At 41.8% G+C, this 52,532-nt stretch carries 46 protein-coding genes, 5 tRNA genes and 1 pseudogene (1 of these 52 only partly in view); 43 read left to right on the top strand and 9 right to left on the bottom strand.

What is annotated here, in order from left to right; translation table 11 throughout:
• Positions 1–109: 109 nt before the first annotated feature.
• On the top strand, positions 110–424 hold the full coding sequence (locus FTV11_RS10835; RefSeq protein WP_180073984.1) for a GGDEF domain-containing protein: 315 nt from the start codon (positions 110–112) through the stop codon (positions 422–424).
• Between the two features lie 53 nt (positions 425–477).
• Here the strand turns inward: FTV11_RS10835 and FTV11_RS10830 are convergent, their stop codons facing one another.
• Positions 478–1,098, bottom strand: coding sequence for a hypothetical protein (locus FTV11_RS10830; protein ID WP_168379005.1), 621 nt, complete (start codon positions 1,096–1,098; stop codon positions 478–480).
• Positions 1,099–1,395: 297 nt separating this feature from the next.
• Here FTV11_RS10830 and tehB point away from each other — a divergent pair, with 297 nt between their 5' ends.
• Positions 1,396–2,268: an SAM-dependent methyltransferase TehB gene (gene tehB, locus FTV11_RS10825; protein ID WP_180062998.1), complete on the top strand. Its 873-nt coding sequence runs from the start codon at positions 1,396–1,398 to the stop codon at positions 2,266–2,268.
• A gap of 149 nt (positions 2,269–2,417) precedes the next feature.
• Here tehB and FTV11_RS10820 read toward each other — a convergent pair whose 3' ends face one another.
• The 3 genes from FTV11_RS10820 to fadB form a co-directional block, all read right to left on the bottom strand.
• The gene (locus tag FTV11_RS10820) at positions 2,418–3,137 is read right to left on the bottom strand and encodes a hypothetical protein (protein WP_180066934.1); all 720 of its coding nucleotides are present in this window, start codon (positions 3,135–3,137) and stop codon (positions 2,418–2,420) included.
• Positions 3,138–3,505: 368 nt separating this feature from the next.
• A complete protein-coding gene (fadA, locus tag FTV11_RS10815; protein ID WP_168379008.1) occupies positions 3,506–4,678 on the bottom strand; it encodes an acetyl-CoA C-acyltransferase FadA in 1,173 nt (390 codons plus the stop codon).
• Positions 4,679–4,690: 12 nt separating this feature from the next.
• Positions 4,691–6,844 carry a fatty acid oxidation complex subunit alpha FadB gene (gene fadB, locus FTV11_RS10810; protein ID WP_180073983.1) on the bottom strand — a complete coding sequence of 718 codons (2,154 nt, stop codon included), beginning with the start codon at positions 6,842–6,844 and terminating at the stop codon, positions 4,691–4,693.
• A gap of 470 nt (positions 6,845–7,314) precedes the next feature.
• Between fadB and lpxO the strand changes: the two genes are divergently transcribed.
• Complete coding sequence (gene lpxO / locus FTV11_RS10805) at positions 7,315–8,229, top strand: lipid A hydroxylase LpxO (RefSeq protein ID WP_078190472.1); 915 nt, start codon at positions 7,315–7,317, stop codon at positions 8,227–8,229.
• Positions 8,230–8,485: 256 nt separating this feature from the next.
• On the opposite strand, the gene FTV11_RS17140 is transcribed toward lpxO, so the two are convergent.
• A complete protein-coding gene (locus FTV11_RS17140; protein WP_257220820.1) occupies positions 8,486–8,611 on the bottom strand; it encodes a hypothetical protein in 126 nt (41 codons plus the stop codon).
• On the opposite strand from FTV11_RS17140, the gene FTV11_RS10800 reads away from it, so the two are divergent.
• Together FTV11_RS10800 and FTV11_RS10795 are read left to right on the top strand one after the other, a co-directional pair.
• Positions 8,610–9,692 carry a diguanylate cyclase domain-containing protein gene (locus FTV11_RS10800; protein ID WP_180025934.1) on the top strand — a complete coding sequence of 361 codons (1,083 nt, stop codon included), beginning with the start codon at positions 8,610–8,612 and terminating at the stop codon, positions 9,690–9,692. The two genes, FTV11_RS17140 and FTV11_RS10800, sit on opposite strands and share 2 nt — an antisense overlap.
• A gap of 181 nt (positions 9,693–9,873) precedes the next feature.
• On the top strand, positions 9,874–10,284 hold the full coding sequence (locus FTV11_RS10795) for a PH domain-containing protein (RefSeq protein ID WP_180025935.1): 411 nt from the start codon (positions 9,874–9,876) through the stop codon (positions 10,282–10,284).
• A 52-nt stretch (positions 10,285–10,336) separates the two neighbouring features.
• Here FTV11_RS10795 and FTV11_RS10790 read toward each other — a convergent pair whose 3' ends face one another.
• A complete protein-coding gene (locus FTV11_RS10790) occupies positions 10,337–11,395 on the bottom strand; it encodes an AAA family ATPase (RefSeq protein ID WP_180065789.1) in 1,059 nt (352 codons plus the stop codon).
• A 178-nt stretch (positions 11,396–11,573) separates the two neighbouring features.
• Here FTV11_RS10790 and uvrC point away from each other — a divergent pair, with 178 nt between their 5' ends.
• From uvrC to pgsA, 3 genes are all read left to right on the top strand, one after another.
• Positions 11,574–13,373 (top strand): excinuclease ABC subunit UvrC, encoded by a 1,800-nt coding sequence (gene uvrC, locus FTV11_RS10785; RefSeq protein WP_180065801.1) that lies wholly within the window; start codon positions 11,574–11,576, stop codon positions 13,371–13,373.
• A gap of 135 nt (positions 13,374–13,508) precedes the next feature.
• Entirely contained in the window at positions 13,509–14,303 is a 795-nt protein-coding gene (locus FTV11_RS10780) for a thioesterase family protein (RefSeq protein ID WP_180073988.1), read from the top strand.
• A 104-nt stretch (positions 14,304–14,407) separates the two neighbouring features.
• Positions 14,408–14,995, top strand: coding sequence for a CDP-diacylglycerol--glycerol-3-phosphate 3-phosphatidyltransferase (pgsA, locus tag FTV11_RS10775; protein WP_078190467.1), 588 nt, complete (start codon positions 14,408–14,410; stop codon positions 14,993–14,995).
• A gap of 840 nt (positions 14,996–15,835) precedes the next feature.
• Here pgsA and FTV11_RS10770 read toward each other — a convergent pair.
• Both FTV11_RS10770 and argH read right to left on the bottom strand, forming a co-directional pair.
• On the bottom strand, positions 15,836–16,105 hold the full coding sequence (locus FTV11_RS10770; protein WP_078190466.1) for an oxidative damage protection protein: 270 nt from the start codon (positions 16,103–16,105) through the stop codon (positions 15,836–15,838).
• A gap of 27 nt (positions 16,106–16,132) precedes the next feature.
• Positions 16,133–17,563: an argininosuccinate lyase gene (gene argH / locus FTV11_RS10765; protein ID WP_171263765.1), complete on the bottom strand. Its 1,431-nt coding sequence runs from the start codon at positions 17,561–17,563 to the stop codon at positions 16,133–16,135.
• Here argH and FTV11_RS10760 point away from each other — a divergent pair.
• The 30 genes and pseudogenes from FTV11_RS10760 to FTV11_RS10615 all read left to right on the top strand — a co-directional run bounded on the left by FTV11_RS10760 (position 17,554) and on the right by FTV11_RS10615 (position 46,931).
• Positions 17,554–18,707, top strand: a pseudogene (locus tag FTV11_RS10760) (sensor histidine kinase). The gene argH and the pseudogene FTV11_RS10760 overlap by 10 nt on opposite strands.
• A gap of 53 nt (positions 18,708–18,760) precedes the next feature.
• Positions 18,761–19,501, top strand: coding sequence for a LytTR family DNA-binding domain-containing protein (locus FTV11_RS10755; protein ID WP_180002830.1), 741 nt, complete (start codon positions 18,761–18,763; stop codon positions 19,499–19,501).
• A gap of 95 nt (positions 19,502–19,596) precedes the next feature.
• Positions 19,597–20,514: a hydroxymethylbilane synthase gene (hemC, locus tag FTV11_RS10750; protein ID WP_218950518.1), complete on the top strand. Its 918-nt coding sequence runs from the start codon at positions 19,597–19,599 to the stop codon at positions 20,512–20,514.
• A gap of 3 nt (positions 20,515–20,517) precedes the next feature.
• Positions 20,518–21,297, top strand: coding sequence for a uroporphyrinogen-III synthase (locus FTV11_RS10745; protein WP_180073981.1), 780 nt, complete (start codon positions 20,518–20,520; stop codon positions 21,295–21,297).
• Positions 21,294–22,136, top strand: a complete 843-nt coding sequence (locus FTV11_RS10740) for a hypothetical protein (protein ID WP_180073980.1) — start codon at positions 21,294–21,296, stop codon at positions 22,134–22,136. Before FTV11_RS10745 ends, FTV11_RS10740 begins: the two co-directional genes overlap by 4 nt.
• Positions 22,137–22,142: 6 nt before the next feature.
• Positions 22,143–23,336, top strand: a complete 1,194-nt coding sequence (locus FTV11_RS10735) for a heme biosynthesis protein HemY (protein WP_180073979.1) — start codon at positions 22,143–22,145, stop codon at positions 23,334–23,336.
• Positions 23,337–23,345: 9 nt separating this feature from the next.
• The gene (locus tag FTV11_RS10730) at positions 23,346–23,777 is read left to right on the top strand and encodes a thioesterase family protein (RefSeq protein WP_180025942.1); all 432 of its coding nucleotides are present in this window, start codon (positions 23,346–23,348) and stop codon (positions 23,775–23,777) included.
• A 142-nt stretch (positions 23,778–23,919) separates the two neighbouring features.
• Positions 23,920–24,246, top strand: a complete 327-nt coding sequence (locus tag FTV11_RS10725; protein ID WP_078190459.1) for an H-NS family nucleoid-associated regulatory protein — start codon at positions 23,920–23,922, stop codon at positions 24,244–24,246.
• A gap of 167 nt (positions 24,247–24,413) precedes the next feature.
• Entirely contained in the window at positions 24,414–25,157 is a 744-nt protein-coding gene (gspN, locus tag FTV11_RS10720) for a type II secretion system protein N (protein WP_168379021.1), read from the top strand.
• On the top strand, positions 25,157–26,023 hold the full coding sequence (locus FTV11_RS10715; protein WP_180007029.1) for a type II secretion system protein N: 867 nt from the start codon (positions 25,157–25,159) through the stop codon (positions 26,021–26,023). Before gspN ends, FTV11_RS10715 begins: the two co-directional genes overlap by 1 nt.
• 42 nt (positions 26,024–26,065) lie before the next feature.
• Positions 26,066–28,297 carry a type II secretion system secretin GspD gene (gene gspD / locus FTV11_RS10710; RefSeq protein ID WP_180025944.1) on the top strand — a complete coding sequence of 744 codons (2,232 nt, stop codon included), beginning with the start codon at positions 26,066–26,068 and terminating at the stop codon, positions 28,295–28,297.
• Positions 28,298–28,374: 77 nt separating this feature from the next.
• A complete protein-coding gene (locus FTV11_RS10705) occupies positions 28,375–29,124 on the top strand; it encodes an FHA domain-containing protein (RefSeq protein WP_180025945.1) in 750 nt (249 codons plus the stop codon).
• 77 nt (positions 29,125–29,201) lie between these two features.
• Entirely contained in the window at positions 29,202–29,870 is a 669-nt protein-coding gene (gene gph / locus FTV11_RS10700; RefSeq protein ID WP_180025946.1) for a phosphoglycolate phosphatase, read from the top strand.
• Between the two features lie 117 nt (positions 29,871–29,987).
• Positions 29,988–31,481 carry an anthranilate synthase component I gene (trpE, locus tag FTV11_RS10695; RefSeq protein WP_078193306.1) on the top strand — a complete coding sequence of 498 codons (1,494 nt, stop codon included), beginning with the start codon at positions 29,988–29,990 and terminating at the stop codon, positions 31,479–31,481.
• A 98-nt stretch (positions 31,482–31,579) separates the two neighbouring features.
• Positions 31,580–31,655, top strand: a tRNA-Thr gene (locus FTV11_RS10690).
• A 54-nt stretch (positions 31,656–31,709) separates the two neighbouring features.
• Positions 31,710–31,793, top strand: a tRNA-Tyr gene (locus FTV11_RS10685).
• Between the two features lie 38 nt (positions 31,794–31,831).
• Positions 31,832–31,907: transfer RNA gene (locus FTV11_RS10680), tRNA-Gly, on the top strand.
• A gap of 23 nt (positions 31,908–31,930) precedes the next feature.
• Positions 31,931–32,005 (top strand) — tRNA-Thr (locus FTV11_RS10675).
• 154 nt (positions 32,006–32,159) lie between these two features.
• A complete protein-coding gene (gene tuf / locus FTV11_RS10670; RefSeq protein WP_078190047.1) occupies positions 32,160–33,350 on the top strand; it encodes an elongation factor Tu in 1,191 nt (396 codons plus the stop codon).
• Positions 33,351–33,405: 55 nt separating this feature from the next.
• A tRNA-Trp gene (locus tag FTV11_RS10665) sits at positions 33,406–33,481 on the top strand.
• 76 nt (positions 33,482–33,557) lie between these two features.
• Positions 33,558–33,998 (top strand): preprotein translocase subunit SecE, encoded by a 441-nt coding sequence (gene secE, locus FTV11_RS10660; protein ID WP_078189832.1) that lies wholly within the window; start codon positions 33,558–33,560, stop codon positions 33,996–33,998.
• A 7-nt stretch (positions 33,999–34,005) separates the two neighbouring features.
• Entirely contained in the window at positions 34,006–34,539 is a 534-nt protein-coding gene (nusG, locus tag FTV11_RS10655; protein WP_078189831.1) for a transcription termination/antitermination protein NusG, read from the top strand.
• 115 nt (positions 34,540–34,654) lie between these two features.
• The gene (gene rplK / locus FTV11_RS10650) at positions 34,655–35,083 is read left to right on the top strand and encodes a 50S ribosomal protein L11 (protein ID WP_004868049.1); all 429 of its coding nucleotides are present in this window, start codon (positions 34,655–34,657) and stop codon (positions 35,081–35,083) included.
• Between the two features lie 3 nt (positions 35,084–35,086).
• Positions 35,087–35,782, top strand: a complete 696-nt coding sequence (gene rplA, locus FTV11_RS10645; RefSeq protein WP_078189830.1) for a 50S ribosomal protein L1 — start codon at positions 35,087–35,089, stop codon at positions 35,780–35,782.
• A gap of 301 nt (positions 35,783–36,083) precedes the next feature.
• Positions 36,084–36,590 carry a 50S ribosomal protein L10 gene (gene rplJ, locus FTV11_RS10640; protein ID WP_111885844.1) on the top strand — a complete coding sequence of 169 codons (507 nt, stop codon included), beginning with the start codon at positions 36,084–36,086 and terminating at the stop codon, positions 36,588–36,590.
• Between the two features lie 48 nt (positions 36,591–36,638).
• Positions 36,639–37,010, top strand: a complete 372-nt coding sequence (gene rplL, locus FTV11_RS10635) for a 50S ribosomal protein L7/L12 (RefSeq protein WP_078189828.1) — start codon at positions 36,639–36,641, stop codon at positions 37,008–37,010.
• 303 nt (positions 37,011–37,313) lie between these two features.
• A complete protein-coding gene (rpoB, locus tag FTV11_RS10630; protein WP_180007035.1) occupies positions 37,314–41,402 on the top strand; it encodes a DNA-directed RNA polymerase subunit beta in 4,089 nt (1,362 codons plus the stop codon).
• Positions 41,403–41,542: 140 nt separating this feature from the next.
• Positions 41,543–45,742 (top strand): DNA-directed RNA polymerase subunit beta', encoded by a 4,200-nt coding sequence (gene rpoC, locus FTV11_RS10625; RefSeq protein WP_180007037.1) that lies wholly within the window; start codon positions 41,543–41,545, stop codon positions 45,740–45,742.
• 160 nt (positions 45,743–45,902) lie between these two features.
• On the top strand, positions 45,903–46,445 hold the full coding sequence (locus FTV11_RS10620) for a hypothetical protein (RefSeq protein WP_180002852.1): 543 nt from the start codon (positions 45,903–45,905) through the stop codon (positions 46,443–46,445).
• 129 nt (positions 46,446–46,574) lie between these two features.
• Positions 46,575–46,931, top strand: a complete 357-nt coding sequence (locus FTV11_RS10615) for a DNA transfer protein p32 (RefSeq protein ID WP_078192840.1) — start codon at positions 46,575–46,577, stop codon at positions 46,929–46,931.
• A gap of 50 nt (positions 46,932–46,981) precedes the next feature.
• Here the strand turns inward: FTV11_RS10615 and FTV11_RS10610 are convergent, their stop codons facing one another.
• The gene (locus tag FTV11_RS10610; RefSeq protein WP_078189823.1) at positions 46,982–47,464 is read right to left on the bottom strand and encodes a DUF4442 domain-containing protein; all 483 of its coding nucleotides are present in this window, start codon (positions 47,462–47,464) and stop codon (positions 46,982–46,984) included.
• Between the two features lie 128 nt (positions 47,465–47,592).
• On the opposite strand from FTV11_RS10610, the gene FTV11_RS10605 reads away from it, so the two are divergent.
• The 5 genes from FTV11_RS10605 to htpG form a co-directional block, all read left to right on the top strand.
• Positions 47,593–48,468, top strand: coding sequence for an alpha/beta fold hydrolase (locus tag FTV11_RS10605; protein ID WP_180073978.1), 876 nt, complete (start codon positions 47,593–47,595; stop codon positions 48,466–48,468).
• A gap of 97 nt (positions 48,469–48,565) precedes the next feature.
• Complete coding sequence (locus FTV11_RS10600; RefSeq protein ID WP_180007047.1) at positions 48,566–49,933, top strand: Na+/H+ antiporter family protein; 1,368 nt, start codon at positions 48,566–48,568, stop codon at positions 49,931–49,933.
• Positions 49,934–50,240: 307 nt separating this feature from the next.
• Positions 50,241–50,852, top strand: a complete 612-nt coding sequence (locus tag FTV11_RS10595) for an OmpW family protein (RefSeq protein ID WP_111885838.1) — start codon at positions 50,241–50,243, stop codon at positions 50,850–50,852.
• Between the two features lie 156 nt (positions 50,853–51,008).
• Positions 51,009–51,356, top strand: a complete 348-nt coding sequence (locus tag FTV11_RS10590) for a lysozyme inhibitor LprI family protein (protein WP_078189819.1) — start codon at positions 51,009–51,011, stop codon at positions 51,354–51,356.
• Positions 51,357–51,473: 117 nt separating this feature from the next.
• Positions 51,474–52,532, top strand: the 5' portion of a protein-coding gene (htpG, locus tag FTV11_RS10585; protein ID WP_180073977.1) for a molecular chaperone HtpG. The gene runs 861 nt beyond the window's last position; the window shows 1,059 of its 1,920 coding nt (coding positions 1–1,059); it begins with the start codon at positions 51,474–51,476; its stop codon lies beyond the right edge, outside the window.

Raw genomic sequence — 52,532 nt, 5'->3', positions numbered from 1 at the left:
CAAGTAACTTGGACCAGTGTTGATCATTTAGCATTGTTCGAGGCATAGCGAGTGTAAAATTGGGTTTGGCGATTTAATTTTACTATCTCGCTATTTTTTTAATCAACAAATGTCAACAGACCCTAGTCGTTGGGGCGGTGAAGAATTTTTAATTTTGCTCGAAGGTGCCGATTTGGAGCAGGGTAAAATGTTGTGTGAAACAATTTTGGAACGCTGCGAACATGTGCCGTTTCGAAAAGATCAATTAAGGCTAGATGTCAGCTTTAGTATGGGCTTGGCCGAGTTTCAACAGTTGAGTTTGTCCAATTACTCCACGACTTTACAACATGTCGATGCCTGCCTATATCAGGCGAAATCACAAGGGAAAAATCAGTTTGTTTATCAAAAGATTATTCCGTTGGCAGAAAGCAGTATTGCAGTCTAAATGGGCAAAAAAAAGATGCCGTGAAGGCATCTTTTTTTGCATTTAATCAACGATTAAGCTGCTTTTTTGAACCAAGAAAAGAAACCTTTTTTCTCAGCTTTAGCTGCTTCAGCTTTTTTCTCTGCACATTTTTTAGCGCAGTCTTTTTTCGCTTCAGCTTTTACTTCTTCAGTTTTAGTTTCAACAGCTTCTTTTGCATCAGTTGCTTTTTCTACAGCTGCATCTTTTGCTTCAACAGTTTTTGCAACGACAGCATCTTTAGTTGCTACAGTTTTTGCTACAGTCGCGTCTTTTGCTGCAACAGTGTTTGCAACAACAGCGTCTTTAGCCGCTACAGTTTTTTCTACAGTTGCATCTTTTGCTGCAACTGCAGTTTCTTTAGTTGCTGCTGCTTTTTCTACAACTGCTTTTTTCATGTCAGCAGTTTTTGCTTTAGTGGTTTCTTTCACTGTTAAAGTTTTAGTTTGAGTCGCTTTTTCTGCAACAGCCACTTGAGTTTTAGCAGCATCTTTAGTTGCTTGAGCAGCAGCTACAGTTGCAGTTTTCGCTTGTGCAGCTTGAGCTTTTACAACTTCAACAGCAGTCGCAGGTTTTTGTTCTACAGCAGTAGTTGCCATAGCAGAAGTTGTAGCAGCAACTAAAGCAACAGCTAAAGTAGTTTTGATCGCGTTCATAGTCATCACTCTATAAAACTTAGTTAAAATAAGGCATTGTAAATTTTATGCCTTATCAACAGCGCTTAGGTTACACGGCACAGAGTGAGGGATTTAATTGTGTGAATATTCCACCAATGTTACAAACGGATAACATGGTGTAACGCAGAAAAACAAACAAAAACAGCGTGCATTGCACAGCATTCGAAATTTTCAATTCAAAGCTGATTTAAAATCACTGTTAAAGCCGTTATTGTGAATATATATTTCTGCCATTGGTATGGCATAAAAATAAAGTCGCATGAGGGATAACATCAGATGCAGCAGCTTATTTGTTATAAACAGCTCCCTGTGTGGACGCAGCAGTCGATTCCACAAGGTTTTAAACAACAGCACAATACCAAAGCAGGCACTTGGGCAAAACTCACCGTACTGCAAGGTGAAGTAAATTTTGCCATGTTAGATGCGTCTGGAAATATCCTTTCCACGCATGTATTTAGCCCAGATCAGCCACCGCCGTTTATCGAACCGCAGGCGTGGCACAAGATTGTGTCTGCGAGTGATGATGTGCAATGTCAGTTAAGTTTTTATTGTTTAGCACAGGACTATTTTTATAAGAAGTATCAGCTCAGTCCAACACATTCAGAAATTTTGGCAGCAACACCATATTTGCAAGGTGGTCGTGCTTTGGATGTCGGCTGTGGGCAGGGGCGTAATTCGCTGTACTTAAGTCAGCTGTCTGAGCAGCGCTTTGAGGTGGATGCATGGGATGTCAATCCACACAGTTTGCACAAGCTGCAAGAGGTGATCGCTGCGGAAGGTATTGAAAATATTCATGTACAGCAGCGTGATTTAAATGCAGACCAAAGCATTACGGGGAAATATGATTTTATTTGCTGTACCGTGGTGATGATGTTTTTAGAGGCCAAGACAGTGAAGCCACTGATTCAGCAGATGCAGCAAGCGACAAGTGTAAATGGCTATAACCTGATAGTTTGCGCTATGGATACACCTGATTTACCTGCGCAGCCTGACTTTCCATTTAGCTTTAAAGCAGGAGAGTTAAGTGCGTTGTATGAAGGCTGGAATATTGTGAAATACAATGAAAATGTCGGTGAGCTGCATCGGGTGGATGCTGAAGGGCAGCGAATTCAACAGCATTTTGCGACGTTGTTGGCGCAGAAAATTTAAGCCAAGAATTGTAGGATGTTGAGTTGAAGAGTTGGGGATCAACTCAACACTTACTTTACTTAAACTGAAAAAAGGGAACCATTTTTGAGTTAGTCAGGGTGTATGTGTACTTAGAAAATTCAACCAATTGAATATGATCATACTCTGATTTAAGGCTGATAAATAAAGCCTAAAGCTTTTAAAGGCAATTGAATGATGTCGATTGTGAGTGTTAAAGGCAATAGTGGTAATTCTGCCAATTTTTCCTGCCCTGACTTTTTGACATAGCCACTTTGGTCTTCGTAATGCTGGATACGGATCTTATATGGATGGCTTAAGGGCTTTAAATCTGCGGCATTCGCAACTTTTGGGTAAACCGTACCTGCAATTTCTAAGTTAAAGAGATGATCTTGCTGTTCTGCCTTTGAACAATCACATGGTGCTACGCCATATTGGTTGAATAATGCCCTTTCCGTAGGACTTAGTGTTCCATTGGGAGGCGCATAATAAAATTTAAAGCTTCCGCTAAATTTAGTGCTGTTCGGGCTCGGAGAATTAAAGTCAAGTTCTCGATGGAGACGAATATATTGTGGATTGAGTTGGCTTATCAGTTGAATAAAATCAGCACCGCCTTTATTGATCACATAGCTGTATTTATTGCCTGCGACTACGATGCTATCGATTGGTTCATTGGGTATTGCTTTAGCGGGTTTGCCAAATGCGATCACATCATCTTCAAGGATTGTTCTCCATGCATATTTTGTTTCATATTTTTGAAACAGATCACGGGAGAGTTCACCGATTTGATTATTTGTAACGCAAGCTGTAAGAAAAATAAAAGTGCTTAGGCAGCTCATCTTTATGAGGTAGTGAAGTCGTTTATTTATCATTGTTATGCATATTTAAGTTTTGGTTCAGGCCTTACCATAATTCAAAAATCGCTGAAAATCGAGAATTAACGTTTTAAATTTTAAATATGCTAAGACGTTTTTTAAGGGTTGTTTAGCACGGTTTTTGTTGAAGATTTTTGAACAAAATTTACTTCACAATGGACATTCCCTCTCCTTTTAAGGAGACTTGCGCAGAATACCGCTCAGGGAGAGGATTTATATGAAAAATTTCCCTCATCCTCTTGTGGCGCATGCTGCTCATCCCAGAGGGAGAAGGGGCTTCCAGTATGTATTCATGAGAGTTTAGTTAACAAATAAAAAACCCCGCAATAAGCGGGGTTTCTTTTATCTCAGTATTTAATTAAAAATTAAACACGTTCGATAATAGTCGCGATACCTTGACCAAGACCGATACACATCGTCGCAAGACCGATTTGTGTATCTTGCTGTTCCATAACGTTCAGCAAAGTCGTTGTGATACGCGCACCAGAACAACCCAATGGGTGACCCAATGCAATCGCACCACCGTTCAAGTTCACACGGTCTTGTTGGTCATAAATGCCTAAGCCTTTAAGAACAGACAAACCTTGCGCAGCGAACGCTTCGTTCAATTCAAACGTTTGGATGTCTGCGATAGACAAGCCAGCACGTTTAAGCGCTTTTTGAGTTGCTGGTACAGGACCATAACCCATGATCGCAGCATCACAGCCTGCAACTGCCATAGAGCGAATCACAGCACGTGGCTTAAGACCTAAAGCTTGAGCACGTTCAGCAGACATCAGCAACATTGCAGAAGCACCGTCAGACAAAGCTGAAGATGTTGCAGCAGTTACCGTACCGCCTTTCGGATCGAATACTGGACGTAAAGATTGGAATGCTTCAAGGTTTGCATCAGGACGAATCACTTCATCGATATCGCACAGGATTTTGAAACCATTTGCATCGTGACCTTCAACGCCCACGATTTCATTTTTGAAACGACCTTCTTGTGTTGCAGCCCAAGCACGGCGGTGTGATTCAACACCAAACGCATCTTGTTCTTCACGAGAAATACCGTTCATACGACCTAACATTTCAGCCGTTAAGCCCATCATGTTAGACGCTTTTGCATAGTGCTTAGACGCTTCTGGGTTGATGTCGATGCCGTGCATCATGCCAACGTGACCCATGTGCTCTACACCACCAATGATGAAGATATCACCTTGGTTGGTTGCAATTTGCGCAGCCGCTGTGTGGATTGCTTGCATAGAAGAACCACAAAGACGGTTAACCGTTTGACCTGCAACAGTACGTGGTAGGTCTGCTAACAATGCAATGTTACGACCAATGTTCATACCTTGCTCTAGGGTTTGGTTTACACAGCCCCAAATTACGTCTTCAACTTCATTGGTATCAAACTGGTTACGAGCAACAAGCGCGCGTACTAATTCAGCAGATAAGCTGTCAGCACGTACGTTACGGAACATACCATTTTTGGTTTTACCCATTGCTGAACGTACGCCATCAACGATGACAACGTCACGTGGATTTAAAGTAGCCATTCACGTTGCTCCTTAACCGTAGAATTTTTTGTTGTTAGCAGCCATGTCACGCAACATTTGTGGCGCTTCATAAGCCTTACCTAAATACGCATATTTGTCGCAAAGCGCTACGTATTCAGCGACACCTGTTTGGTCGATGTAACGGCATGGACCACCACGGAATGGAGGGAAACCTACACCCATGATCATCGCCATATCTGCTTCAGCAGCAGTCGCTACGATGTTGTCTTCTAGGCAACGAACAGTTTCGTTACAGAACGTCAGCATCATACGGTCAATGATTTCTTGAGCGTCAAATTCACGTTTTTCCGCAGTTGCAACAGAAGCCACAAGTTCGTAAGCCACTGGATCAACCACTTTGGCTTTCTTACCTTTACGGTCAAGTTCGTATTTGTAGAAACCAACGTCATTCTTTTGACCAAGACGTTTGTTTTCGTACATGGTTAAAGTTGCGCCTTTGTAGTCTGGCTTCATGCGGTCAGGGAAGCCTTCTGCCATTACTTCCGCACCGTGTACGCCTGTGTCAATACCCACAACGTCGATGAGGTAAGCAGGACCCATTGGCCAGCCGAATTTTTCCATCACTTTATCAACTTGCTGGAAGTCAGCTCCGTCTTTCAGTAGAAGGTCAAATGCACCGAAGTAAGGGAACAATACGCGGTTTACCAAGAAGCCCGGGCAGTCATTGACAACGATTGGTGTTTTACCCATTTTCTGAGCAAGAACTACAGTGGTTGCAATCGCTTCAGCAGACGTCTTTTCACCACGGATCACTTCAACCAATGGCATCATGTGAACTGGGTTAAAGAAGTGCATACCAACAAAGTTTTCAGGACGTTGTAGGTTTTCAGCCAAACGTGTGATTGAAATTGTTGACGTGTTCGAAGCAATGATCGTGTTGTCACGAACATTTTTCTCAGTTTCAGCCAGTACAATACCTTTTACTTTCGGGTTCTCTGTTACTGCTTCAATCACGATGTCCACTTCTTTAAACTCGTCATAGCTTAAAGTCGGACGGATGCGGGCAAGAGTTTCACCCATTTTCGCCGCAGTCATTTTTTTGCGATCAACTTGTTTAGTCAACAATTTGTTCGCTTCAGACATACCTAACGCCAATTGTGGGTTACCAATGTCTTTCATGATGATTGGTGTGCCTTTGCTTGCCGCTTGGTAAGCAATACCACCACCCATGATACCTGCGCCTAGTACAGCAGCTTGGTTGACAGGGTGAGCACCTTTTTCATATTTCTTCGAAGTTTTCTTCACAATTTGGTCGTTAAGGAATAAACCAATTAACGCACCTGCTTGTGGAGTCACAGCCGCTTTAGCAAAACCTTGCGCTTCGATTTTCAATGCTTCATCACGTGGAAGGCTTGCACCTGCTTGTAATGAGTCTAAAAGAAGTTTTGGCGCTGGGTATTGAGCAGGATTTGCTTTTGCAAGAACTGCACCTTTCGCTGTATTGAATGCCATCATTTGTTCAAGCATGTTCAATTTAACAGGATCTAATTTTTCTTGGCGTTTTGCTTTCCAGTCTACACGGCCAGCAATCGCTTGTTTCACAAGGTCAATTGCAGCGTCTTGTAGTTTGTCTGCAGCAACAACTGCATCAACAGCACCGTCTTTGAGCGCAGCAGCAGGCTTTTTCGGCGCAGCCATTGCCATCCATTCAACCGCATTGTCGATACCAATCACACGGCTTAAACGAACCGTACCACCAAAACCAGGGTAGATACCAAGTTTGATTTCTGGAAGGCCAACTTGTGCAGCTTCTGACATCACACGATAGTCACACACTAAGCACATTTCAAAACCGCCGCCCAATGCCATACCATTGATTGCAGCAACTTTAGGAACGTTTAGATCTTCAAACGCATTGAAGATGTCGTGAACAGGCAATGCCCAATCCACAATCGCTTGTTCGCCTTGAGCGAAGTTTTCACCGAATTCAGTGATATCTGCACCCACGATAAATGTAGATTTACCTGAAGTAACGATTAAACCTTTGATGTCACCGTTTGCTTTAACAGCGTCAATTGCAGCTTTAAAATCTTCAATTGTTGCGCGGTTAAATTTGTTGACCGACTCACCTTGTAAGTCAAAGCGGAATTCTGCAATTCCGTCCGAAAGCATTTGGACGGTAATGGCATTGCCAGCGTGGATCATGCCTGATCTCCTTTATTTTGGAGGACTTCTAAGTTGATGTTGTGAAGCGAGTACGCGGTTCCTGCGTACACTTTATGCCTCGCTAATCTTACGATAACTATATCTAAAAAGAACATAACAAGTTGTATCAAGCCGTGACGCTAGGGTCATCAAAATTTCTTTTGGAAATAGCCTTCGGATCTGCCTTTAAACGCTATCGCTCTGATTAAATATGTTGAAGCTTATGTTTCAGTTCACATTTTTTATAAATGTAAGCTATAGATTGAGATGCGAAAGAAAAAATCAAGAAAAAAGCAAGTGTATTTTTCGGCAGAATGGTCAATTCACTTTTACTATTGTCATCCATCTTTGCTGAGACACAGTGTTCTATGCTGCTTATTTAAGCGTCACTGAGCACTATGCTATACTCGCCGCGTTCTCAAAAGTTAATTTTTTATTAAGCACAATGCTTATTAGCACCAGGTCCTCATATGATTAAGTGGATTATCCTGGCGGTCTTTGTCATTTCTGCGTTTTATATCCAGCAACGCGGTAAAGTCCGTCATTCATTTTATCGTCAGTTTTTTGATCATTCGACATTGCTCGCACCGATCAATTTTCTCATGTACATGTTTTCAAAAGTGCCGAGCCAACCCTATATTGACACGCAGCATTTTAAAGATTTAAAAGTCTTAGATGAAAACTGGGAAATGATTCGTGATGAAGCCAAGGCCTTATATGAAAAAGGGGGCATCAAAGCATCGAGTACTTATGATGACCTTGGATTTAACTCGTTCTTTAAAACAGGTTGGAAACGCTTTTATTTAAAATGGTATGACTCAGCCCATCCTTCGGCTGCTGAACTTTGCCCAAAAACTACGGCCTTGTTAAAAAATCTACCCACTATTAAAGCCGCGATGTTTACTGAGTTGGCGCCTGACAGTCGTTTAGTCCGTCATCGTGATCCCTATGCCGGTTCATTGCGTTATCACTTGGGCTTACTAACGCCGAATGATGACCGTTGTTTTATTGATGTCGATGGTCAGCGGTACTCATGGCGTGACGGCGAGAGTGTGGTGTTTGATGAAACCTATATTCACTATGCTGAAAATAAAACGGATCAGAACCGGATTATTTTCTTTGCAGACGTTGAACGGCCATTAAAGTCAAAGTGGATGGAAGCTTTTAACCATTGGTTTGGTAAAAATGTCATGACTGCTGCGAGTTCACCGAATGAAAGCGGTGATAAAACGGGTGGTTTAAATAAAGTATTTGGCTATGTCTATCAAATTCGTATAAAAGCCAAAGCCTTGAAAAAAACCAATCGTTCACTGTATTACTTTTTAAAGTGGTTCCTAATGTTGGGGCTGTTCTTCCTGATTTTTGTACGCCCATATTTATTTTAAAAGTAGAATAAATATTGAAAAAATGCGCCCTTAGGGGCGTTTTTTTATGCTGACAGTCAGCAAAATATCAGTTATCGTGCAAGCAGAATAAAAATAATTATGCAGAGCAAATCTGCAAAAAGCAGAAATAGTGTTAGCCAGAATAAGCTAGAACCAGAATAAGCCAGAAAAAGTGAGCCAATAGACGAGGAATATGATGTTGACGTCCGAACTTAAGCCCATGCAAAACCGTTGAGCTGAAAGAAAAGCGTCATCATCAATGATAGCCAAAACCCAAAGGTGAACGGTTGAAGCTTTGCATGCAGGCATGAAGACCTACTGCATAGAAACCCTGTTTAAACGCCTGAAGGGATTGATTTGGCGGGAAGGGGATCCGATTCATGAAAGCAACCAACCAAACATTGATGCATCAAATGCATATTTCGATGCAAGATATAGAACGACGTAAACAGTTGCTTGGCTTGACTGATTTAGAGCTGGCGGAATTGGCTTCGATTGGTGGGATTGTGGCGCCGATACTCGACAGTATGGTTGATGAATTTTATGAAAATCAGACCTCAATTCCAGAAATTGCCACTTTGATTGGTGATCTTGATACCTTGAAGCGTTTGCAACGCGCGCAGCATCAATATTTATTGGATTTATTTTCCGGGCGCTATGACAGCGCGTATGTGAATAACCGTTTACGGATTGGTTTGGTTCATAAGCGCATTGGTGTAGAGCCGAAGTTGTATCTCTCTGCGGTACATACCCTAAAGACCATGTTGTTTCGCTTAATTCAGCGTACCTTTAATGATACGGAACAATATCAGCGGATTATTAACACGTTGGAAAAGCTCTTTATGTTCGATACTACATTGGTGGTGGAAACCTATGTATGGAGTTTGATTAATGAGGTGAAGATCTCCCGTGAAAAAATGGAACAGTATGCGCATGCGCTAGAGTTTCGTGCACAAGAAATGGAAGAGCTTTCACAGCGCGATCCATTAACAGGACTGTTAAATGTCCGGCATTTATCGACCTTATTGACCAGTATTTTATATACCGCACAGCGTAATCATGAACCTGTGACAGTAGTGTTTATTGATATCAATGATTTTAAAAAGATCAATGATGAACAAGGTCATCCACGTGGAGATCAGGTACTACAAATGGTTGCTGCGGCCATAAAGTCGGTTGCACGTTCGGATGATCATTGCTTCCGTTATGGCGGAGACGAATTTTGTTTGGTCTTGCCCGGATGTAGTGAAAAGCATGTGGAAGGGAGTTTTATCCCGCGTTTATTAGAAGCAGTGGCTGAAATGGAAGCAGGCTTAAGTTTAAGTATTGGGTTGTGTCAAACAGACCATCAGCAAGGCTATGTAGATGCGATGAGCTTAGTACAACAAGCCGATGCTAAAATGTATCAAGAGAAAAAGAATTATAAACGTTTGCAGGAACAACCCATGTCGAAAGAAGCGTGATCTGAGCCTAGAGAATGTCAAAAATGACAATGGATGAATTGCAAAACTTGAGCTAAATGGGTCTTAATCTTCCTGGAAATAATGTGATAAATATGCTTATTTCCTGCAAAAAATAAAGCTGAAATAGCAGATGCATCCTTCAAAATCTTGTATAGAATAAAAGCTGTTGATGGGGGATAAGATGCAAGTTTTTCGTTCAAAAAAAGATTGGTGGGTGGTCGCATTTATTATTTGTATGAGTGGCTTGCTCATTCAATTATTACTGACGATGCAAGCTAAAGGTACCATGCAGCAATATCCTGTTCATACCGCCGTGTACGTGTTGACGGTGCTGATTTTATGGTGGCCTTTCAATACGCGTTATCAAATCACGAAAACACATTTGAATATCCGCAGCATGTTTGTGCGTTGGCGTATTCCATTGGTCGAGATTCAGCGCGTTAGTCCAAGTCAGGATTTATCTGCTGCGCCTGCGCTTTCGATTAAACGTTTAAAAATCGAATATGTGCAGGAGGGGAAAGCCAAATTTGTCATGGTTTCACCCAAAGACCAGCAAGCTTTTGCGCAGGCATTGGGCATCAACTTAAGTTGATTATCAATTTGGTTGCTTAAAATCAATAGAAAGCACGCGATCACGTGCTTTTTTATGAATTAAGTTCGTCGGTGATCACCAACTTGTCGTGTTGTGCATCTAAGTGTAATTGAGTTTGTTCAGGATACTGTAAAAAATACATCGCCAAAATTGGCTCAAGTTCTACTCGTATTTTTCGTGCTAAATGTCGTGCGCCATAACGAATATCATGGTTCTGATAAAAATGTGCTTTGGCTGCATCTGTGAGTTTGATACTGCGTTTTTGATGTTGTAGGCGTTGATTAAGTTTTTCCAGTTCAATCTCCACCAAACGGGGCAAGGCATCATCTTGAACGGGTTGATATTGCAGTACACGGTCAATACGGTTAATAAATTCAGGGTCGAATTTACGTTGCATGACTTTTTCAATAATGCTGCTGACCGGCACGCGTTTGAGACAAACCTTCTGTATTTTTTCGGGTAAAAAATTTAACTTATCTAGATATTGCTGTGCCGCTTGTGCACCGACATTGCTGGTCATAAAGATCATACAATTACGAAAGTCGATGGTTTTTGTACCTGAGGTTAGGGTTAATTTTCCGCTATCCAGCACATTCATTAAGCCGCGAAGCACTTCGGTTGACGCTTTTTCCAGTTCATCAAAAAGCACGATGCCCGGTCGGGTATGACTACCTGCAATGGCAACTTCATCAAATAAACTATGGCCTTCTTTAGAACCGACATAGCCCGGAGGCGCGCCAGTAATGGCAGCCGCATAATGTTCCTGTGCGAGCGTGTTCATATCAATACGGCAAAAGGCATCAGGTCGGCCATAAATCACTTCACTGATTAAACGCACAGTTTCGGTTTTACCAACACCTGTCGGTCCAAGCATTAAGGTTACGGAGAGCGGTCGTTCAGGACTGGAAAAATCAGCCTTGACCACATGCAGCATTTTTTCAATTTCGTCTAATGCTGCTTCTTGTCCAATGATCCGTTGCTTTAGGTGTTGCATAACGTCATGCGGTTCAAAATGAAAACGCGGCTTACCCATCAAACGGTTTTTTTCAGCAGTGCTATGCGTCGAAGTTGTCGGGTGTACGACATGGATGGCGGGATTGGCGTTCGTCATGCATCATGTTCCTAAAGCGGGATGTTTTGAGCATAGCAAATTTAGAATTTTGCATTAATAGCTTTTAACAATCAGATCATTGCTATGAGCAACAATAAATTTGCGGGATTGCTTGAAAATGCAGATAAAAGCATCACATCATGTCAAAGAGCAATATCGAAGACGGAACAAGGCAAAAGTGAACGAAAACGCACGCGAACATATTGAAAAAATTCTGGCTAATATGACGACTCTACCCGGTGTTTACCGCATGCTGGGTAAAGACGGTGAGTTGCTGTATGTGGGTAAAGCAAAGAATTTAAAAAATCGTGTGTCGAGCTATTTTGTTAAAACCATTGAACATCCGAAAACACAGGCCTTAGTGGCACGAATCTACGACATTGAAACCTTGGTGGTGCGTTCTGAAACCGAAGCTTTATTGCTCGAACAAAACCTGATTAAGCTGCATCGTCCGCCCTATAACATCATGCTGCGTGACGACAAATCCTATGTCTATATTTTTATTTCAGCCGATAAACCCTATCCACGAATTGCCGCAGGGCGAGGCAAAGCGAAGCATCAGGCCGGTAAGTTTTTCGGGCCTTATCCGAGTGCTTATAACGCGCGTGATACTTTGGTGGTGCTGCAAAAACTGTTTAATGTGCGTCAGTGTGAAAATAGCTATTTTTCACAGCGCAAACGACCATGCCTGCAATACCAAATTAAACGTTGTTCCGCGCCTTGTGTGGGGTTGATCTCACCCGAAGATTATAAAGAAGATGTCAATAACTCGATTCGTTTCTTACAAGGCGACACCAAAGAGCTCAATCAAGAGTTAATTGGAAAAATGGAAGCTGCTGCCGAAGCTTTGGAGTTTGAAAAGGCGGTGTTTTATCGTGATCGTATGGCACTGCTGCGTGATGTACAAACCCAGCAAGCGATTTATAAAGTCAAAGGTGAGGCCGATATCATTGCCATTGCTTATCAAGCCGGTGTGACCTGTGTGCAGATTATGCATGTGCGCAATGGTAAAATGCTCGGCGGAAAGAGTTATTTCCCTGATATGCAGGGTGATGATCTAGGTCAAATGCTCTCGGACTTCATTGCCAATTTCTACTTTCAAGTTGCAGATGAGATTCCAACTGAACTCATCATCAATGTCGATATTCCAGATCGCAAAGACATGGAAGATGCACTACATCAGCACTTTGATAAAAAAATTCAAATCAAACATAAAGTGCGAGAAACTCGTGCCGAATGGCAAGAGCTTGCACAAATGAATGTGCGACACGCCATTAAAGGTAAACTGGCTGATCATTTTGAATTGAATGAACGTTTTCATCAGTTAGAACAAGTGGTAGGGCGACCAATTGACAGTATTGAGTGTTTTGATATTTCTCACACTATGGGTGAGGCAACTATCGCGTCTTGTGTGGTCTTTGATGCTGGCGGTGCAAGAAAGCGCGACTATCGCCAATTTTCCATCAATGACATTACCGAAGGCGATGATTATGCTGCCATGCGTCAAGCACTGACCCGCCGCTATAAAAAGCATATGTTGCCCGATTTGCTATTAATTGACGGAGGCAAAGGTCAATTACACATGGCGATGGAAGTCATGCAGGAGCTCGAGCTCGATGCCTTTATGGTCGGTGTGTCCAAAGGCGAGGGGCGTAAACCAGGTTTGGAAACTTTGCACTTTACCGATGGTGAAAAAATTCAATTGCCCGAAGACCATAAAGCCCTGCATTTGATTCAACAGGTTCGTGATGAAGCCCACCGCTTTGCTATTACTAAACATCGAGCGAAACGAGATAAAAAGCGCGGCTCATCGGTACTTGAGGTGATTCCGGGCTTAGGGCCAAAACGTCGTCGGGATCTGTTGACCCATTTTGGTGGCATTCAGGGGGTACTCAAAGCTTCTGAAAATGATTTAAAACTAGTGCCGGGCTTAGGCGATGTGATGGCACGTACCATTTATAAAATTCTGCATGAATAGAGTGAACTAGCCCCAATCGATGACGCGTCAAGTCTTAATTTGCCAAAATGCTCATTGACGCATGAGTCACTGATCATTCACATCATTCGATTTTTATACAATGATACAAAATCAAAAATATGATCAGGGATGATGATGTCACTCGCACAGTTGTATCAACATATTGAACACAATGAATGGGTTGAGATTCCAGAAGGATGGTTGCAAGGGCGTACGATCTATGGCGGCTTAGTGGCTGGCATGATGATGCACAAAGCCGTTGCCACCATTGCAGATCCGCAGCGACGTTTACTCAGTTGTAATGTGACCTTTGTTGGGCCAGTACAATTGGCGCCCGTGCGTTTAAGTGCGGAAATTTTAAGACAGGGCAAATCCGTCACCACCATTGAAGTTCGACTTTGGCAAGATGATGCCGTACAAAGCATTTTATTGGCGAGCTTTGGTGTTCCACGTGAATCAAGCATTGCCGTCAATCAGGAGCGTCAAGCACCCAATTTTCCTGAAGTGAGCAGCTTAAAGATTGCCGAACATCATCCACTTGCACCCCAGTGCTTTCAGCAAATGGATTTGGCCTGGGTAGATGGGCAGTATCCGTGTACAGCAAGCAAAAAGCCTGACTTTAGTGGTTGGATGCGTTTTAATCCAGAACGCCATGATAACCGTAAGATGACTGTTGCTGACTTAATGGTCTCGATGGATATGTGGCCGCCCGGCGTGCTGCCTATGTACAAAACCATGGCACCTGCGAGTTCTTTAACGTGGACATTGACCTATGTACATCCCTTGCAATCAAACTTACATAATTGGTTTAAATATAAAGTATTTACCGATTATGCAGCGGATGGATACGCTACAGAATATGCTCATTTATGGGATGAAAATAACCAGTTGATAGCGATTGCGCGACAGACTGTTACGGTGTTTGCCTAGTGACACTGAGGGGCATTTCGTATAAAGTGAGTGCAACTAACGATGGATAAATCCTCAAATTATTTTGCATTTTCATCGTGCATGAGGGGAAAACTGGGGTGTCTATGACAACAGGTCGAATCCTGAATATTCCTAATATTTTAACATTGGCACGAATTGCTTTAATTCCTGTGTTTTTGTTGGTGGCGTATTGGCCACCTGCAATGGGCGTGGGTGAGCATGCTGCAAGCATGTCACGTCATATATTGCTGACCGCTATTTTTGTGATCGCAGCTGTCACTGACTGGTTTGATGGCTATCTTGCGAGAAGTTTAAATCAGACTTCAGCATTTGGACGTTTTCTCGATCCTGTTGCAGATAAACTGATGGTCGCAACAGCCTTGATCGTCTTGGTGCAATGGCAACCAACCATTTCGATGGCCTTTGCAGCGATTGTGATTATTTCACGTGAAATCACGGTGTCTGCGCTACGTGAGTGGATGGCTGAATTAGGCGCACGTACCAGTGTTGCGGTTTCAACCGTTGGTAAATATAAAACAGCATTTCAGATGATTGCGATTTCAGTGTTCTTGCTGAATTGGCAGCCCCTAGAAATGTTGGCCTATGGATTGCTCTATACAGCTGTTGTTTTAACGTTATGGTCGATGTTTATATATTTGAAAGCCGCATGGCCGTATTTAAAACAACCTTGATTTAAAAGTAAGTTATGAAAAGCTCCGTTATCGGGGCTTTTTTATTGCCGAGCTTTTAAAAAAATTGAGGGTTTGACTAGTTTGAACAGCGCTTCATTTGATTAGAGCTTGACGTTAAATGTGAGACGTTGGCGCAAATTTTGGATAAAAAAATTCCCAGATTTTGGGGGAAATCTGGGAAGGAAAATCGGGGTTACTTATCGCTATTATGGAAGATGTTTCCATCTCCTTGATTGCTATTATAGGAAAGCAGATTTAGAAATACATGGAGTTTCTTGTAGTGTAATGTTGTGTTTTATTGAGAAATGTATCACAAATTTACATTAATAATTTTTGATACAAATTGGCCGATAACTTTGGTAGGTTTTGTTTGGATTTAAACGATAAAAATCGATATATGTGATGATAAAAATACAATTAACATTATTTAAATAATAGATTCATCTATTTAAGTTTAAATAAAATTGATCAATGGATAAAAGATATTTCAGTAATGATGAAGATCATTTCTCAATGAAAGCTTACACAGACGTCATCTTTGTCTTACGAAAAAAAGCAGTACTCCTAAGCACAAAAAAGGGGCCCCTTTGGACTCCTTCATGACATTTGAAGCTACGCGCTTCGCTTGTGTTGCGTAATTTTTAGAGCAATAAAAAAGAATCCCCAAGATTGGAGATTCTTTTCAATTAAAGCCTACGCACAGCATAGCTGCTTGTTTTGCGGCGTGGCGGAGCAGTGCTCCTAAGCACAAAAAAAAGGAGCCTTTTTAGACTCCTTTTTGAGATTTGAAGCTACGCGCTTCGCTTGTCTTGCGTAATTTTTAGAGCAGCGCTCTAAAAATTACTCAGGCTTTAGGCCTTCGGCTTTTTCTAAAGATTCATCATTGCTGAAGAATTTTTCACGTTGCTCTTCAAGGAACTTTTTCGCGTCAGCTTCAAACACGTTTAAACGTTTTTCATTGATCAACGTCGTTTGGTGTTTTAGCCATTCTTGCCAAGCTTGTTTAGATACCGTATCAAACAATTCTTGTCCCTTCGCACCCGGGAATGGTGCAAAGTCTAAACCTTCCATTTCAGCCTGATATTTACGGCAAAACACTTGTCGAGACATATCAATACTCCATTTAACTTGAAAAAGTTATGCGTAAAGTTTTTCTAAACGTGCGTGTGCGCGTTCAATTGCTGCTTCAACTTGAGCAGGTGCAGTACCACCAATGTGGTTACGTGCATTGACAGATGCTTCAAGTGTTAATGCTTTTTCGAAGACATCGGCCTGAATCAAGTCAGAGAACTGTTGAAGTTGCTCAAGGGTTAATTCTGAAAGATCTTTGCCTTCTTGAACACCGAGAGCAACTGCTTTACCCACAATCTCATGTGCATCACGGAATGCCACGCCATTTTTAACGAGGTAGTCGGCAAGGTCAGTTGCAGTTGAGAAGCCACGTAGCGCTGCTTCACGCATGATGTCAATGTTTGGCACTAGTGCAGGGATCATGTCGGCAAATGCCATGAGTGAGCCACGAACAGTATCGATTGCATCGAATAGTGGTTCTTTATCTTCTTGGTTGTCTTTGTTGTATGCCAATGGTTGACCTTTCATCAGGGTCAATAGGCTCATCAAGTCACCATATACACGGCCAGTTTTACCACGGATCAACTCAGGAACGTCTGGGTTTTTCTTTTGCGGCATGATTGAAGAGCCAGTGCAGAAACGGTCAGGGATGTTCACAAATTTGAACTGAGCCGATGTCCAAAGAATCATTTCTTCTGACATACGTGATAAATGCATCATGATCAGCGATGCTGCAGCATTGAATTCAATACCAAAATCACGATCAGACACGGCGTCCAATGAATTTTCACAGACAGCTTCGAAACCTAAGAGTTCTGCTGTATACGCACGTTCGATTGGATAGGTTGTACCTGCAAGTGCAGCAGAGCCTAAAGGTAGGCGATTTACACGTTTACGGCAGTCAATTAAACGTTCTGAGTCACGTACCAGCATTTCAAACCATGCCATTAAATGGTGACCAAAAGTCACTGGCTGTGCAGTTTGTAAATGCGTGAAGCCCGGCATGATGGTATTGGTATTTTTCGCCGCTAAGCCTAGGATGCCTTTTTGTAATTTTTTCAATAATTCTAAAATCGCATCGATTTCGTCGCGAACATACAGACGGATATCGGTTGCAACTTGGTCATTACGACTACGACCGGTGTGTAGTTTTTTACCTGTAATACCGATACGTTGAGTCAAGCGTGACTCAATATTCATGTGCACATCTTCTAGGTCAATGCGCCATTCGAAGTTACCCGCTTCAATTTCTGCTTTAATGGTGTTTAAGCCATTAATAATATCGTCACGCTCTTGTTCAGTTAGAACGCCAACTTTTGCAAGCATGGTTGCATGTGCAATTGAACCTGCAATATCTTGTTTATAAAAGCGTTGGTCGAACTGTACAGATGCTGTAAATTCAGCAACAAAAGCGTCAGTAGCTTCGGAAAAACGACCGCCCCACATGCCTGAAGTTTGGGCTTGTGACGGATTTGAGGAATTAGAAGATGTGGTCATGTCGGCTCAATAAGATAAAAAGCATAGAACTGAGCAAGAGTATAGCAAATTCGAACCCAGTTGCCGAAGGGCAAGTTGATCAAACTTTTAGACAGGGTTTAGGTCTATGACAATTTCAGTATTTTCAGGAAAAATGGGCCGTTGGCACTATCTGTGGGAGCTTTTTCTTGCGGGCAATATCGTGGCTTTGGTCTTGGCCTTGGCCCAAGCTCAATCGTGGCATGCCTTAAGTTTTTCGAGTGTTATGCAGCATGTGTTGTTTATTAACTGGATTTTATTGGCATTTGCTGCATTTTCAGAGCTTTTGCAGAGTAAGACGCGTGGTTTAAACATGAAAATGCTCATGTTTAGCGGGTTTGTTTTATTGCAAGCTTTGGTGTTGTTCACCACCTTAATTTTAAATGTCTTGATCTATTTTGGTGAAAATTTCAGTTTAGCCGGCTTGAGTGCAGACGTTTTAACTACTGGTGTGGTTTTAAATCTGAGCTATGGGGTGTTGCTTGGGGCATTTTGCTTTCGTTATTTATATTTAAGAGAGCAGTGGAGTCGACAACATCATAGTGAATTAAACGCACGTATTCAGGCTATGCAAGCTCGGATTCATCCACATTTTTTATTTAATAGCTTAAATAATGTGATTAGCTTGATTGCGATTGATCCAGATAAAGCGGAGCAAATGCTGCTGAATTTATCTCGATTATTCCGTGCGAGTTTTCAAGAATTGAAACTGGTGAGTCTCAAAGATGAGATCGATTTGTGTCAGCGTTATTTGGCCATCGAACAAATGCGATTGGGCGATCGGCTCAATGTGGAGTGGAAACTGGCCGACATTGAACAGTACGCTCAAGTACAAATTCCACTATTAACTTTACAACCTTTATTAGAAAATAGTATTTTTCATGGAGTCGAAAAGATTTTGACAAAGAGTACGATAAATATATTGATTGAAATATTACAAAATCAAATTAATATCGTTATTACAAATCCTTATACACAGGATACAATTAAATTACGTCAGGGGAATGGTATTGCCATCGAAAATGTGAAACAGCGACTTGAGGCATATTATGGTCAGCATGTCACTTTTCAAACCTACGCAGGCGAGGGAATGTATACGACTGTGGTGCAATATCAATATAAATAGAAATCTCAGTTGACCAATAAAAATAAATGACGTTAACGAGATAAGGAGGAGAAATGGACATCCTGATCTGTGATGATGAGCCTCTAGCAGTAGAGCGATTGTCACGTTTAGTCACTCAACTTGGACATCAAGTGGTTGCGAAAGCCTCACATGGTCAACAAGCGATTGACTTGGCTCAAAGCCTCGAGCCTGATGTCATCTTACTAGATATACAAATGCCTGAAATGGATGGGCTGACTTGCGCTAAATTGTTGCGTGAATTAGACCCCATGCCCGCTATTATTTTTTGTACTGCATATGATCATCATGCACTTGATGCATTTAAGTCGAATGCAGAGGGATATTTACTAAAACCGGTTATGCAACAGGAATTGCAGCAGGTTTTAGATCATTTAACTAAATTAACCCAAGCTCAATTGAGCACGATAAAACAAAAAGAAAATATGGACGAAATTAAAATCAGCCGCCATCAAATCGCGGCAAAGACTTATCGTGGTGTAGAACTGGTCCCTGTGGAAAATATTTATTATTTTCTTGCAGATCAGAAATATGTCACTGTTCGGCATAAAAATGGCAATGTACTTATTGATGAAACGCTGAAGGATTTAGAGCATGAATTTGGTGATCGCTTTATACGTATTCATCGAAATGCCTTGGTGTCTGTGAGCTTTTTAGAGGGTTTAGAAGTCGTAAGCTCGGGGCAGTATCAGGTGCGTTGTCGAGATTTAGAAGAGCGTTTGGCGGTCAGCCGTCGACATTTACCGAATTTACGTGAGCGAATACAAAAATTATAGGGCAAGTGTCAAAGCACATTGCGAATTAAGCTTGCATTTTCAACTGAGCAAGTTAAGTTTAGAATAATAGCCCTATAGACTGTATTTTAAAATTTATGAATATCCTTAAGATCGCAACTCGACAAAGCCCGCTTGCACTTTGGCAGGCGGAACATATTCGTGCACGCTTAGAAGCACTTCATGCAAATTTGAAAGTTGAGTTGGTGACCTTTGTGACCCAAGGTGACAAGATTCTAGATACCCCTTTAGCCAAAATTGGGGGGAAAGGATTATTTGTAAAAGAATTAGAAGCGGCGTTGTTGGATGGTCGTGCAGACTTGGCAGTTCATTCGATGAAAGATGTGCCAATGGCTTTGCCTGAAGGTTTAAGCTTGGCCGTGATTTGTGAGCGTGAAGACCCATTAGATGCTTTCGTTTCAAATACTTATAACAGTTTTGATGATTTACCCCAGGGTGCGAAGGTGGGAACGTCGAGCTTGCGCCGCAAATGCCAAATTTTAAAACAACGTCCAGACCTTGAGATTATTGATCTGCGTGGCAATGTGGGTACGCGTTTATCTAAACTCGATGCGGGTAACTATGATGCGATTATTTTGGCGAGTGCAGGGTTGAAGCGTCTGGGTTTAGGAGAGCGTATTCGTCATACTCTTGAGCCTGTTGTGAGTTTACCTGCAGTTGGACAAGGTGCATTGGGCCTAGAATGTCGTAGCCAAGATCAAACTGTATTGGATTTAATTTTGCCCTTAATGCATACAGAGACCAATGCCTGTGTACGCGCAGAACGTGCATTTAATGCATATCTAGAAGGTGGCTGCCAAGTACCGATTGCAGGTTATGCAACCTTAGAAAATGGTCAGATTCATTTGGAAGGTCGTGTCGGTAGTGTTGATGGTCAAACCTTGTTGAAAGCACAGCAAATAGGCCTTCCTGAACAAGCTGAACAACTCGGTGTCAAATTGGCACAAGACTTGTTAGCCCAAGGTGCAGGTGAAATTTTAAAGGCACTGTATTAATACATGCTTTTTATCAATACACGTCCAGCAGATCGTGCAACGCAGCTTAGCTTGACGCTACGCTCTGCGGGTGTGGCTGTGGCTGAGCTTCCATTACTTGAGCTTAAGCCACGGGCATGGTCAGAAGCATTGGCAGCGTGCTACGCCCAGTTGAGTGCTGCGGATGTATTGGTTGTAGTAAGCCCCTCTGCGGTCACCTTTGGTATGCAAGGTCTGCGTAAAGCAGGCATCTCACTTGAGCAGCTCGAACATATTCAATGGGTTGCAGTTGGTGACGCAACCGCAGCAAAGCTGGCTGATTATGGCATTCACAGTGTCGTACCGCAGGTGGAAACCTCGGAGGGAATGCTCACCTTAAGCCATTTAGAACAATTAGAGGCCGGGGCTTGCGTTGCGTTTTGGCGCGGTGAAGGTGGTCGTCAATTTATGATGCAGCAGTTGCTAGCACGTGGCATTCAGATTCTCAATTTGGTGCTATACGAACGGCATCTACCGGAAGAGACCACTCAAAAAGTAAAAACACTCATTTCTGAACATCAGTTGTCATCTCCGTATTGTATGTTGATCACCAGTGAGGCCAGTTGGCTCAATTGGCTTGACTTGATTCAGTCGCATTTATCAGTGCTGAGTCATGCACATTTTTTAGTTTTAGGTGTAAGGTTGTTCGAGCTACTTGAGCAAAGTCGTATAACACTGAACAAAGATTTTAAAATTATTCAACTCGAAGATTTAAACGCGACACACATATTGCAGCATGTGCAAGTCGTGCAGGGAAATACATGAAGAAGTTGTTTGTCGTTGTGGTCATTGTCGCCGTACTTTGGTTGGCTAAACTCAGTTTTGACTTGTTTCAGGTCAATGCTCAACAAACCGAACTGATGCAACAACAAACTTTATTGCAACAGCGCAATGCAGGTTTGAATGATCAGGTCGTGGCTTTGAAACGCCAGTTGAATGGCACAACGACCGAGATGTTGGCTGCAACGACATCGAATGCTTCGATTGCTGCTGAGGCGACCCATAGTATTGAGCCAATGATGGTTGTGGGCCAGCAACTTGATTTGGTTGAATTTGCCATGCAGCAACAACAATTTGCTGTCGCTTTGGAAAAATTAAACCAATTAGACCAACAATTAGATCAGTTGAGCTTGGCACCTGCACTGCGTATGAGTTTGCATCAGGTGATTCAAAAAGACCGTGAGACCTTAAAGCAATATGTGACAGAGCGTCAGTTGCAATCTGATAAAGTGAAAAATACCCTGCAATCGATCGATCAATTGTTAGAAAAAGAAATATTAAAGCCATACAGTTCAAAAGAGCAGCAAAAAGGTCTTTCTTTTTGGCAAAAATGGATTCAAGTCGAATCAGTCGAACAACCGAGTCCCGTATTAATGCAGCGTAGCTTGGTATTAAAAGAAATGCAGTTACGTTTAATTTTGGCTCAGCAAGTTTTAAATCAAGGACAATATCCTCAATTTCAACAAGAAATCACTGAAATTATGCAAATTATGCAGCAATTGCCAGATGCTTCATTAAAACCGATACGCCAACGTTTAGAACAATTAAAGGACATTCCGGTTATTTCTGTACCGCTATTAAATACTCGGGCACTCATAGGATAATCGACTATGAAACATATTTTATTGGCCTATTTATTTATTAGCTTATTGGTTGTTGCCATTATTAGTTTGCTGAGTTTTGAACATGGTGCAGGCTATGTGTATTTATACTGGCGTGAATGGCAAGTTCAATCCAATATTTGGTTTTTAGCATTATTGCTGGCACTACTGAGTTTGTTCGTGCAAATGCTTTGGTATGCGGTTAAACGCTATTTAAGTCGAGAGCAGCGTAAATCTGAAACAGTCTTTAGTTTTAATAAACTGCATCCCTATGAACAATTGGCTGTCATTTGGCTTTTAAATGCTGCGCAAGATCAAAAAAACTTTATTCAGCAAGCTTTTACTGAGTCTGGATTATTAAAAGGGGTGATTGATGCGCGTTTATATTGGATTCAGCAACAATATGAAACAGCATTAAATGCATTAACTCAGACCAATCCAATGGCTTTTGAACTTGCAGAATTGCAACGGATTGAAATTTATTTATCCCAACAAGAGGGTGAAAAGGCTTTAACGCATCTTGAATTTTTAAATCAACATGAATTATCGCCATGGTTGCAAAAAGTCAGCACTGCCTATGAGCAGCGTTTAACCACGCTATGGGGCATGTTTGCGTTGCAGTTTCCTTGGTTGTATTTGCGTTCAACACGTTATGGACATTTAGATGAGCTGACAAAACAAGCTTGGTTGGAACAATTATTATCTGCATTTGATCAAGCTGATGTCGATGATTTGCAGTATTTAAAGCAGCGTTATTTGGATTTGCAAGATCAAATAACAGAGCGTAAATATGCGGTCAAAGTGCTATGGTTGAAAGTCTTGTCTCGTATGCCAGAGATGAGTCAGGAGCATGAGCAATTGGCCATTCATTTGCTAGAACAGCAATTTAATAAAGAAGTATTCTTTTTGTGGTTCCAGCAAAAAATGCTGAAGCAAAACCCTGACTATGTGGCTGTAGAACAGCAGATTCGACGTTGGGAAGAAAAGTATCCTGCGCTGCCTGTTTTTAGTTTTGCAAAATGGAATATTTACCAAGCGACAGCACGCCAAGCTGAAGCAGATGCATTGTTAGAATTATATCCAGATGATGTATTAATGAGTTATTTACGCATCAAGTCAGCTTTAAATCAGCAGGATGAATTGATCAAACAATTAAATTTAGTATTTGAAAATAATGCCAATTTTATGGAAATTCGAATATAAGGACATAATATGCAAGAAAATTTAGCTCAATATTCATTGATTCATACTCAACACGTAGCTTGGGGGGATATGGATGCTTTTGGTCATGTAAATAACGTGCATTATTATCGTTATATGGAAAGTGCGCGGATTGGTTATTTAGATCAGTTGGATATATTTAATCAGTCTGTGGTTACGGTTGTTGCTTCAAGCCAGTGTAAATATTTAAGCCCCGTGGTTTATCCTGATATTTTAAAAGTGGCAACGCGCGTTGAAGAATTAAGAAATAGTGCATTTCGTATGGGTTATATATTATGGAGTGAACAGCAACAAAAAATCGTTGCAACAGGCGATGCGGTTATTGTGTGCGTGGATAAAATGACCCTGCAAAAAACCTCTATTCCAGAAAATATTAAAACCAAAATAAAAGCCTTAGAAAATTCAGTGGGAAATAATATTTAAATACAATTTAACTTTATATATTTTAAGGAGTCGTGTTAAAATATTGTAGTAAAATGAAAATTATTTATTGAATAAAAATTTTATTATAATATTATGAGCGAGTTTTCATAAGCATTATTAAAATGAAATTTCGGAGTTAAAGATTATGCCTGATATTAGTAATTTATCAGTTGAAGAGTTAAAGAAGCTTCAAGTAGAAGCTGAAGCACTGATTGCATCTAAAAAAGATCAAGCGATTGAAGATGCGTACAACCGTATTGTTGAAATTGCAGAAAATCTAGATTTAAGCGTTGAACAAATCCTTGAATTTGGTTCAAGCAAACGTAAAAAATCAACGCGTAAAGCGGTTGAGCCACGTTACCGTAGCAAAACCAATGCAGATGACACTTGGACTGGTCGTGGTAAGCAACCACGTTGGTTAGTGGCTGAGTTGGAAAAAGGCGCGAAACTAGAAGACTTCTTAATTTAAGAACAATTCATGAAATCGTCATATCCTGAGTTCAGGATAATTAAACCAGGCAAATGCCTGGTTTTTTTATCTCTTTGAATTGGCTATGCAGAAAAAGTATGCATAATGTGTCTATAAAGAAAAATGTTTAAATGATGGAAAAAAATTGATGGATCGGTTGTGGTGGGATGATCAATAAAACTAATAATATTCGGTGGCTCATTTTTGCTGCGATCAGTTTTTTAATTTTCGTTATGCTGCAAGTGCCAGCAGCGTGGCTCATTACAAAGTTTTATAAAAATAACCAAATGCTACATAACGTCAGTGGCAATATTTGGCATGGGCAAGCAGATTGGACACGAGGAAATTTGAAAGGCTCGTTAAACTGGAACACACGCCCGTGGGATTTGATTTTATTACGCTTGGGTGCAAATGTTGAAATTCATAGTGGCAATACCAAACTACAAGGTGTGATGGGGTATGGTTTTGGTAAAAGTATTAGTATTAAAAACTTAGAGGGTCAAATTGCTCCTGAAACCTTAAAAAGTTTTGCCGATTGGCAATGGCCAATGAATGCCATTCAATTAAAAGATGTGCAGTTTAAATATAAGCCACAACAGGGATTTAGTCGTTCATCAGGCGAGATACAGTGGGCAGGTGGGGATTTATCATTTAGCTTTGCACAGCGTCAAGAGTCAATGAATGTGCCTGCCATGTTGGCTCAATTAAAAGACGATAATGGCAAATTGTCGATTGATGTTCGAGATCAACGTGAACAAAAAATGATGAATATGTCACTTGAGCCAGACCTCATGTTGGATGTGCAATTAACCCAGCGCTTTTTGATGAATGTTGCTTCCTATGAAGGTAAGGCAGGATTAGATACGTATGTGATTAGTTCGCGTCAACCCCTATTGAGTGGGGTGAACTGATGGCTGACTATTTCGAAAAAATCCGCGAGATCAATTGGAAGCAAACAGATCGACTTGCACCTGTGGTCTTGGTTTTAATAATTTTGTACCTGTGCTGGAAGTTAGCCGCTTTATTTTGGTTATTGATTGCACCGCCACAAGCCATGCAGTTAGACCGAGTTGAATTGGGTTCACAGCAAACGCAAGTTCCTAATATTAGCTCTTTTGCCTTGTTTCAGGAAAACCGCAGTTCAGCAGCTGACGCGCAGTTAAATATGGTGTTACAAGGTGTGGTGGTTGGACAGCCAAGTCGCTACTCGTCGGCAGTGATTAAGGTCAATGAGAGTTCAGATCGCTACTTGGTTGGAGAAACCATTCAAGGTTCATCATATCAACTGGCTGAAGTTTATTGGGATAAGGTGATTTTAACGCAGGGTAATGGTGCACGGCGTGAATTAGCGTTCCAAGGTATTGAAAACGGATTAGATCAACCGATTGTCCCTACAGCCAATGCAACATCAGGCGGATCTTTGCAAAATAACAGCATGCAAAATGCAGCTAATCCTGCAAATTCAGGGCAAGGCACGACGCAGTCCGCGATTGGTCAGGCCGTACAACGCATGACAGAAAATCGTGAGCAATATCTGCAGGAAATGGGGGTGAATCCATCAGGTAATGGTGGGTTTGAGATTTCAAATCGAACACCTGCTGCCTTGAGAAATAAATTGGGTTTGCAACCGGGTGACCGCATCATGTCTTTAAATGGGCAGGCAGTCGGTGCAGGACAATCTGAGGCGCAATTATTAGAACAAGCCCGCCGTGAAGGGCAGGTGAAACTTGAAGTCAAACGTGGTGATCAAGTGATGACCATACAACAGGATTTTTAGTGATGTTTCATCACTTTATAGGGTTAGGAAACACAGGCGTATATGGCTTTATTTAATAATAACCGTTCAACTTTAGCTGCCTATGCCATGGTGCCCTTGGTTGCTATGGTCAGCACAGCAAGTTATGCACAAACATGGAAAATCAATTTACGTGATGCAGATCTTACGGCATTCATTAATGAAGTCGCAGATATCACGGGGAAAAATTTTGCAGTTGATCCACGGGTACGAGGAAATGTAACGGTTATTTCCAATAAGCCTTTAAATAAAAATGAAGTCTATGACCTGTTTCTCGGTGTATTGAATGTCAATGGCGTGGTAGCGATTCCATCAGGCAACACCATTAAACTGGTTCCAGACAGTAATGTAAAAAGCTCGGGCATTCCTTATGATGCGCGCCACCGTGCATCTGGAGACCAAATTGTCACCCGAGTGATTTGGCTTGATAACACCAATGCCAACGACTTAATTCCAGCCCTACGTCCATTGATGCCGCAATTTGCACATTTGTCAGCAGTGGCAGGGACCAATGCGCTGATTGTGTCAGATCGCGCAAGTAATATTTACCAGCTCGAAACGATTATTCGTAATTTAGATGGAACGGGTCAAAATGATATCGAAGCCGTGACGCTGCAATCGAGTCAGGCCGAAGAAATGATTGGGCTGTTAGAGTCGATGAGTTCGACCGGCGCATCAAAAGACCCAAAAGGGTCACGAATTCGTATCATCGCAGACAATCGAACCAATCGTATTATCATTAAAGGTGATACAGCGACACGTAAGCGTATTCGTAAGATTATTGAGACCTTAGATGTGCCTGCGGCAGATCGATTGGGTGGATTGAAAGTTTTTCGTCTAAAGTATGCAAGTGCAAAAAACTTGTCGGAAATCTTACAAGGCTTGGTCACGGGGCAGGCCGTTTCGAGTACGAATTCATCGAATAGCTCAAATAGCAGCACGATGAACAGTTTAATGAATGATAGTAACAGTTCAAATTCACAGTCATTCAGTTCACAAAACAACACCAGTTCTGGCATTAACCTCAACAGCAATAACTCTTCCAATAATACGCAAAACGGTATCTCAAGTTTTAACGCCAATGGCGTGAGTATTATTGCTGATGCAACACAAAATGCACTGATTGTAAAAGCAGATCCGCAGCTCATGCGAGAAATTGAATCTGCGATTCAGCAGCTCGATATTCGTCGTCAGCAAGTGCTGATCGAAGCGGCGATTATTGAAGTTGAAGGCACGGATACCGATCAGCTCGGTGTGCAATGGGCGTTGGGAGATATCAGTAGTGGTATCGGCTTAATTAACTTTGATAACTTTGGTTCTAGTTTAAAAAATATTGCCGCAGGATATTTAACTGGCGGCGCTGCGGGTGCAGGTAGCGCGGTGAGTGCCGGTACTTCTTTAGTTCTTGGTGATTATCGTGAAGGCAGTGATGGTTCGCGCAAACTCTATGGTGCGATGATTCAGGCCTTAAAAGAAAAAACCAAATCGAATCTATTATCTACACCGTCTATTGTGACGATGGACAACGAAGAAGCCTATATTGTGGTGGGTGAAAACGTTCCATTTGTGACAGGTTCGGTCACCACCAATGGTGGTACAGCCAATCCGTATACATCGATTGAGCGTAAAGATGTCGGTGTTACTTTGAAAGTTGTGCCGCATATTGGTGATGGCGGCTCGGTGCGTTTAGAGGTAGAGCAAGAAGTTTCTGATGTAAAAGACAATAAAGGTCAAGCGTCGGACTTGGTTACGACTAAACGTGCGATTAAAACCTCGATCTTGGCAGAGCATGGTCAAACGATTGTGTTGGGTGGTTTGATCTCTGACAATACATTGCATGGGCGTCAATCGGTTCCGGGGCTAGGGGCTATTCCTGTACTCGGCAAACTCTTTAGCTCGGAAGGAAAATCTAACAGTAAACGCAATTTACTGATCTTTATTCATCCGACTATTGTTGGAAATTCTGCCGATGTGAAGAAAATGTCTCAGCAGCGCTACAGTCAGCTCTATAGTCTGCAACTGGCACTGGATAATGACGGTAATTTTGCGAAATTACCTGAAAATGTGGATGATGTGTATCAACAGCGCATACCTGTTTCAAAAGGTACAGCGCCAGCCCCTGTGTATAAGACGGTACCGACAGCACCACAAATGACACAGCCAGCGGCAGTGGTCTCCACGCCAGTCGCCATTGAACCTGCGGTGAAGCGCCAAACCATTACCGTACCGAATGGCAAAGTGGCGGGCACGCCTTAGGTTAGACGGCAGGGTGGTTTAGCTTTGAAACCACAGCATGCTATGATGAAAAAAACGAGCAATAGAGAATTAACTTCATGACTTGGAAAATTCAAGCAATTTCTGGTGATTTAACAGGACAAGAAATTAGTATTGAGCGAGATATGTTGGTGGGGCGTCATCAACAAGCAGATATTGTTTTACAAGAATCTGATGTATCGCGTAAACATGCTGCCTTTGTACTGAAAGATCAGGCACTCTGGTTGCAAGATCTCAATTCATCTAATGGGACGTTTATTAATGATGTCCGTTTGACTGGTGAATCACTTTTAAAAGAAGGTGATATTGTACAGTTTGCCAGTGTGAAGTTTAGTTTATTGGCTCCAGCTAAAGCTGTTCAGATTCCAGCGGATATCGAACAAAGCGTTGAAGCATTGCAAACAGAAGAAATTACACCTGTTCAGCAGCCGTCTGAAGCTGTTGCAGTTTCTGAAAATGTGGCACAAGAGTCTGTAGCAAACACGTCTGAGACTAAGGCACAAGAGCCTGTCGTTAAAACCGCAGCACAACAAATGAATGATCAAGGTATGCCAGAGTTGAAAGAGCGAGATAGCTCAGTTCAATTGACTCGTGATGGTATGCCGACCAATGTAGATGTGCCTAAACCTGCACCAATTCCTGAGGGAATTGACGTAACTGCTGTTCCGAAAAATGAAGCATGTGATGTAGAAATTCCAGCGACATGTGTAGAGCAAGAGCGTGAAGCGCAAAAAAATGCCTCTGTGGGCTTAATCTCAGTCATTGTTTTAATCATTCTTGCAATTATTGCATGGGTCTTGTTTAAATAAACCGAGACATTCCTCAAAAGGCATGCATGGGCATGCCTTTTTTATGGGGAAAATTTACAAAAAAATAGAGGGACATTATGTTTGAAGTTCGTTTAGCAGAACGCCAAATGATTTTATTTGATCTGGATGGAACGCTAGTCGATTCAGCATCTGACTTACATCGTGCGATGAATATGAGTTTAAATGCGTTGCAATTACCGTTGGTCACAGAAGCGCAGGTGCGAAACTGGATTGGGAAAGGAACTTCATTGTTTTGTCATAGCGTACTTGAATACTTGACCGGGAAGGTGGATGCCGCACAGCACCATCTTTTACTGGAAACTTTTCTAAAGATTTACAATGCAGATCCTTGTGTTTTGACGCAGCCCTTTGACGGCATTCTAGAGTTCTTGGATTGGGCAAAAGCAGAAGAGAAAATTCTGATTTGTGTGACCAATAAACCAGAGCAACCGGCACGCAGTATTGTGCAGGCACTAGGTATGCATGAATACTTTGATGATGTGATTGGCGGAGATCGTTTTGAAGAGCGTAAACCACATCCCAAGCAGCTAGAGTATTGTGCGGAGCATTATGCCTTGCCGAAACAGCAAATTTTGATGGTGGGTGATTCTGTCAATGATGTAGAGGCAGCACGTCGTGCGGGTATTGATTGTATTGTGGTCAGCTATGGCTATAATCATGGTGAAAATATTCGAGATTGTCAGCCGCAGCACGTGGTTGATAACTTAAAAGAATTATTGGGTTGAAATAAGTAGGGTTAAGGAAGTGAAAATGAGCAAGTGTGTAGGTTTTCGATGGCGTCACTCAATCAGCATGAGAAGAAATTAACTGAAATTGACCACGCGAAATATAGAGAAACCCAAATGACTACACAAACTCAATTTGAACAACTGAAAACTGCTGGATATAACTTGATTCCGGTATATCGTCAGCGCTTGGCAGATACAGAAACTCCACTTTCTGTCTTTGCGCGATTAAAACAACATAAACAAGCCTATTTATTTGAATCTGTAGAGGGTGGCGAAAACTGGGCGCGTTACTCCATTATTGGCTTGGGCGAGTCCACCGTATTTTCGTGTAATGAAGGGCAGTTGACCGTTCAACATGCTGATGGCTCGGTTGAAAAACAACAATGTGCTGACCCATTTCAATACATTCGTGACTTCCAAGCACAATATAAAGTGCCTACACAGCAAGATTTGCCAGCGTTGCCGAGCTTTACCGGTGGATTGGTTGGATACTTTGGTTATGATGCTGTACGTTATATCGAACCAAAGCTCAATAACGTTCCAGAAGCTGACCCGGTCGGGATTCCGGATATTTGGATGATGCTATCAAAAACCGTCATCGTCTTTGATAACCTTAAGGATACCTTATTCTTAATTGTGCATGCCGATGTAAATGATGCTGAGGCCTATACCAAGGCGCAGCAACAATTGGATGAGCTAGAAGAACTTTTGGCAACCCCAATTGCACTCAAAGCAAATAAGCATACTGCACCACAGTTTGAATCCATCACTGGACATGACAATTTTATTGATTCTATTGCGAAAGTAAAAGAGTACATTAAGGCCGGTGATGTGATGCAGGTTGTGCCGGGCCATCGTATGGTATCCGATTTTGATGGTGAGCCTTTGCAGGTCTATCGTGCACTACGTCACCTCAATCCATCGCCATATTTGTTCTTGGTGCAAGGGCAGACACTAGAAAATGACATTCCTTTTCATATCGTCGGTTCATCACCTGAAATTTTGTCCCGTTTAGAAAATGGTGTGGCAACAGTTCGTCCTTTGGCGGGAACGCGACCACGGGGTAAAACAAAAGAAGAAGATTTAGCGCTAGAAAAAGATTTGCTATCTGATGAAAAAGAAATTGCAGAGCATTTGATGTTGATCGATTTGGGGCGAAATGATGTTGGACGCGTTTCTAAAATCGGTAAAGTTCACGTGACTGATCAAATGGTGATCGAACGTTATTCGCATGTCATGCACATTGTGTCAAATGTGCAAGGTGAAGTACGTGATGATGTCGATGCTTTGGATGTTTTTAAGGCAACATTCCCTGCGGGCACGCTTTCAGGCGCACCAAAAATCCGTGCTATGGAAATTATTGACGAAGTTGAACCAGTAAAACGTGGAATTTTTGGTGGTGCTGTTGGTTATTTAGGCTGGCATGGTGAAATGGACATGTCGATTGCGATTCGTACCTGTGTAATTCGAGAAAATAAGGTCTATGTTCAAGCTGGAGCAGGGGTAGTTTATGACTCAAATCCTGAATCAGAGTGGAATGAAACCCAAATAAAAGCTCGCGCAGTGATCAAAGCGGTTGAATTATCATCAAATGGATTGATTTTATGAGTTTTTCACGTTTTTTTTAGAAAAAACACTTGCAAGGATTTCAAGATTTGCTAAACTGCACACCGTTCCGATACGAAACGTACGAAACACTAAGAAACGCCGGCATAGCTCAGTTGGTAGAGCAACTGACTTGTAATCAGTAGGTCCACAGTTCGAATCCGTGTGCCGGCACCATCTTAGAGAGTTTGAGAGTGAGTAGAAAGAACGGCACTGAAGTAAGTGTAAAATGGTGAGGTTCCCGAGCGGTCAAAGGGGGCGGACTGTAACTCCGCTACGAAAGTTTCGAAGGTTCGAATCCTTCCCTCACCACCAATTTTAAGACTTCAATAAGTGGTTTGTACCAACATCGTGCGGGAGTAGCTCAGTTGGTAGAGCGGTAGCCTTCCAAGCTACATGTCGCGAGTTCGACCCTCGTCTCCCGCTCCATATCTATTGAAGTGCTTATATTTGCTCTTATAGCTCAGTGGTAGAGCACTCCCTTGGTAAGGGAGAGGTCTCGAGTTCAAATCTCGATAAGAGCTCCAGATTTTACAGTTTAGCAACTTTAAATGTTGCACAAGATTCCAGAAGCAGGCTTTTTAGTCTGCTTTTCAAGTATTGGGTGTTTATTTTTTTAGGCGATATGTCGGAGCTGGGTTTTACTCAGAATTGTGTTCGACGTAAACGAGGAAGAAAAGCATGGCTAAGGCTAAGTTTGAACGTAATAAGCCACACGTTAACGTGGGGACAATCGGTCACGTTGACCATGGTAAAACGACTTTAACAGCTGCGATTGCAACTGTATGTGCAAAAAAATTCGGTGGTGAAGCGAAAGATTACGCTGCAATCGACTCTGCACCAGAAGAAAAAGCACGTGGTATTACAATTAATACTTCACACGTAGAATACGATTCTCCAATCCGTCACTACGCTCACGTAGACTGCCCAGGTCACGCCGATTATGTTAAAAACATGATTACTGGTGCTGCGCAAATGGATGGTGCGATCCTTGTATGTGCTGCGACTGATGGTCCAATGCCACAAACTCGTGAACACATCCTTCTTTCTCGTCAGGTAGGTGTACCTTACATCGTTGTATTCTTAAACAAATGCGACCTTGTTGACGACGAAGAGCTTCTTGAATTAGTAGAAATGGAAGTTCGTGAACTTCTTTCTACTTATGACTTCCCAGGCGACGACACCCCAGTAATCCGTGGTTCTGCTCTTGCAGCGCTTAATGGTGAAGCTGGTCAATATGGCGAAGACGCAGTAGTTGCTCTTGTTGAAGCTCTTGACTCTTACATTCCAGAGCCAGAACGTGCTATCGACCTTGCATTCCTTATGCCAATCGAAGATGTATTCTCAATTTCAGGTCGTGGTACAGTAGTAACTGGCCGTGTTGAAACTGGTATCGTGAAAGTAGGCGAAGAAGTTGAAATCGTTGGTATTAAAGATACAGTTAAAACAACTGTAACTGGCGTAGAAATGTTCCGTAAACTTCTTGACGAAGGTCGTGCGGGCGAGAACTGTGGTGTTCTTCTACGTGGTACTAAACGTGAAGACGTTCAACGTGGTCAAGTATTGGCTAAACCAGGTACAATCAAACCGCATACTAAATTCGACGCAGAAGTATACGTACTTTCTAAAGACGAAGGTGGTCGTCATACTCCATTCCTTAACGGTTACCGTCCACAGTTCTACTTCCGTACAACTGACGTAACTGGTGCGATCGCGCTTAAAGAAGGCGTTGAAATGGTTATGCCTGGTGACAACGTGGAAATGTCAGTAGAATTAATCCACCCAATCGCAATGGACGCTGGCTTACGCTTCGCGATCCGTGAAGGTGGCCGTACAGTTGGTGCGGGTGTTGTTTCTAAAGTAACTGCATAATATAATACAGTTATCTTTGTACAGATCGAGAGTTTCGACTCTCGATTTGCTCTGCAGGTCAGTAGTTCAATTGGTAGAGCGTCGGTCTCCAAAACCGAATGTTGGGGGTTCGAGTCCCTCCTGGCCTGCCAAATTTTTTTAAAAAGAAGCTTGATGCTGGCTCAACTGGTCATATAATAAGTCGCGAATCCTACGACGAGTACAAAAATGTCGAATGATAAATCGCGTGACGCATTAAGCGACGCGCCAATTCCTCAAAGAAATAATCCTGCTGAAGTTGTTAATTCTGGTTCCCCTTTAGACTATGTTCTGTGGGTTATCGCGTTGATTTTACTCGGTAGTTCTATGATGGTGAATCAACATTTGCCAGCATACTGGGCACCAGCGAATGATGTTTGGGTCCGTGTTGGGGTAATTTTGGCTTGTATCATCGTGGCTTTAGGTTTATTATACGCCACCCATCAAGGCAAAGGCTTTGTTCGATTGTTGAAAGATGCTCGAATTGAGTTACGTCGAGTGACTTGGCCAACCAAGCAAGAGACCATGACCACATCTTGGCAGGTACTTGCGGTAGTCTTAGTGGCATCTATTTTATTATGGTGCTTTGACTATGCTTTGAGCTGGTTAATGAAGTTTATTATCGGGTAAGAGAGCTATGAAACGTTGGTACATTATTCATGCCTATTCAGGCTATGAAAAACAAGTGTTACGCTCACTTAATGATCGAATCCAGCGTAGCGCTGTAGCCGATAGCTTTGGTGAAGTCCTTGTCCCTACTGAAGAAGTAGTGGAAATGAAGGATGGTAAGAAACGTAAATCTGAGCGTAAATTCTTTCCTGGCTATGTGTTAGTCGAGATGGAAATGAATGATGAAACTTGGCACATTGTTAAAGAATGTCCAAAAGTATTAGGTTTCATTGGTGGTACTGCAGAAAAACCTGCACCAATTACGCAAAAAGAAGCTGATGCGATTCTTGCACGTGTACGCAATACTGGCGAAGCACCTCGTCCTAAGACGATGTTTGAACCAGGTGAAGAATTACTCGTAATTGACGGTCCATTCACCGACTTTAAAGGCGTGGTGGAAGAAGTTCTATACGATAAGTCACGTTTAACGTTGACGATTAATGTATTTAATCGACCAACTCAAGTTGAACTGGAATTTCGCCAAGTCGAAAAATCAGTTTAATTTAACTTGGTTGATAAACGCCCGATTTGTTATGAGTCGGGCATTGTTGTTGTAACGGTATCGTTACTTAAATGTATGGGGAGCCTAGCGGCGTTAGTACCCAGAGGTAATTGAAATGGCTAAGAAGATTGACGGCTATATCAAGCTGCAAGTTCCAGCTGGTAAAGCAAATCCATCTCCACCGATTGGTCCTGCACTAGGTCAACGTGGTGTTAACATCATGGCATTCTGTAAAGAATTCAATGCTGCGACACAAAAAGTTGAAGCTGGTCTTCCAATTCCAGTAGTGATCACTGTGTACAACGACAAGTCGTTCACATTCATCATGAAAACTCCTCCTGCTGCGATTCTTCTTAAGAAAGCTGCGGGCATCCAAAAGGGTTCAGCTGTACCTAACAAGACTAAAGTTGGTAAGTTGACTCGCGCTCAATTAGAAGAAATTGCGACTACTAAAGAACCAGATCTTACTGGTGCTGATTTAGACGCACGTGTACGTACCATTGCTGGTTCTGCGCGTTCTATGGGCTTGGAAGTGGAGCTATAAGACATGGCTAAATTAACTAAACGTCAAAAAGCCATTGTTGCTGCTGTTGAAGCTAACAAAGTTTACACTTTGGAAGAAGCAGTTGCAGTTCTTAACGGCCTTCCAGCAGTAAAATTCAAAGAATCTTTGGATGTTGCTGTAAACCTAGGTGTTGATCCTCGTAAATCTGACCAAGTTGTTCGTGGCGCGACTACACTTCCTGCAGGTACTGGTAAAACTGTACGTGTAGCTGTGTTTGCTCAAGGCGCTGCTGCTGAAGCTGCTAAAGCTGAAGGCGCGGACGTTGTTGGTTTTGATGATCTTGCTGAAAGCATCCAAGCGGGTAACCTTGACTTTGACGTAGTAATTGCAGCTCCGGATGCAATGCGCGTTGTTGGTAAGTTGGGTACGATTCTTGGTCCACGTGGCTTAATGCCAAACCCTAAAGTGGGTACTGTAACTCCTGACGTAGCTTCTGCTGTTAAAAACGCGAAAGCTGGTCAAGCACGTTACCGTGTAGACAAAGCTGGTATTATCCACGCTGCGATCGGTCAAGTAGGTTTCACTGCTGAAGCTGTTCGTTCAAACGTTGAAGCTCTTGTAGCTGACCTTAAGAAAGCAAAACCTGCTACTTCTAAAGGTGTTTACATCCAAAAGATCACTCTAAGCTCTACTATGGGTCCTGGTCTTGTTGTTGATGTGGCAAACGTTTCTAAATAAGTTTCGACTTATTACAGAATTTTAAAGCCCTGAGTAATATTTGAAGCACCGCTTTAAATATTACGCAAGAAACGTTCCGTCGTATATTGCGTGATTCAGGCAAACTTTGAATTGATAAATTTAGATTTATCAGCGTCAAAGACCTCAGGCGAGGGGAGTTTTATGCTTTCTTCTTAATAGCCCAGCCTGAGTAGACGCGGTGGTGTGATTTGTTCCTCCTCCGCGTGTTGGTTCAGTGATGAGCTAACGAATTGGGAGTGCATCTGTATAGGTGCATAAATCACCGTTAGGAGGTTTTACAATGGCTCTTCTTATCGAAGGCAAAAAACAGATCGTAGCTGAAGTAACTGAAGTTGCTTCTACTGCGTATGCTGCTGTTGTTGCTGACTATCAAGGTTTAACTGTTGAGCAATTAACTGCTCTACGTGTTGAAGCTCGTAAACTAGGTGTTGCTACTCGTGTAGTTCGTAACACTTTGGCTAAACGTGCTCTTCAAGATACTCAATTCAATATCTTGAGCGACAACCTTGTTGGCCCAACAATCTTAGCTTTCTCAACTTCTGAAGACGACATGGGCGCAGCTGCTCGTTTGTTCGAAGAATTTGCTAAAACTAATAAAGCATTTGAACTTAAAGCTGCTGCATTTGACGGTAAAGTTTATCAAGGTGCTGAAGTTAGCGTTATCGCGAACCTTCCAAACCAAGAGAAAGCGCTTACTATGCTTGCAAACGTTCTTCAAGCTCCTATTTCGAAATTGGGTCGCCTTATTACTGCGCTCAAAGAGAAAAACGAGTCAGAAGCTGCTTAAGCTTAAATCAATTTACACACCATTCAATACCCATTTGGAGTTACTCTCATGGCTTTAACAAACGAAGAAATCTTAAACGCAGTTGCTGAAAAAACTGTTCTTGAACTTGTTGAACTTATTTCTGCTTTCGAAGAAAAATTCAACGTATCTGCTGCTGCTGTAGCAGTTGCTGCTGCTCCTGGCGCTGCTGGTGCTGCTGCTGAAGAACAATCAGAATTCAACGTTGAGTTGACTTCTTTCGGTGCTAACAAAGTTGCTGTAATTAAAGCAGTTCGTGAAGCTACTGGCCTTGGTCTTAAAGAAGCTAAAGATCTTGTTGAAAGCGCTCCTTCAGTTCTTAAAGAAGGCGTTTCTAAAGAAGAAGGCGAAGAACTTAAGAAAAAACTTGAAGAAGCTGGTGCTACAGTTACACTTAAGTAATCTTAAGGGGAGTCGATTTTTTTATAATCGGCTCCAAAAAATGGCTGGTGGCCCTTGGGTCATCAGCCTTTTTGCGTTACAATAATCGGCTCGATTTTTGTTTGCATGATATAAAAATCATACAAATTAAAAATAATTTATAAAACCAAACGCTTACCAATATTTTTCAGTAAAAAATATTGTTAAGCGTTTTAATACCACTAAAAATTGCAGCATTTGTGAAAGTGGTGGCCATATCGGCCTGCGTAATTCCTTCTAAGTTCGTTCTGCAGGCGGACTTAGTTTACTTTCCGAGGACTCCAGATGGCATACTCATATACCGAAAAGAAACGGATCCGTAAGAATTTTGGTAAATTGCCCAAGGTAATGGATGTTCCGTACTTGCTCGCGATTCAAGTCGACTCGTACCGAACTTTCCTTCAAGACGGCAAAACTCCAAAAAACCGCGAAGATATCGGTCTCCAAGCCGCATTTCGTTCAGTTTTTCCTATTGAAAGTTATTCTGGCAATGCTGCTTTAGAATTTGTTGAGTATAGTCTTGGTAAGCCTGAATTTGATGTGCGCGAATGTATTCTTCGTGGCTCAACTTATGCGGCGCCAATGCGTGTAAAAATTCGTCTGATCATTAAAGATCGCGAAACTAAAACAATCAAAGATGTGCGTGAGCAAGAAGTCTACATGGGTGAAATGCCACTTATGACAGACAACGGTACCTTTGTGATCAATGGTACTGAGCGTGTAATCGTATCTCAATTACACCGTTCACCAGGTGTATTCTTTGATCACGATAAAGGCAAAACTCACTCTAGCGGTAAAGTTCTTTATTCTGCTCGTATCATTCCTTACCGTGGTTCATGGTTAGACTTTGAATTCGATGCAAAAGATCTTGTATATGTTCGTATTGACCGTCGTCGTAAATTACTTGCGACTGTTGTGCTTCGTGCCTTGGGTTATAATAACGAACAAATCCTAGACATGTTCTACGAAAAAGTACCTGTATATCTTGATATGGGTAGCTATCAAATTGACTTGGTTCCAGAACGTCTACGTGGCGAAATGGCACAGTTTGATATCGTGGGTACAGACGGTAAAACAATTGTTGAACAAGGTAAACGTATTAACGCGCGCCATGTTCGTCAAATGGAAGCAGCAGGTCTTGAAAAACTTTCTGTTCCTGATGAATACCTATATGAACGTATCGTTGCTGAAGATGTAACGTTACGTGATGGCGAAGTTGTTGCGGCAAATACCGTACTTAGCCATGAAATTATGGTGAAATTGGCTGAGGGCGGCGTTAAGCAATTCAACGTACTTTATACCAATGACATCGACCGTGGTCCATTCATTGCGGACTCTTTACGTGCAGATACTACAACTGGTCGTGAAGAAGCACTTGTAGAAATCTACAAAGTGATGCGTCCGGGTGAGCCACCAACAAAAGAAGCTGCTGAAAACTTATTCAATAACTTGTTCTTCTCTTCTGAACGTTATGACTTATCACCAGTAGGTCGTATGAAGTTCAACCGTCGTTTGGGTCGTCCTTACGAAGTGGGTACGGATCAGAAGTCTCGTGAAGTTGAAGGTATTCTTTCAAACGAAGACATCACTGATGTATTGAAAACATTAGTTGAAATCCGTAACGGTAAAGGTGAAGTCGACGATATCGATCACTTGGGTAACCGTCGTGTTCGTTCTGTTGGTGAAATGACAGAAAACCAATTCCGTGTTGGTCTAGTTCGTGTTGAACGTGCTGTTAAAGAACGTTTATCTCAAGCTGAAACTGATAACTTGTCTCCGCAAGATTTAATCAATGCGAAACCAGTTGCTGCTGCAATCAAAGAATTCTTTGGTTCAAGCCAGTTGTCTCAGTTCATGGACCAAAACAACCCGTTGTCTGAAATTACACACAAACGTCGTGTATCAGCATTGGGCCCAGGTGGTTTGACTCGTGAGCGTGCGGGCTTCGAAGTACGTGACGTACATCAAACTCACTACGGTCGTGTATGTCCAATTGAGACTCCTGAAGGTCCAAACATTGGTTTGATTAACTCATTGTCTGTATACGCTAAATGTAACAGCTTCGGTTTCTTGGAAACTCCATACCGTAAAGTTGTTGATGGTCGTGTAACGGATGATGTTGAATACCTTTCTGCGATTGAAGAAGTAGGTACTGTGATTGCACAGGCCGATTCTGGTATCGATAAAGACGGTAACTTAACTGAAGAATTCGTATCTGTACGTCACCAAGGTGAATTCGTACGTATTCCACCAGAAAAAGTAACGCATATGGATGTATCTGCTCAGCAGGTGGTATCTGTAGCGGCATCACTTATTCCGTTCCTTGAACACGATGATGCCAACCGTGCATTGATGGGTTCAAACATGCAGCGTCAGGCTGTTCCTACATTACGTGCTGACAAACCGCTTGTTGGTACAGGTATGGAAGCAAACGTAGCGCATGACTCGGGTGTGTGTGTACTTGCGAAACGTGGTGGTCGTATTGAATTCGTTGATGCTTCTCGTGTCGTTATTCGTGTAAACGAAGAAGAGATGGTGGCAGGCGAAGCAGGTGTAGATATCTACAACCTGATCAAATACACACGTTCGAACCAAAATACATGTATCAACCAAAACGTTGTTGTACGTTTAGGTGATAAAGTTGCACGTGGTGACGTTCTTGCTGATGGTCCATCAACAGATGGCGGTGAATTGGCATTGGGTCAAAACATGCGTGTAGCGTTCATGACTTGGAACGGTTACAACTACGAAGACTCGATCTTATTATCAGAGCGTGTACTTCAAGAAGATCGTTTAACGTCTATACACATCCAAGAGCTTTCATGTGTTGCACGTGATACCAAATTGGGTGCTGAAGAAATTACAGCGGATATCCCGAACGTGGGTGAAGCTGCACTTTCTAAATTGGATGAATCAGGTATCGTTTATATCGGTGCTGAAGTAACTGCTGGTGACATTCTTGTAGGTAAAGTAACGCCTAAAGGTGAAACTCAGTTAACTCCGGAAGAAAAATTGCTTCGCGCAATCTTCGGTGAAAAAGCGGCTGACGTAAAAGACTCTTCATTACGTGTATCTTCATCTGTGAAAGGTACTGTAATTGACGTTCAAGTATTTACACGTGACGGTCTTGAAAAAGACGAACGTGCTCAAGCAATTGAGAAAGCACAACTTGATGCTTACCGTAAAGACTTGAAAGAAGAATACAAAATCTTCGAAGAAGCGGCTCGTGAACGTATTGTTCGTCTATTGAAAGGTCAAGAATCTAACGGTGGCGGTACAACTAAACGCGGTGACAAATTAACTGAAGAGTTATTGTCTGGTCTTGAGTTGGTTGATCTTATTGAAATCCAACCAGTTGACGAAGCGATTGCTGAGCGTTTAACTCAAATTCAAGTGTTCTTGAAAGAGAAGAGCCTTGAAATTGACGAAAAATTTGCAGAGAAAAAACGCAAACTTTCTACAGGTGATGAACTAACAACTGGCGTATTGAAAGTTGTTAAAGTTTACTTGGCTGTAAAACGTCGCATCCAACCGGGTGATAAAATGGCGGGTCGTCACGGTAACAAAGGTGTTGTATCAAACATCTTGCCTGTAGAAGACATGCCACACGATGCAAACGGTGTTCCAGTTGATGTTGTACTTAACCCACTGGGTGTACCATCACGTATGAACGTGGGTCAGATTCTTGAAACTCACTTAGGTATGGCAGCTAAAGGTCTTGGCGATCAAATCGACAAGATGATGAAAGAGCAACGTACTGTACTTGAGCTTCGTGATTTCTTAGACAAGATTTACAACAAAGTTGGTGGCGAACAAGAAGATCTTGATAGCTTGACTGATGAAGAAATCTTGGTGCTTTCAGGTAACTTGCGTAAAGGTGTTCCTTTAGCAACACCAGTATTTGATGGTGCTGAAGAATCACAAATTAAAGAATTGTTAGAACTTGGTGGCATTTCACGTACTGGTCAAACAGTATTGTATGATGGTCGTACAGGTGAACGTTTTGACCGTCCAGTAACTGTAGGTTACATGTACATGTTGAAACTGAACCACTTGGTTGACGACAAGATGCATGCGCGTTCTACTGGTTCTTACTCTCTAGTAACTCAACAGCCGCTTGGTGGTAAAGCACAATTCGGTGGTCAGCGTTTCGGTGAGATGGAAGTATGGGCACTCGAAGCTTACGGTGCAGCATACACACTTCAAGAAATGCTTACTGTGAAGTCGGATGACGTTGAAGGTCGTACCCGTATCTATAAGAACATTGTAGATGGTAACCATTACATGGACCCAGGTATGCCTGAATCGTTCAACGTATTGACCAAAGAGATCCGTTCTTTAGGTATCAACATTGAACTGAAAAATGGTGACTAATTAGCTCCATTGAATCTCCCTTGCGAAGCAGTGCTTCTCACCTCTTTAATCAAGAGGAGCAAGGGGGATTTCTCAGTTAAAAAACAATATTTGTGACCCAGTTGTGAAGTGAAAATCTCCACAACACACGGAGAAAAAAATTGAAAGACTTGCTCGATATCATGCGCAAAAAGACGGATTCAGACGGTCATGCTCCTGTAGAGTTTGATCGCATCCGTATTGGTCTTGCGTCACCAGAAATGATTAAGTCGTGGTCTCATGGTGAAGTTAAAAAGCCTGAAACCATTAACTACCGTACGTTCAAACCTGAACGTGATGGTTTATTCTGTGCCAAAATCTTTGGTCCAGTAAAAGATTACGAATGCTTGTGTGGTAAATACAAGCGTATGAAATACAAAGGCGTCATTTGTGAAAAATGTGGCGTTGAAGTAACAACTGCAAAAGTACGTCGTGAGCGTATGGGTCATATTGACCTTGCTTCTCCAGTTGCGCATATTTGGTTCTTAAAATCACTTCCTAGCCGTATCGGTCTGCTTTTAGACATGACTTTACGTGATATCGAACGTGTATTGTATTTCGAATCATACGTTGTAACTGACCCAGGTATGACTCCACTTGAGAAATACCAACTTCTAAACGATGAAGAATACTTCACGGCTTTAGAAGAACATGGTGATGAATTCACTGCGAAAATGGGTGCAGAAGCAGTTCAAGATTTGTTGAAAGACATCGATCTTGAAGCTGAAATTTCACGTCTTCGTGAAGAAATTCCAAATACAACTTCAGAAACGAAGCTTAAAAAAGCCTCTAAACGTCTGAAATTGATGGAAGCGTTCAAAGAGTCGAACAACAAGCCAGAATGGATGGTGATGAATGTACTTCCAGTACTTCCACCTGATCTTCGTCCGTTGGTTCCTCTAGAAGGTGGTCGTTTTGCGACTTCTGACTTGAACGATCTTTACCGTCGTGTAATCAACCGTAACAACCGTTTAAAACGTCTTCTAGACCTTGCAGCACCAGACATTATCGTACGTAACGAAAAACGTATGTTACAAGAGTCTGTAGATGCATTGCTTGATAACGGTCGTCGTGGTCGCGCAATTACCGGTTCGAACAAACGTCCTCTTAAATCTTTGGCAGACATGATCAAAGGTAAACAAGGTCGTTTCCGTCAAAACTTATTGGGTAAACGTGTCGATTACTCTGGTCGTTCGGTAATTACTGTAGGTCCGACTTTACGTCTGCACCAATGTGGTCTTCCGAAAAAAATGGCGCTTGAATTATTCAAACCATTCATTTTCGCGAAACTACAAGCGTCTGGCCAAGCGACAACCATTAAAGCTGCGAAAAAAATGGTTGAGCGTGAAACTCCAGAAGTTTGGGATGTACTTGCTCACGTAATTCGTCAACATCCAGTGATGTTGAACCGTGCGCCTACACTTCACCGTTTGGGTCTTCAAGCATTTGAACCAACCCTGATTGAAGGTAAAGCAATCCGTCTTCATCCGTTAGTTTGTGCGGCATTTAACGCCGACTTCGATGGTGACCAAATGGCGGTACACGTACCATTAACACTTGAAGCTCAGTTAGAAGCTCGTGCGTTAATGATGTCAACAAACAACATTCTTTCTCCTGCGAACGGTGAGCCAATCATCGTACCTTCTCAGGACGTTGTCTTAGGCTTGTACTACATCACTCGTGATGCGATCAATGCCAAAGGTGAAGGCATGGTGTTTGCGGATACTGACGAAGTAAACCGTGCACTTGCAACAGGTCAAGTTGATTTACACGCTCGCGTAAAAGCACGTGTACACCAAACTGTCATTGACGAAAATGGTAACCGTGAACAACAAACCATTGTTGTAGACACAACTCCAGGTCGTTGTTTACTTTGGGAAGTTGTACCTGAAGGTATGGATTTCCAACAAATCAACGTTGAGATGACTAAAAAGAACATCTCTAAATTGATCAACTCTTGCTACCGTAAATTAGGTCTAAAAGATACTGTTATCTTCGCTGACCAATTGATGTACTTGGGCTTCCGTCAAGCGACTCACTCAGGTGTGTCTGTTGGTATGGAAGACATGTTGATTCCGCCACAAAAACAAGCAATTATCGAAAAAGCTGAAGTTGAAGTTCGCGAAATTGAACAACAATTTGAACAAGGTTTCGTAACTGCCGGCGAACGTTATAACAAAGTTGTCGATATTTGGGCGCGTACAAACGACCAAGTAGCGAAAGCGATGATGGACAACTTATCTTTCACTACTGTTAAAAACAAACAGGGTGAAGACGAGAAACAAAAATCATTCAACTCGATCTATATGATGTCTGACTCAGGTGCCCGTGGTTCGGCAGCTCAGATTCGTCAGTTAGCGGGTATGCGTGGTTTGATGGCGAAACCAGATGGTTCGATCATTGAAACACCAATTAAAGCAAACTTCCGTGAAGGTTTGACTGTACTTCAGTACTTCATTTCAACACACGGTGCACGTAAAGGTTTGGCCGATACTGCATTGAAAACTGCGAACTCAGGTTACTTGACTCGTCGTTTGGTTGACGTTGCACAAGACTTGGTAATTACTGAGCCAGATTGTGGTACTTTCGACGGTCTTGTAATGACTCCGTTCATTCAAGGTGGCGATGTCATCGAGAACTTAGGTACTCGAGTATTGGGTCGCGTACTTGCTGAAGATGCGAAGAAACCAGGTTCGGATGATGTGATTCTTCCACGTAATACTTTAATCGACGAAAAACTTGCAAACTACTTAGAAGAGCAAGGTGTCGATGAAGTGAAAGTACGTTCAGTTGTAAACTGTGAATCTACTTTCGGTGTATGTGCGAAATGTTACGGTCGTGACCTTGCTCGCGGTCACTTGGTGAATCCAGGTGAATCTGTGGGTGTAATGGCTGCTCAATCAATTGGTGAGCCAGGTACACAGTTAACAATGCGTACGTTCCACGTAGGTGGTGCTGCGAGCCGAACTTCTGCTGCTAACAGCGTACAAGTTCGTAACAAAGGTACAGTACGTTTCCACAATGTGAAAACAGTACAACACGCTAAAGGTCACTTGGTATCAACTTCACGTTCAGGTGAAATCGGTATCGCAGATGACATCGGTCGTGAACGCGAACGTTACAAAATTCCATACGGTGCTTCAATCATCATTAAAGATGGCGAAGCTGTGGAAGCTGGCGGTATCGTAGCGACTTGGGATCCGCATACACATCCACTTGTTACCGAAGTTGCAGGTAAAGTGCGTTTCAGCCAAATCGCTGATGGCGTAACTGTGACATCGAAAACTGATGATGCAACAGGTATGACTACAATCGAAATCTTACCAGTGACTTCACGTCCTGCGTCAGGTAAAGATATGCGTCCAGCGGTTGTATTGGATACAACTGATGGTGGCGAACAGTTCTACTTCTTGCCACAAAATACGATTCTGACTGTTCGTGATGGCGAAACAATTGGTGTCGGTGACGTAATTGGTCGTGTACCACAAGAATCTTCACGTACTCGTGATATTACCGGTGGTCTTCCACGCGTAGCTGACTTGTTCGAAGCACGTAAACCGAAAGAACACGCGATCCTTGCTGAAATTTCAGGTATCGTAAGCTTCGGTAAAGAGACCAAAGGTAAGAACCGTCTTGTGATTACTCCGGATGATGGCTCTGAGATTTACGAAGAGCTAATTCCGAAATGGCGTACGATTAACGTGTTCGAAGGCGAGCATGTGAACCGTGGTGAAACCATTTCTGATGGTCCGCAAAACCCACACGACATCTTACGTTTGAAAGGCGAAGTTGCACTGACAAACTACATCGTGAACGAAGTTCAGGACGTATACCGTCTGCAAGGTGTAAAAATCAACGACAAGCATATTGAAGTGATCGTACGTCAAATGCTTCGTAAAGTTGAAATCACTGACGGTGGTGATACAAGCTTCATCAAAGGCGAGCAAGTGGAATACATCCGCGTTGTTCAAGAAAACCAAGCTGTGGCAGCTCAGAACAAGTTTCCAGCGAAGTTTGAACGTCAATTGATGGGTATTACCAAAGCGTCGCTTTCTACTGACTCGTTCATTTCTGCTGCATCGTTCCAGGAAACAACTCGTGTGTTAACTGAAGCTGCTGTAACAGGTAAAGAAGATGAATTACGTGGTCTGAAAGAAAACGTAGTTGTAGGTCGTCTGATCCCAGCGGGTACAGGTTTGGCTTACCACTTAGAACGTCGTCGTCAGGAGTCTGAAGCTGCAGAGCTTGAGCTTCACAATGACTTCTCTGATGTAGATCAAGCGTTAAGCCAAGCATTTAGCGATGAATTTAACGGTCTTTAATTAGCCCTTAAATCATTCCAAAAAAGCCACCTTCGGGTGGCTTTTTTTATGTGGATGAATTGAAAATTAAAGCTTTCCTAATATTGAAATATTTCCTATAGTAAAAATAGAACATAACAAATCTCTTGATTTTTAAACTTAAACATAACGGGGTCTTTTGATGAAATTCACACAGCAATTATTCGCAGTTTCTGCATTATTCAGCTCATTGACAGCGATTGCTGCACCTATGCCCAATTCGATTGTGGTAGAAGATAAAGCTGTAGTTCCAGTACTAAAAACAGAAGTGATTCGCCGTGTTGCAGGTCAAGAACCTGTACGCCAAGTAACTGCAACAGTGTTAGAAATGACCAATAAAGGTCAGGATATCGTGGCACGTGAAATTGAACTTTCAGATCACCAAAGTGATTTTTCTGAAAAGAAATTATCGATTCCAGTAGTACAACGTGGTGGTGTCATCATCCCGACTTCTAAAATTGAAACCAAGACTACGGTGAAGCAGGACGGTCAGATTATTCGTCAAAACACCAATATTGATGCAGAAGGTGTAGAGTTTAAGAAAGGGCAGGAACCGATTAAACGCACGCTAAAACTAGATCAGGTAACAGATCCAGAAAGCAAAGCCAAACTCTCTCATGCTGTGCTGACTGAAAATGGTGAAACCACAAAAGATTTGATGATTTTGGATGAAAACCCTGAGTGATTCGTAAGCGATTAGGCGTGGTTTTTACAAAATGCAGCATTTATGCTCCAAGCCGTAACAAGCTATGTTTAATTGTTTCATACAATGGTTTTAGAATCATAGGTATTGAAGAAGACAAGGAACATCACAATGAAAAAAGTAATGAGCGTATGCGCAGTCGCGATGATGTCGACCCTAATGCTTGCTGGTTGTGAAAGCATGTCGCCCAATGAACAGCGTATTGGTGCTGCAGCTTTAGGTGGTGCCATTGGTGGTGGTGTGGGTAATAATGTCGGTGGTGGTGTAGGTGCAGCCGTTGGTGGTGGCGCTGGTGCAGCTGTCGGTAGTAAAACTCAAAATGGTTCAAACCGAAATGCTACATATAGTGGTGTAGGTGGTGCGATTGGTTCTGCAGTCGGTAAAAGTATCTTTGGTGGTAACACTGGTGCTGCGATTGGTGGTGCAATCGGTGGTGGTGCAGGTGCTGCAATTGAGCAAAATCGCTAATCCAATCCGATAAAATTGAATGAAAAGGCGCTTAAAGATAAGCGCCTTTTTTATTTGCGTGGACGGGGTTGCTTGCGACGAATGTATAGGGTTTTTTGAACTTCAGCGATACGTAAGCCTGCTTCATCAAAAATATTTAAGCTATAGTTCCGTAAAACAGGTGCGTGGTTATCTGCTAAGTTTTTAATATGATTGATTTCATTTGGGTCGAGCTGGATGTCGGCGTATACCGTTCCACGCCCGGGAGATAAAAATTGGATATTTGCCGCTTTGTCCCACACGATATAACGTGAGCCAAGGTGATGCATCAAAATCAACATATAAAATGGGTCAACCATTGAATATAGACTACCGCCAAAATGTACACCGACAATATTTTGATTTTTTCGAGTTAATGGCATTTTGACGCGAATGTGATAATTGGCGAGATCAATTTTATCAATCGAAATGCCAGCACCTTTATAAGGGGCATAATGATTGAGTAAGAATTTAGAGACAATAGGCATTGTCATTATTTTCTGGATTATGCTCATACTGGGTCAATTTTTTTTTATGCTGAACTTTGCATACTAAATGAGTTTCAAAACTGTGGCATTGATCACATTGCCCATGTTCACAAATAAAACGTCAATTCGATGGAATCGATAAAAGGACAAGAAGAATGCAACCACTAAATACGCAATGGGTGAATACCGCAGATCAACAACGGCTCTATGTGAAGACATGGGGTGATGAAACTAAGCCGGCATTGGTTTTGGTTCATGGTTATCCTGATAATCAGGAAGTATGGGAACCGGTTATTGAACATCTTGGTTCTGAATTTTATATTGTGAGCTATGACGTGCGAGGTGCAGGGCAGTCATCTGTGCCCCGTAAAGTACGAGATTACCGTTTAGAACAACTTTCACTTGATTTAGATAGTGTGACGCAAGCGGTATTAGGCGAGCGTAGTTTTCATTTGGCCGCGCATGATTGGGGCTCTATCCAATCTTGGGAATCGGTGACTGAGCCAAAATTTCGCTCACGTATTTTGTCTTATTCAACTATTTCTGGGCCATGTTTGGATCATGCGGCATTTTTGCTCAGAAATAGCTTTAAGCATCAGCAGAAAAAATTACTCATATTATTAAGTAAGTCATGGTACATCGGGGTATTCCAATTACCATTTTTGGCACCGACCGCGTGGCATTTTTTGAATGCTGAACGTTGGGGAAAAATTGTGAATGATTTAGAACGTACTCAAGAATTGCCTTTGAATCATAATATTCAGCATGATGGTAAACACGGTATTGCGCTTTACCGTGCTAATTTTATTCCCCGCTTAACTCAGCCTAGACAACGTCATGCCGTCTGTCCTGTACAAGCGATTGTGTTGAAACATGATAATTTTGTCAGTCCAGATTACATTAAAGAATTACCTAATTGGGTTGAAGATTTATCTGTAGTTGAAGTCAATGCCAATCATTGGGCCGTGCTGAGCCAACCCGAAAAAATTGCAAGTTACATCGCTCAATTTGCGCAATCACAGCAGTTTTAAGTAAATCGTTCAACAGTGGCAGTTTCATCGATAGGGGGCTAAATAGCGAGCAAATTCTGATAAAATACGGTTTTTTTGTCAGACTCCCTTTTTTCTTATGTTTGCTATTCTTGCCGCAATTACAGTCATGTTTGGACTGTCGCTGGCACGCGTGCCTGTTGTATTTGCGCTGATCATTGGTGCAGTAACAGGTGGCTTGTTAGCTGGTCTTGGTATTCATGGCACCATCGAAGCGTTTAATAGTGGCTTAGGCAACGGTGCTCAAATCGCACTTGCTTATGGCGTGTTGGGGGCATTTGCTTTGGCACTTGCGCGTTCAGGTTTGCCAGATTTACTGGCTTATCAACTCATTACTAAACTCAAAGGTAACAGTAATGTGAAAGCCCAGAATCGCGTGAAATACGTAATTTTCGCTACTATCGCTTTAGCCGCCGTATGTTCACAAAACGTGATTCCAGTGCACATTGCGTTTATTCCAGTATTAATTCCACCATTACTCAGCGTATTTAATCATTTAAAACTTGACCGTCGTTTGATTGCTTGTGTTCTGACTTTTGGTCTTGTGGCGACTTATATGCTGGTACCTTTTGGTTTTGGTGCTATTTTCCTTAATGATATTTTAGGTCAAAACATCAATACCTTTGGTAAGCCATACGGTTTCAACATCAGCTATGATCAAATTCCAACTGCTATGGCAATTCCAGTATTTGGGATGTTTGTTGGCTTATTAATTGCTGTTTTTTATAGCTACCGTAAACCACGAGAGTATGCTGACGTTCAGGTTAAGGAATCACAGCACACCATCTCATCTGATGTAAAAGCAGATGAAAATGGTAAACCACAAGTCGCTAAATTTACTTTGATTATGGCTGCGGTTGCAGTGGTTGCTACGCTTTCTGTTCAAGTCATATCTGAGTCGATGATTTTGGCGGGTCTGGTTGGTGTTGCGATCTTAAGCTGTGCAGGTATTTTTAAGTGGAAAGAAGCCGATGATGTCATTATCAGTGGTATGCGCATGATGGCACTGGTTGGTTTCATTATGATTTCTGCGCAGGGCTTTGCATCTGTGATTGAGGCTACGAATCAAGTACCAATACTGGTACAAGCTTCGGTTGAATGGATTGGAAACAGCCGAGGTTTAGCTGCATTTTGGATGCTATTGATAGGGCTATTAATTACCTTAGGTATTGGTTCTTCATTCTCAACAATCCCAATTTTGGCCATTATTTATGTACCACTTTGTATTCAATTTGGTTTTAGCCCAGCGGCAACGATTGCCATTATTGGTACAGCAGCAGCTTTAGGAGATGCAGGTTCTCCGGCATCAGACTCAACTTTAGGCCCAACATCAGGCCTTAATATGGATGGTCAGCATGACCACATGAAAGACAGTGTGGTCCCGACCTTCATTCACTACAATATTCCATTAATGATCTTTGGTTGGATTGCCGCAATGGTACTCTAAAAAATTTTCAAAGATAAATAAAAAAGGCGATTATATAATCGCCTTTTTTGTTATTTAATCCTGAGGATTTTGGTTGGATTAAAATAATTCATTTTATTAATTCTGATTAAAAAGGTTGGTATATTATGAATAATAAATTAATTATAACGGTGAAAATATAAAACCAAGCATTGCACTATGATTAAAATAAATATATATAATTAATAATGACTTATATAATAATGTAAAAATTTATAAAATAATAATGTTGCATAATTTTAATACTAATGTTTAATATTAATTATTCATTCTAGAAGGTTGCTTTAAAATGTTAAAACAAGCTGCTCTTATTGCATTATTGGGTATGTCTGCTTCAGCGATGGCTGGTCAATGGCAGGTTAAAGTTGGTGCTTCTGTAATTGCTCCAACTGCAGATACTGATATTGCTAATGGTGCTTTAAATGTAAAAGCAGATCATGAGTTTGCATTTACACCGTCTGTAGAATATTTCTTTAATGACAACATTTCAGCTGAATTACTATTAGCTACACCAATTAGTCATGATGTGGATGTAACAGCTGCGGGTTCAAAAGTTGCTGGTGTTAAATTGAAACATCTTCCACCAACAATTACTGCGAAATATAACTTTAAAAATTCAACTGGCTTTACACCTTACATTGGTGTGGGTGGTACAGCATTTGTTGCTTGGGATGAAGATGGTTCAGGTGTGCTAGAAGGCACAAAGGTTAAAGTGAAAGAGTCTTATGGTTTTGCTGGCCAAGTTGGTTTTAACTACCAACCAGCTGATGCTAAAAACTGGGGCGTATTCTTTGATGCACGTTATGCTCAAATCCAGCCTGAAGTTCAAACAGTTGTCGAAACTTTTGATTTAGATATCGATCCTATGGTGTATACAATTGGTTATAGCTACAAATTCTAAGCTGTAGCTGATCTTAAAACCCTGCCTAATGGCAGGGTTTTTTATGCAGCATACTCCATTCATCAGTTGATCGAATTGAACAAATAGGCAATAGAAAATTTAGGTGGAACTGTTAGAGTCGAAATAAATCAGCAAGTTGGATGAAGAGAAAAGACGATGAAAAAAATTATTCAGGGAATGCTGGTCTTGGGCAGTGCTTATTTTATTTCGACAAGTTATGCCGCAAGTTTTGATTGTAAAAAGGCGAAAACCATTACCGAACATGCGGTTTGTGATAACCGTAGTATTAATGATGCTGATGTCAAAATGGCCACGACCTATACGATTATTCGTCATTTGGTTCCCATGGGGACACGTGGTGCAATTCAAGATCAACAAATAAAATGGTTACAACTACGCGATCAGTGCCGTGACAATGTCAGTTGTTTAAGCGATGTATATAAAATGCGACAGCAAAAACTAGATCTTTACATGGACCGTGTGTATAAGCAGGGGCCATTTTAAACATTAAAAATGAGTGCGATGCTGTGAAAATTTTTCCACTCAGCCTATTGAAAAATAGTGAAGTCCCTCCATTCATATAGCATTCAATCGTAATACATAATATGAACGGAGAGACGGATGAGCGAACAAAATTCTCAAAAACATAGCTTCCAAGCAGAAGTAGCTCAGTTACTACATTTGGTAACGCATTCTTTATATTCCAATCCAGAAATTTTCTTACGTGAGTTAGTGTCCAATGCTTCGGATGCATGTGACAAACTCCGTTTTGAAGGGATTAATCATCCTGAATATTATGAAAATGATCCAGATTTACATGTGCGTATTCATTTAAATAAAGAGCAGAAGACAATTACCATTTCGGATAATGGTATTGGTATGACACAACAAGAAGCGATTGATCATTTGGGTACGATTGCTAAGTCTGGCACTAAAGATTTTATGTCGAAGCTTACGGGTGATCAAAAGTCAGATGCACAATTGATTGGTCAATTTGGTGTGGGCTTCTATTCAGGTTTTATTGTTGCTGAAAAAATTACAGTGGAATCACGTCGTGCTGGGGTAAATGCCGCTGAAGCGGTACGTTGGGTTAGTAATGGTACAGGTGAGTTTGATGTAGAGCCAATTGATAAGGCTTCACGTGGAACCGACATCATTTTGCATTTACGCGAGGATGCTTTAGATTATTTAGATCGTTACAAAGTTAAGCAGATTATTAATAAATACTCTGATCATATTAGTTTGCCAATTGAGATGCAGAAAGAAGTTTGGCAACAAGAGGAAGCTGCCGAAGGCGAAGAAGCAAAACCTGGTCAATATGTACTGACGGATGAATGGGAAGCGATTAACTCAGCAAGTGCATTATGGACGCGTAATAAAAATGAGATCAGTGAAGAACAATATACTGAGTTTTATAAAAACCTGAGCCATGATTTTGAAGCCCCGCTTGCGTGGACACACAACCGTGTAGAGGGAAGTACGGAATATACACAGTTACTTTATATTCCATCTCGCGCACCAAGCAATATTTTCACACGTGAAGCTAAAGCAGGAATTAAGCTGTATGTGAAACGTGTATTTATCATGGATGATGCGGATAATTTGATTCCAAATTATTTACGTTTTGTTCAAGGTGTGGTGGATAGCGCAGACTTACCACTTAATGTAAGCCGTGAATTA

The organism is Acinetobacter sp. YH12231 (assembly GCF_013417755.1).
Classification (GTDB): domain Bacteria; phylum Pseudomonadota; class Gammaproteobacteria; order Pseudomonadales; family Moraxellaceae; genus Acinetobacter; species Acinetobacter amyesii.
This window is presented reverse-complemented; position numbering and strand designations above follow the sequence as displayed.

Excerpts from the sequence above, each read along its gene's own strand:
- FTV11_RS10835 (WP_180073984.1), top strand. The coding sequence starts at position 110 with ATGTCAACAGACCCTAGTCGTTGGGGCGGTGAAGAATTTTTAATTTTG.
- FTV11_RS10830 (WP_168379005.1), bottom strand. The coding sequence starts at position 1,098 with ATGAACGCGATCAAAACTACTTTAGCTGTTGCTTTAGTTGCTGCTACA.
- tehB (WP_180062998.1), top strand. The coding sequence starts at position 1,396 with ATGCAGCAGCTTATTTGTTATAAACAGCTCCCTGTGTGGACGCAGCAG.
- FTV11_RS10820 (WP_180066934.1), bottom strand. The coding sequence starts at position 3,137 with ATGATAAATAAACGACTTCACTACCTCATAAAGATGAGCTGCCTAAGC.
- fadA (WP_168379008.1), bottom strand. The coding sequence starts at position 4,678 with ATGGCTACTTTAAATCCACGTGACGTTGTCATCGTTGATGGCGTACGT.
- fadB (WP_180073983.1), bottom strand. The coding sequence starts at position 6,844 with ATGATCCACGCTGGCAATGCCATTACCGTCCAAATGCTTTCGGACGGA.
- lpxO (WP_078190472.1), top strand. The coding sequence starts at position 7,315 with ATGATTAAGTGGATTATCCTGGCGGTCTTTGTCATTTCTGCGTTTTAT.
- FTV11_RS10800 (WP_180025934.1), top strand. The coding sequence starts at position 8,610 with ATGAAAGCAACCAACCAAACATTGATGCATCAAATGCATATTTCGATG.
- FTV11_RS17140 (WP_257220820.1), bottom strand. The coding sequence starts at position 8,611 with ATGAATCGGATCCCCTTCCCGCCAAATCAATCCCTTCAGGCGTTTAAA.
- FTV11_RS10795 (WP_180025935.1), top strand. The coding sequence starts at position 9,874 with ATGCAAGTTTTTCGTTCAAAAAAAGATTGGTGGGTGGTCGCATTTATT.
- FTV11_RS10790 (WP_180065789.1), bottom strand. The coding sequence starts at position 11,395 with ATGACGAACGCCAATCCCGCCATCCATGTCGTACACCCGACAACTTCG.
- FTV11_RS10780 (WP_180073988.1), top strand. The coding sequence starts at position 13,509 with ATGTCACTCGCACAGTTGTATCAACATATTGAACACAATGAATGGGTT.
- pgsA (WP_078190467.1), top strand. The coding sequence starts at position 14,408 with ATGACAACAGGTCGAATCCTGAATATTCCTAATATTTTAACATTGGCA.
- FTV11_RS10770 (WP_078190466.1), bottom strand. The coding sequence starts at position 16,105 with ATGTCTCGACAAGTGTTTTGCCGTAAATATCAGGCTGAAATGGAAGGT.
- argH (WP_171263765.1), bottom strand. The coding sequence starts at position 17,563 with ATGACCACATCTTCTAATTCCTCAAATCCGTCACAAGCCCAAACTTCA.
- FTV11_RS10755 (WP_180002830.1), top strand. The coding sequence starts at position 18,761 with ATGGACATCCTGATCTGTGATGATGAGCCTCTAGCAGTAGAGCGATTG.
- hemC (WP_218950518.1), top strand. The coding sequence starts at position 19,597 with ATGAATATCCTTAAGATCGCAACTCGACAAAGCCCGCTTGCACTTTGG.
- FTV11_RS10745 (WP_180073981.1), top strand. The coding sequence starts at position 20,518 with ATGCTTTTTATCAATACACGTCCAGCAGATCGTGCAACGCAGCTTAGC.
- FTV11_RS10740 (WP_180073980.1), top strand. The coding sequence starts at position 21,294 with ATGAAGAAGTTGTTTGTCGTTGTGGTCATTGTCGCCGTACTTTGGTTG.
- FTV11_RS10735 (WP_180073979.1), top strand. The coding sequence starts at position 22,143 with ATGAAACATATTTTATTGGCCTATTTATTTATTAGCTTATTGGTTGTT.
- FTV11_RS10730 (WP_180025942.1), top strand. The coding sequence starts at position 23,346 with ATGCAAGAAAATTTAGCTCAATATTCATTGATTCATACTCAACACGTA.
- gspN (WP_168379021.1), top strand. The coding sequence starts at position 24,414 with ATGATCAATAAAACTAATAATATTCGGTGGCTCATTTTTGCTGCGATC.
- FTV11_RS10715 (WP_180007029.1), top strand. The coding sequence starts at position 25,157 with ATGGCTGACTATTTCGAAAAAATCCGCGAGATCAATTGGAAGCAAACA.
- gspD (WP_180025944.1), top strand. The coding sequence starts at position 26,066 with ATGGCTTTATTTAATAATAACCGTTCAACTTTAGCTGCCTATGCCATG.
- FTV11_RS10705 (WP_180025945.1), top strand. The coding sequence starts at position 28,375 with ATGACTTGGAAAATTCAAGCAATTTCTGGTGATTTAACAGGACAAGAA.
- gph (WP_180025946.1), top strand. The coding sequence starts at position 29,202 with ATGTTTGAAGTTCGTTTAGCAGAACGCCAAATGATTTTATTTGATCTG.
- trpE (WP_078193306.1), top strand. The coding sequence starts at position 29,988 with ATGACTACACAAACTCAATTTGAACAACTGAAAACTGCTGGATATAAC.
- tuf (WP_078190047.1), top strand. The coding sequence starts at position 32,160 with ATGGCTAAGGCTAAGTTTGAACGTAATAAGCCACACGTTAACGTGGGG.
- secE (WP_078189832.1), top strand. The coding sequence starts at position 33,558 with ATGTCGAATGATAAATCGCGTGACGCATTAAGCGACGCGCCAATTCCT.
- nusG (WP_078189831.1), top strand. The coding sequence starts at position 34,006 with ATGAAACGTTGGTACATTATTCATGCCTATTCAGGCTATGAAAAACAA.
- rplK (WP_004868049.1), top strand. The coding sequence starts at position 34,655 with ATGGCTAAGAAGATTGACGGCTATATCAAGCTGCAAGTTCCAGCTGGT.
- rplA (WP_078189830.1), top strand. The coding sequence starts at position 35,087 with ATGGCTAAATTAACTAAACGTCAAAAAGCCATTGTTGCTGCTGTTGAA.
- rplJ (WP_111885844.1), top strand. The coding sequence starts at position 36,084 with ATGGCTCTTCTTATCGAAGGCAAAAAACAGATCGTAGCTGAAGTAACT.
- rplL (WP_078189828.1), top strand. The coding sequence starts at position 36,639 with ATGGCTTTAACAAACGAAGAAATCTTAAACGCAGTTGCTGAAAAAACT.
- rpoB (WP_180007035.1), top strand. The coding sequence starts at position 37,314 with ATGGCATACTCATATACCGAAAAGAAACGGATCCGTAAGAATTTTGGT.
- FTV11_RS10620 (WP_180002852.1), top strand. The coding sequence starts at position 45,903 with ATGAAATTCACACAGCAATTATTCGCAGTTTCTGCATTATTCAGCTCA.
- FTV11_RS10615 (WP_078192840.1), top strand. The coding sequence starts at position 46,575 with ATGAAAAAAGTAATGAGCGTATGCGCAGTCGCGATGATGTCGACCCTA.
- FTV11_RS10610 (WP_078189823.1), bottom strand. The coding sequence starts at position 47,464 with ATGAGCATAATCCAGAAAATAATGACAATGCCTATTGTCTCTAAATTC.
- FTV11_RS10605 (WP_180073978.1), top strand. The coding sequence starts at position 47,593 with ATGCAACCACTAAATACGCAATGGGTGAATACCGCAGATCAACAACGG.
- FTV11_RS10600 (WP_180007047.1), top strand. The coding sequence starts at position 48,566 with ATGTTTGCTATTCTTGCCGCAATTACAGTCATGTTTGGACTGTCGCTG.
- FTV11_RS10595 (WP_111885838.1), top strand. The coding sequence starts at position 50,241 with ATGTTAAAACAAGCTGCTCTTATTGCATTATTGGGTATGTCTGCTTCA.
- FTV11_RS10590 (WP_078189819.1), top strand. The coding sequence starts at position 51,009 with ATGAAAAAAATTATTCAGGGAATGCTGGTCTTGGGCAGTGCTTATTTT.